This is a genomic window from Bacteroides sp. Ga6A2 (genome assembly GCF_000702225.1).
Classification (GTDB): Bacteria; Bacteroidota; Bacteroidia; order Bacteroidales; family Bacteroidaceae; genus Ga6A1.
In genome coordinates this window covers 1-49,757 of sequence record NZ_JNKX01000029.1, presented here as the reverse complement: position 1 = coordinate 49,757, position 49,757 = coordinate 1, and the positions used below count along the sequence as shown (strand labels likewise).

Below are 49,757 nucleotides of genomic sequence, written 5' to 3'. Positions count from 1 at the left end.
TCCGCACTTGGCACACATCCAGCGTTTGTGGCAACGGTTCCAGTACTGTTTCTCGCAGCCACAGCGGCTGCACTTTATACCTTCTTTTTCGCGAGTTTCCTTGAGGTACTTTTCACAAGCTTCCTCGCTGTCGAAATGTTTTGCAAAATCCAACAACTTCATTTGACTATGATTTTTTCAATTGCAAAGATAATACATTTGGGAATATTGCGGATTATCATTAAAACAAATAAGAGGATGTGCCTATTTTGACACACCCTCTTTCTTTTGTTACAGATTAAGCAGCGAAAACATCCACTAATCAGCACAACATGTTGGTCAGTGGATCGCTCTTCCAAGTACAAAACTCTGGGAAGGTTAATCCTGCTGACGTTCATTTGAACATAGGATTTTCTTGATACGATAGTAGGTCTGGCGATCTTTGAAACCAGACTTAGTAATGGCTTCCTCCTTGGTAACTTCCGGATGTTGATCCATATATTCATCTACATGACGGCAACGCAGCATATTCACATAGTCGAAAAAGCCACCATACTGCTCTTTTAAGACTCTCGAAACGTATGTCTGGCTATAACCGCACACTTCAGCGACTTCTCTGAGCCTGAGATTTGGATTAAGGTATAATTGTTGATGTTCCAATGCCATTTCTATGCCATCAACAATCTTTTGTCTGGTATTCTCTGGTATGTCTTTCAGGTGATGGCACGGATGGTCTGCTGTTATGTCATTCCTTGTGCACAAAGCATCTTTAGGCTGTACGTCTGTAAAGCTGAAGCGGTTGGGTGTGTGTGGGGGGGGGCAAATTTTCGAGCAACTCTCTTCTGACTGCTCTTTTGCTGCTGTGTCTGCATCTTCCATTACACACTCCAGATGGCTCTCTTTGCGTTTTGGTGAAAGAATGGTGATAAGAAACACAACATTAAAAACAGATATAAGCAGGTTGACAACTGCAACATACGTGGGACTATCGAAGAGTATGACTGGCCATAATAACAAAGCCTGAAAGACAGGCACCATAAACACACGGCGAGCATACGAAAGTGGAAAATCATCCGTGTTGGAGTAGTTATCAGTGCTGTATTCCAGAGTCCACCTCCATACCAGCCACATGGCTACTGCACTATACAGTGTCAGTAGCAGTCCTGTTATGGTCACAGTGGTAAGAAGGGCTTGTTCCACTGCTGCTGTCAGATGATAGTTTGGCCAACAGGCTATGATTAACAACAAGGCTACCAATCCAAAAGTTATTATAGAAGCTACTTGGCCAGACAACCGCCACTTGTGCCACTGTCTCATCTTGCCGAAATAGGCAAACAACAATACTGCACTGGAAAAGAAATTGATCAGCAACAAATAGCTTTTAGTCAACAGCCATGCTTCGTGGTTCTTTGGAGCAAGTATATAGGGCAATAGAACTGCTGGAGTAAGAAATATCATAGATACTATACGGCGTGCAGGATAATAATACTCCTTGTGCGCACGTGCTGTTGGACAGGCATGAAACCACCGCACAGCAGAAAGCATAAGGCTGGTTGTGACGTACACCGTACAGGCGATACTATATATGAGTTCAACTAGAGAAAACATTCTTTCGTACCTATTATATAATAAACGGGTACTAAAGTAACATTTTTTTTAACACAATATAATTTATTACTCTATGCGAGATAATTTTTTAACATTATTTAAGGACTTCTGCGGGATTTAAACAAAAATAGAACCACCCTGGAGCCTCTTAAGAAGGACTTTTGGGTGGTTCCGTTTTCATGAATTAAGCAATCTCATTCATGCTGGGTAATCATCAGTACGGATATTTCTCAACAACTGTGTTTATTCCGTCGCATCGTTCTTTTCTTTGCGGATGTAGCCCAATTCTTTCGCACGTTTGGGATTGCGCTTAATCCATTCGCGCAATCTCTTGGCATGCTCTTTGGCATTGCTTTTATGGCAGCGTCTGATATAGAACTGAAACCACAACCCAAAGATGACAAAGCCAACCAGAACGATTAATGCTATTATTTGAATTATACTCATAGCCCATCAGATGTTATTCCAGCCAATCGTCATAGTCTGGTACATTGGGCGGAGTAGGATCTGTATAACTACCACTACCAGCCAGCAACTGCATCCGATGCGTCAACCGTATAGCTCTACAAGTAGGCTTCACATATTTCTCTTTTTCCATTGTATGTACTATTTACTTTATAATTACTTTTCTTCCATTATTAATATATAAGCCGCTCTTGCTTGGCTTTCCGCTAAGACGAACGCCGTCTATTGTGTACCATCCGTCAAATGTAACGTCACCTGTCTTGGTGTCAATCTCACCGATGCTGGTCACCTCGCCATTGCTGCCTACCAGGCGCACAGTGATGCTCTGCGGCAGTTCCTCCTCCGTTGCTGCTGTGCCACGGGTCAGTGCACGGGCATTAGCCGCATTCGGCATGTCGTTCCACAGCAGGTATGCCCTCATCGGGCGAATCTTGGCGCCGCTGGCTACCCTTACGAAGTCACCCACATTAATGCCATCTTTCGCCACGCCGGCAAAGCCGTAGGCACGGCCTATCTCTTCTGCGGTATAATAATCATTGGAATTCCATTCTTTAAACCAGTATGTTCCCTTAAACGTCCAGTGGCTGCCAGGGTCAGCTGTCACGCAGTTGCCGCCGCCTTCCGTGCTGAGCGTCACACTCCCATTAATATTTGGGAACGTCATTTCTGTCGCTGTAGGCATAAACAGATACGGCGTGTTGGCAATCAGCGTGCCCTCATTATTTGCATCATTGCCTGTTTCCTGCATCGTAGCAACCCACTTATCGTTTTCTTTCTTTACGCCTACAAACTTATAGAACGTGCCGCCCTCTTCGCCGCTGCAGGTATAGTTGAATGGCAGCATCACCGTCGAAGCCACGCCCGGAGTGAACACGCGGTTGTTGGTTACGTGATTCACGGTTTTGTTAATAACAGAAGGAATATCGACTGGCTCTACCGATGTGCCTTCTAATAACGCCGTTTTTCCGTTCTGGTCTTGATAAACGTATACTGCACCAAATTGATCTGCTAAGTAGGGTGTTATGGTAAACATCGCTTCTCTTGAGCCAGCATAGTTGCCCATGCCGGTGATTGTATAGGCATGGTTGCCAGAATCCTGAATTGGGCCGCTCGGAGGCGTCACGGTGTAGTCGGTATTCTCAGTGAGCACTGTCTCGCCGTCCTTCACGATGATGTCGGGTGTCAATTCGTAGCCATTCCATGTCTGCGACGGAATGGTGATGCTGATGTCATTATTGGTCATGGACTTGACAATCTTAAACTCCTTCTCCACAGAGCCCAGCGATACATAGTCGCCTTGGAAGGTAGCTCTCACCTTAGCTGTGCCAACATTCGTATTATTTGTGTAGGAATATTCATAATCCGTGCCTTTGGTAAGGCTGAGCGAGCCAGCGATGACTGTCGGCTCGGGGGTGATGGCACTGCCTGTATAGGTCTGGTCGGGAACATCGGCAATGGTTGGAGTGACTTTCTGCACAATGATGCGGCGGTTGCCGTTCTCAATGATTGTGAAGTAGTCGCTGGTGCTTGCAGTCACGTCATTTTCTTCGTGCTTATAGACGATGCTTCCGCTGTTCTTGATGCTCGATGCGTCCACAATGTCAATGCCTGTGGTGATGGTAATCGTTCCGATTTCGTTGGTACAACCGCTATAGGAAAATCCCGTGCCGATGCCGTCTGCTGATGTGCCGCCCGTTGCCTTTACAGTGCCACCCTTGATGGTGATATTGCCAAGCCTTGCAGTTTTACTACCACCATAGATAACGCCCGTGCCGATGCCTGCGCCCCACTTACTGCCGCCGTTGGCTGTGATGTTTCCGCCCTCGATGATAATATCGCCACCGATGACGTTATCATCAGGATTCCACGCACGGCTCAGACCGATACCTGCGGATTGATTACCGCCATTTGCCGTCAGCGAACCGTTGCCCTTAATCGTGAGCGTAGTGCCAAAGCCGCCAACCTGGATGCCCGCCTTGAAGGATGCGCCCGTCACGCTATTCGTGCCGACAAGAGTAATCTCCGCTGTTCCATCACAAACGATGCCGCCGCTGATGGTTGCATTGCTGAGCGTAATCTTTGCATTTTCAGCAATCGTCACGGTATGGCTCGTCGCAGCGGTCAAGATGTCGCCATCGACGACGGTGAAGTCACCGGGGGCTTGCGACAGGTCGATGTTGCTGCTGTGTTCGATGGTGGCCGTCACGGTTATGTCGGCTGTGCCTACGGTAACGCTGTAGTAGCCGCTGCCGTCAGCCGTCAGTGTGTTCGCGCCGTCATGCACATTAGATGCCGTATAGGAAAAGCTCGCCTTGAACGTGACAACCGTTCCCGAAATGTACTTGCCGTCGCCATCTGCTGTGATCGTTGCGCTTACAATCTCCATATTGGCAGGCAGATTGACGGAATAGGTGGTAGCGGTGGATGCCGTCACGGTTACGTCTGCCGCAGGTACGGTGAAGGTGTAAGTTCCGTTTCCTGCATCCGTCAGCGCGACACTGCCGTCATTCACCCGAAGAGTGCTTGCATCTATCAGATGGCTGACGGTAAGCGTCACGGTTGTCCCTGCAACAGCCTTGTCAACATTGCTCGTGACAAGACTGCTGATACCATCGGCAATCGTGATGGTGCGGTAAATCTTGGTGTCCTCTTCCGTTATCTCCGTGGTGCAAGCCTCGTTGCTGAAATACTTGCCGCACATGGAGCACTGCCAATACGCGATGTGCGTGTCCGTAGCATCGTTGTGTACGCCCGTGTGAGCAATCATAGGAATCTCAACATCCGATGCGTTGAGTTCATTCGTTCCGTTCGCGTCCGAGAAATACTTACCGTCGCTGCTGCGCTGCCAGCACTCCTTCTTGATGCCCACTTCTGTACAGGTTGCCGCCCTTACCGTCAAGTGCGTATAAACAAAAGGAAATAGCTTCTTGCCGTTCAACGTGGATAAATTTTCAATCGTGCCGCTGTAGTTAGTCGCGCCGTCGGTGAAAGTCTGCCCGTTGGCTATCGTCATTGTTTTGCCATTGGTATAGGTATCCACCTTTATGTAATCGTCAGTGCTGCTATAGCTCAGGTTGATATTGGCATCGATCTTCGATGCTTCCAGCTTGCCGCCGCTGATGTTAACAGCATTATCCGGCCAGATACCCGTCGAACCGTTTGTGGTGAACGAGCCGCCGCTGATATTAAAGCTACCATTAAGGCATCGCATTCCCATGAATGATGTAGTCAGATTTACAGAGCAGCCCGATTGCGTGTAACTGGAAACATCTACGGCTATCTTATATGAGCCTGTAGTCGTAACGTTGAGCGTTCCCTCGCCGAGGACGTTAAGCGCATACGACTCGCCATTGATACCATATTCGGAAGAGCTGACGGTCATCTTCGCTCCGCTGGCAATGACGAGGTAGGTGTCGCCGATGAGGTTGAGCGTGTGGTCAAACGAGATGTCGCTCTCTACCTTGTAATATCCTCCGGCCAAATTACTCACCGTCGCATCCGTCAAGGCCACAGCCGAGGCTTCGTCAGCACCGCCGACGAGACCGGCGCCAAACGTGACATTGATTGTCACTCCCGTGCCATTCCAGATGTCGTTGGGCATCTGGAATGTGGCTGTTGAGCCGCTGATGGCGATGTCGTCCACGGAGGTACCATCCTTACTCGGTTTATATGATAGTTTTGCACTGGTCACGATATTACCGGCATCAGGCGCGAAGGTCAGCGTAACGCTTGCGCCATCATCAACCGTCGTAGTGAGCGGATTGCCCGCCGTAGCTGTTTGGTTGCCAATAGACACCGAACCGCTGCCCGTCACGTTGACGGTTACATCGACCGTCCCCGCCCACGCCGTCGCCGCCGTGAGCAGTGCAAGGAGCAACATGAGTACCATCCGCTTCGTAAAGTACTTAATGTTTTGAATTTTTGTTTTCATATGTTTTACTTTTTGCTATTTATTTCCAAATTTGATATCTTTAGATATTAGAATACTTTCTAATGCCTTATCAGTCGTTAGGGGATTAAATGTCAATACACAACTGAAAATACATGTACCTCCCGACAAGAAAGAAAAAACGATCTTGCATAAAACACCTGCTACACCTGCAACATATTCTGTCACCTCATTAACCGCTTTTTCGAATAATATAGTGGAAATGCTTTCGACCCGCTTTCGTTTTTGTCATCTGCGACAATTATCGTTGCACTACCTTTCTTCAATAGTCCCTCAGGAGTAATGAATCCACTGAGATTTTCCGTCAAGCCTATCGTGCAACAGCCAGTCATTGATATTGAGACTGGCTTAGCTGCCTTTACGTTTTCCATCAACTTAGCATTGCATGTAACTTGCAAGCCATTGTTTCCTACTATTGTTTCCCGCATAGCTGTAATAGTTTAAGTTTATACAATTATTTGACTGCAAAGGTACGAAGAATAGATGGAAAAGGGTGTTGCACTAACAACAACTTTGTAGTACTTCGTTTCAAATTTGTCGTAACTTGTTACAATTTTCACATTCTTGATGACATTCAGCTTTTTAAAATCAAGTTTTTTCTGCGTCTTTATGACAAAGGTACGATTAATGATGAGAAAAATAATATTCAATCTTCAAACAGCGAAAACATCCACTAATCAGCGCTACAAGTTGCCTGTTATTTTGCTGTTTAGTGGATAATAATGTTGCTCAGTGGATAGCTCTCCCAAGTACATAATTAACGGTTTACTTTTACATAAAAAAAATTTTTTATTATGAAAGAAAAGAATGTTAATGGGAGTGCTTGCTACAGTGAGCATGTGTTTGTGAGGATTGAGTGGGGATATAAGAGAGTCTGCATACACGACATCTTGTATCTGGAGGCACAGCAGGACTGTTGTAATATCTATCTGCTGAAAGAAAACAAAGTGAGCAGAACAATACCTATGTGCGAGGTATTTATCCCAAATCGGTCATTAGAAATTAGGCATGTCTATTTTTCTAATGACCGATTTGGGTTTATCATTACTGAATTGCATACCTCTTGAACGAAGTAGCTTGATTTGGTCCTCTATTGTGCGTGGCTTCTAATTGCTCATAGTGTCTATAAAAAAAAGGTGACCCGCCAGCAGATCAATGGGATGCCGACGGGTTCTGTTATCGTCTGATTCGGAATGTTTATCCGAAAATCGTCATATTTTGCAAATGCAAAAATAATGCTTTTTCTCGAATTATGCAAGATATCGATTTTATTTTTAGTGAAACTTTTTTCATTAGTTCACTACAGCCATAATCTTATCATCCCTATACGTCAAATAGTAGTTGGACTTTCTTCAGAGTTTCATACTAAACTCAATTGCTACATCTGCAATTTCCTGTAAAGTATTATCCTATTCCGATTCTCAACCGTTGGTCTACCCTTATAAGCCCTTCCCCGTACCTTCCGGCTTACTTAGATGTATCTTCCATCTTGCTTCCCTTTTGCTTCCCTCTTGCTTCCCTCTTGCTACCTTCTTCCTACCTTCTTCCTACCTTCTTCCTTGCCGCTATTTTGTATTTCCAAAAAGAGTATTTTGTCTTATAATTGTTCTTTATAAGCTCTCAGTAATTATGAATTCTGAATTGTGAATTTTCAATTCTTAAGTGAATTGTCCATTGGCAATTCTGAATTGTGATTTTTTATTCTTATTTTTGCATAATAAATTATAACTTTTATGGACATTGTAGAAAGATTTCTTAATTACGTTAAGTTCGATTCGCAGTCGGACGAAAACTCTGAAACTGTGCCAAGTTCGGCAAAGCAGTGGAATATTGCACGTTATCTGAAAGATGAACTTGAGGCTGTCGGACTTGAGGACGTTGTGCTCGACGATATGGGATATGTTTACGCAACCTTGCCTTCGAACATCGATGAGGAAGTGCCTACCGTGGGCTTCATTGCACACTACGACACATCGCCAGATTGCAGCGGTGCCGACATCAAGCCGCGAATCGTTCACTACGAGGGCGGCGACATCAAGCTGAATGAGGAGGTCTACACTCGTGCCGACCAGTTCCCAGAGTTGAAGTCGCACGTTGGTGAGGACATCATCGTTACTGACGGAACAACGCTTCTGGGCGCAGACGACAAGGCTGGTATTGCCGAGATTGTTCAGGCTATGGTCGAACTGAAGGAACATCCGGAGTGGAAGCACGGAAAGATTCGCGTGGCATTCAATCCAGACGAGGAGATTGGCATGGGAGCGCACCACTTTAACGTAGAGCTGTTCGGCGCAGATTTCGCCTACACTATGGACGGCGGCGAAGTGGGAGAGCTTGAGTTCGAGAACTTCAACGCGGCAGCGGCAAAAATCACGCTGAAGGGTCTGAACGTTCATCCGGGTTCGGCAAAGAACAAGATGATTAACTCATCGCTCGTTGCCATCGAACTGAACTCTATGCTTCCGGCACAGGAGATTCCTGCCAAGACTGAGAACTACGAGGGCTTCTTCCACCTGATTGCCATGAGCGGAACGGTTGAGAACTCAACGCTTCAGTACATCATACGCGACCACGACCGCAAGAAATTCGAGGCTCGCAAGGAACTGATGAAGCAGGTTGTGGCTAAGATTAACATGATTTACGGTGCTGGTACGGCTACGCTCGACATGCACGACCAGTATTACAATATGCGCGAGAAGATTGAGCCTGTGATGTATGTAATAGACCTTGCAAAGAAGTCGATGCTCGATGCCGGCGTAACGCCAAACATCCACGCAATTCGCGGAGGCACCGACGGCGCACAACTTTCGTTCAAGGGCTTGCCTTGTCCTAACATCTTTGCCGGCGGTCTGAACATGCACGGCAGAAACGAGTGCGTTCCGGTTCAGAGCATGGAGAAGGCTAAGAACGTGGTTATTGCCATTGCAAAGAATGTTGTATCGTTAAAGAAATAAAATACTGAATATGGGAGAACTACCAAGCTTAATATCAGACCTCGCCCTAATTCTGGTGGTGGCAGGCTGTGTGTCGTTGTTGTTTAAGTGGCTCAGGCAGCCTGTGGTGCTGGGCTATATAGTGGCAGGCTTTCTGGCAAGTTCGCACATGCCATACACGCCGTCGGTGATAGACACCGGCAACATCCATTTGTGGGCGGATATAGGTGTGATATTCTTGCTCTTTGCGCTTGGCTTGGAGTTCTCGTTCAAGAAGATTGTGAAGATGGGCAGCGCGCCGGTCATCGCCGCCTGCTCCATCATCGTTTGCATGATAATCGTTGGCGTTGGCGTCGGCAAACTTTTTGGGTGGAGTCAGATGGACTCTCTCTTTCTTGGAGGAATGCTCGCCATGTCGTCAACCACTATCATCTACAAGGCTTTCGACGACCTTGGGCTGCGGCAGCAGAAGTTTGCCGGACTGGTTCTCTCGGTCCTCATCATCGAGGATATTCTTGCCATAGTGCTGATGGTTATGTTGAGCACGATGGCCGTCAGCCGTAGTTTCGAGGGCGAGAAGATGATTTTCTCGCTGCTGAAACTTGGCGGACTGCTCATCTTGTGGTTCATCACCGGAATTTTTCTGCTTCCGCTGTTCTTCAAGAAATTCAAGTCGATGCTCAGCAACGAGACTATGCTTATCGTGGCTCTCGGACTGTGCTTCGCGATGGTTGTTGTTGCCGATTTGTGCGGCTTCTCGGCTGCCTTCGGTGCATTCATCATGGGAAGTATTCTTGCTGAGACGCTCGAGGCTGAACGCATCGAAAGTCTGGTATCGCCCGTGAAGGATTTGTTTGGCGCGATATTCTTCGTGTCGGTGGGAATGATGGTCGACCCGATGATGCTCATCGAGTACTGGAAGCCTATTGTTGCCATCACGGCGGCGATTCTGATTGGTCAGTCGGTTCTTGGAACGGGAAGTTACCTGCTTTCGGGACAGACTCTGAAAGTAGCCATTCGAAGCGGATTCTCCATGGCTCAGATTGGCGAGTTTGCCTTCATCATAGCGAGCCTCGGAGTGAGTCTCGGCGTTACGAGCCACTTCCTTTATCCGGTTGTGGTGGCTGTTTCGGTTATAACAACCTTCATAACGCCGTACATGATAAAGGCGAGCAATCCGGCTTACGACGTGGCGGTAAGGTATATGCCTTCGAAAATAGCCAATCTGATTGACAATTATACGAGCGGCGGAACTCTGCTGATAAGGCATAAGAACAACTGGAATCGCTTGCTGAAGTCGATTTTGCGCGTAACGGTAGTCTATATGGTGCTGTCGGTTGCAACGATTCTGCTTGCGTTCCATGTGCTGTTGCCGTTCCTCTCGGAGTTGATGCCTTTCAGGTATGCAAGATGGACGGTTGCCGTGCTTACGCTGTTGTGTATCGCGCCTTTCATCCGCGCCATGATTGCCAAGAAGAACCGCAGCGAGGAGTTCAAGGCTCTGTGGAACGACAGCCGACTGAACATCGCGCCGCTTGTAATGCTTGTCGCAGCAAGGGTGCTCATAGCGCTTGCGATGGTTGTGTATGTGATAGGTCATTTGTTTGGCTATAGCATGTCGTTCTCCATTGCTGTCGGACTGGTTCTCATCTTTGCCATGTACTCGTCGAAGAAGTTGCAGGAACGAAGCATCCAACTCGAAAAAACATTCTTCAATAATCTTCATTCGCGCGAGCGGTATGCCGAGGCGATGGGGCAGAAGAAAGGCTCGTACCTCACTCAGCTTATGAGCGACGAACTGCATCTGGCAAGCGTTTCTCTGCCCGAAAACTCGTGCTGGGAGGGCATGACGCTGAAGGAACTCGACTTGGGCAACAAGTTTAACATATCGGTGGCATCAGTAATCCGTGGAAGCATCAGGATTAACATCCCTGTTGCGCTTACAAGGCTCTATCCGCACGACAAACTCGAGGTTATAGGAACGGACGAGCAACTTACTAAATTCATCGAGGCGATGAATGCCGATGTCTTCGAAAACGAGGAGTTCGACATCGACGACCGCGAGATGAAACTCGTGGAGTTCGTAATAACCGCCGAATCGGTCTTTGCCGGAAAGAGCATCAGTCAGAGTGGAATAAAAGCCAAGTATCATTGCCTTATTGTGGGCATTGAGGTTGACGGGCAGATTCAGATGCCAAACCGCGACACGGTGCTTAGCGAGGGCAGCGTGGTGTGGGCTGTCGGCGAAAATGCCGATGTTGAAAGGTTGCCCGATTTGCGCGCCTGAAAATTTGGGCGAATGGCAAGAATACGCTATATTTGCAATATCTATTTAACAAAAACAATTATATAGTATGTACAGTGATCCAAAACAGTGCCTATACTGCACTAACAACGAAACTCTTCACAATCTGATGATTGAGATTGCTTCTTTGAGCGTTTCTCGCGTATTCCTTTTCAAGGAGCAGACATATCGCGGCCGCTGCCTCGTGGCTTACAACGGTCATGTAAACGACCTCAACGAACTTTCTGACGAAGAGCGCAACGCTTTCATGGCCGACGTGGCTAAGGTTACACGCGCTATGCAGAAGGCGTTCAACCCAGAGAAAATTAACTATGGAGCTTATTCTGACACTCTGAGTCACTTGCACTTCCATCTTGTTCCAAAGTACAAGGGAGGTCCTGATTTCGGCGGCGTGTTCCGCATGAATCCGCAGGAGACATATCTTACAGATGCCGAATATCAGGAGTTGATAGACAAGGTAAAGGCAAACTTGTAAAGAATTCTTCGATACGAATTTTGAATAAAAAAGAGCCGCTTCCACGAAAATATCGGGAAGCGGCTCTTTTTGTGAGGCTCGATTGCCAAGGCTTATTCAGCCTTTAGCAATCTAACTTCGTATATTTTGGCATCTTTGTTCTTGTGCGCAACAAACTTCACTCTTACCTGCTTCTTGTTTTTAACGGCAGATTCTGGAATCTCGTATTCCTCGAACTTGAATGCCGATGTGCGGTATTTTCGGGTATTGTTTACCGATTTTACAAGAACATCGTCGACGAAAATGTCGAATTCGTTTGACTGCCAGTCGTCTACGCCCCAGAATTTCAGACGCACTTTCAGGAGTTTTTCGCCGCCAGTCTTCATCTGATAACTGAAGAAACTGCCGTTCGAAGTTTGGCGGAATCCGCAGTTGTTCTGGTTGCCGCCAAACGATTTGTCGGTCTCCATAAAGTGGTCGCTCTCCGGCTGTTGCTCGCCCGGCTGAACCTTATCGACGGTGGCAGCCTCGAGTTTCTGGCGCGCCTCTTCTTCCTTGCTCAGCTGGTCGAGATAAGCCTTGTAGCCGTCGCCCGTGAAGGCGAGCCAGTACATCATGTAGCGCGAATCGTGAATCTCGAAGAATGGCTGAAGTTCGCCCTCTATGCCGTTAATCATCTTTGTGCCGAGGCTGAAGTGCAGAGGCTTGCCCTCGATTGGCTTGATGTCGTCGGCAATCTTCTCGATGTTGTCGCAAACAAGCATCGGAGCCTTGTCGATAGGCAATTGCTTGCCTGTTGCGAGCTGGCCGAATCGGCTGTCGTCGGCAATCAGATGAGCCAAGTCTTCTGTTCCGGTCTTCATGCCCAACAGGATTGGGCCGTGCATCAGAGCGATGTATTTTGGCAGATTTGGCAGATATTTCACGCTGTTGTGCATTGGGAATTCGATGTCAACAACATCGCCTTTCTTCCATTTGCGGTCGATGCAGATGTATGACGAAGGGCCGCTCACAAAGCCGAAATCCTTGCCGTTTACTTTTATTTTGAAGTCGCCGCTCTTTACCCAGCCCGGATAGCGCACCATCAGTTTGAAGGCTGCCTTTCCGTCGGCGATGGTGATGCGGCTCGTTTCTGAATAAGGGAAGTTTGTTTCCTGACGGATTACGACGCCGTTCTGCTTCCAGTTGAGTTCAGAAGCGGCAAAGAGGTTGACGAACAACGCATCGTCGATATGTGTGTAAATGAACTGACCGTATTTGCCGTGGTTCTCCATACCTGTTCCTACGCAGCACCACATAGCCTCGTTAGGGGCTGAATAGTTGCGGTAGTGGCGAGGACGAGCCGAGGTGAAATAGACGTATCCGCCATGCTCTGGATGCTGCGACGAGAGGATGTGGTTGAATGTTGCCAACTCGTAGAAATCGGCATACATCGCCTGCGGATTGGCACGGTGCAAATCTTCGGTGAGTTTCAGCATGTTGTTGGTGTTGCAGGTCTCAGGACCGTCGATGTCGGTCACGAAATCCTGACAAGCCTCCTTGCTCGGGAAGTGCTCGCGACGGCTGTTTCCGCCAAGGGCGAGAGAGCGGTCGTTGGTAACGAAATCCCAGAAGTTGAGGCTCGCGTTGTGATATTCTGCATCGCCCGAAAGTTCGGCAATACGCTCAAAACCAATTACTTTTGGAACCTGTGTGTTGGCGTGCATATTGTCGAGGCAGTCGATGTGCTGCGAAAGAGGGTAGAGTATGCGCTTGTGTGAGAATCGCTTGGCGCAGTCGAGGTATTTCTTGTCCTTGGTTATGGCATAGGCATCTGCCAGAACCTCGTTCATACCGCCATATTCGGTGTGCAGAGCCTGCTCAACCTGCTCGTCGCTGAGTTTTGATGTTATCATCACAGCCCAGTCGCAGAAGCCGAGGAAGAGCTGTTTTGCGTCCTCGTTGTTGCAATAGAGCCACGCATCGCGCAAGCCTGCGTACATCTTGTGTATATTGTAGAACGGAACCCATGCAGAGTGGTATTTTCCGAAATTGCCTTCTTTGAATGTAGACCACAACTGCGCGCTGCCCGGAACGCCGCCAACATAGCCTTTTCCCCAGTCGGGATGATTCTTGGCGTTAGCCTCGGCACATTCCTTCAGTTCGGCAATCATGTATTCCATGCGCTTGCGGCATTCCTCGTCGCCTGTTGCGGCATTTATGGCGAGGGCGGTGAGATAGTGTCCGCCTACGTGTCCATCAAGTCCGTCCCAGTTTGGGAACGACTTTGCCTTCGGGTTGAGTCCGGCTTCCTTTCGGTACGGAGCCAGAAGTCGGTCGGTGTCGTATTTCAGAAGAGTTTGGATGTTAAGGTCTCGTGCGTGTTTCAGAACGCCGTCGAGAAGTTTTACATCGCCAAGGTTGAACTCGTCGTGATAGAGTTTTTCTTGTGCATGTGCCGGAGCGGCAAGCATAAATGGTAAAAGATAATAGAAGAATCTCATTTTCTGTTATTTAAAATTATAATAAATGCCTTTAGATATTTTCGGAATGTGTTAGGGGGAGATAACAAAAATGCCGAAGTCTTGCGCCGTTTTTGTTTGTGGGCGCAAAACCTTGGCATGTTGTATTATTCGTCATCGTCAAGTTCGTCGTCATCTTGGTCGAAATCGAAGTCCATGAAGTCGAAGTCACCGGCAAAGGCAGGTTCTGTAAACTCGTCGAGGCTTCGGCGGTCCTTCTTTGTTGGTCGTCCTGTTCCTCGTGCACGGTTCACGAAACCGCTAATCTTGTTCATCTCGAGCAGTTCGTACTGGTCTGGTCGAGTAACATTTTCCAGCACATCTGGAATCAGCTTTGCGCCGACTCGCTTTTCTATGGCCTGCTTTATGCGGAACGAGTAGGTGATAGGCGGTTTCTTAACGTCAATCACATCGCCTACCTTAACTATTTTCGAGGCTTTAAGCGTAGTTCCGTTGCTCGAAACCCTGCCTTTCTTGCATGCCTCCGAAGCCAGCGTGCGCGTCTTGAAGATGCGCGCAGCCCACAGCCACTTGTCGAGTCTTGCTTCCATTGTGCGTTATTTGTTGTTGAACTGGTTCATTGTTATGTTTATGCCGGCAAGGCAGAATGTCTTGATGGCTTCGATGGCAACCTGTGCGCGCTCTTCAACGGTCTTCTCGTCGTCGGCGTTGAATCTGCCAAGTACGAAGTCTACCTGCGCCCCTTTCGGAAAGTCGTTTCCGATGCCGAATCTCAGTCGGGCATAAGCCTGCGAGCCTACGCATGCCGTTATGCTTCTCAAGCCGTTGTGTCCGGCCTCGCTGCCTTTCTGCTTTATGCGTATTGCGCCCACCTCGAGCGACAGGTCGTCGACTATTATCAGCACGTTCTCAAGCGGAATGTTCTCCTTCTGCATCCAGTAGCGCACGGCTCTTCCGCTTTCGTTCATGTAGGTCGACGGCTTTAGCAGCAGCATCTGCGCATTCTTTACGTTGAGTTGCGCCGTTGCTCCGAGATGGTTCGACTCAAAAGAAATATTGGACGCCTTAGCGAGGGCGTCCAATACTCTAAATCCTATGTTGTGGCGGGTTCCAGCGTACTCTGTTCCGATGTTGCCCAGCCCTACAATCAGATACTTCATTTAACGAGTGTTCGTTGTGATTACTTGTTAGCCTCTGCAGCAGAACGAGCGTTACGTGTCATCTTAACACCGCAAACAACAACCTCCTTAGAAGTTACGATCTCAAGACCGTCGAATGAAAGAGCAGCAACCTTGATAGTCTTACCAAGAGCAAGTGAAGTAACGTCGATGTCAAGCTTCTCTGGAATCTGGTTGTAAAGAGCCTTAACCTTAAGCTTGCGAACCTGTGCAACCAGCTTACCACCGGCCTTAACACCTTCTGCAAGACCGTTCAACTTGATAGGAACCTCCATTACGATTGGTTTGTCCTCAGTTACCTGATAGAAGTCGATGTGAAGGATGTTGTCCTTTACTGGGTGGAACTGAATCTCCTTAAGAACTGCCTTGCACTCCTTGCCGTCGATGCTAAGGTTTACAACGAAGATGTCTGGAGAGTAGATAAGGTTACGAACAGCTGCGTTAGTTACAGAGAATGCAGTTGCCTTAGGATTGCCGTTCTCGTCCTTCTCTACGCCGTACAATACGCAAGGAATCATGTCGCTCTTGCGAAGTTCGCGTGTACCCTTCTTACCAGTCTCGGTTCTCAAAGAACCTGCTACGTTAATTGATTTCATAATTAAATGTGTTACTCTAAATTAGTAAATTAAAAACTTTGCTAATTCGCCATCACACGGAATTTCACCATAAGATGTACTGAAAAGCGGCGCAAAGATACTGAAAAAAAAAAGAACCACCAAGAATAAGTGGCTCTTTTTAATTATGTTTCATCAGAAATCGATGTCTATTTTAATCTCGTCAGACAGAGGATTGTCGTTTGCCGCGTTCTCGGCTGTCTTAGCCTCGGCAACGCCGTTGTCCTTATCGCTCTCGCGCGAAGGGCATGCGCCCTGACGTTCCTCGATGTACTTTATCAGTTCGTTAAGGCCGTTCTTGAATTTCTCGAAGTCCTCTTTGTAAATAAAGATTTTGTGTTTCTCAAAGTTCACCTGAGCCGATTCGCCCTCGCCTGTGATGACTTTCTTGCTCTCGGTGATTGCAAGAAACATCTCATCCCTGCGGTTTTTCTTAACATCCATGTAATAGATTCGCTTTCCTGCCTTAATTGCCTTTGAGGCAATTATGTCAAGATCGCTCTCCCTGAATCCATTTTTTTTCTTGCTTTCATCCATAATTATTAATTCGATTTTTGGTTTTCGCCTCCAAAGTTGGCACTTTTTTTAAGAATACACAAGAATTTATTAAAGAAATTGCATTTAAGTGGTCATATTTCACGGATTTTCATTATTTTTGCAAACCAATATTAACATTCAATTTAGAGAAATTATGATTAATAGAGTTCTAATCCGCCTAAAAGCGGTTCAACTTGTCTATGCTTTCTATCAAAACGGAAGTAATAATCTTGATGCAGCGGAAAAAGAGTTGTTCTTCAGCTTGTCAAAGGCCTATGATCTTTACAAGTATCTTCTACTCCTAATGGCAGAGATTACACGTTTTGGCAGACATAACGTAGCACAACTTGAGCAGAGAGCTGTAAATACTCATAGTGGTGAGACTTACAGCCATAAGTTTATCGACAACAGATTTATTGCGCAGCTTGAGAAGAACAAGCAGCTGATTGAGTTTCAGGAAACACAAAAAAAGAACTGGATAGGCGAGGAAGCCTTCATCCGCTCAATGTACAAGCGTATAATTTCAAGCGATATCTATCAGGAATATATGGCTTCTGAGGAAAATTCCTACGAGGCTGACCGCGAGGTGTGGCGCAAGCTCTACAAGAACATCTTCTACAACAACGAGGAGTTGGAGGGCGTTCTGGAGAACATGAGCCTTTATTGGAACGATGACAAGTTCATCGTCGACACCTTCGTTCACAAGACTATCAAGCGTTTCGAAGAGGCTAACGGCGAGGATCAGGAACTTCTTCCTGAATACAAGGCCGATGAGGACAAGGAGTATGCAAGAGCCTTGTTCCGCAATGCCATAGAGAACGACGGAACATACCGCGACATCATTGCCGCACACTCACGCAACTGGGAGTTCAACCGCATTGCCTTCATGGATATGATTATAATGCAGTTGGCAATCTCAGAGATTCTTACATTCCCTAACATTCCGGTTAATGTAACAATCAACGAGTTTGTCGAGATTGCCAAGTTCTACAGCACTCGCAAGAGCGGCATGTTCGTAAACGGAATGCTCGACGCCATAGGCAAGTCGTTGCGCGAGCAGGGACAGATTAACAAGAACTAATCAATAATTTTAAATAATAAAACAAATGAATAGCCTTACAATTTTACTACAGGCTGCCGGTGGTGGCGGTATGCAGATGATTATTATGATGGTTGTAATCTTTGCCATCATGTATTTCTTCATGATTCGCCCACAGCAGAAAAAGCAGAAGGAGATTAACCAGTTCAGAAACACACTCGAGGTTGGCAGCAATGTCGTTACTGCCGGCGGAATCTATGGTACTGTCCGCTCAATCGAGAACGATAATACCGTTATCGTAGAGATTGCAAGAGACGTGCGCATAAAGGTTGACAAGGCATCGGTTTTCCCTGATGCAACTGCTACTCATGACAATGCAAAATAATTAAAGTTGTGAATATATCACTTGTCGGAGTGACAAGAAAGTTAAGGCGAATTCTCTTTGTAAGAAGATATAAGGATGTCTTGATTTTCTTGTCATTTTTGTTTGTATCTGCAGCCTTCTGGCTCTTCCTTGCCCTTGGCGAGGAAAACCAGATTGAACTTGAGGTTCCTCTCAGGCTTAACGGCGTGCCGCACAATGCCGTCGTGACCTCGGAGTTGCCTTCTAAGATTCGTGTGCAGGTAAAGGACCGCAGCATAGAGTTGCTTGCCTATCGCTACGGAATAACGCTGCGCCCGGTTGTTATAGAATGGTCTGAATACGAGAGTCAGGGCTTACATCCAAAGGTGCTTATGGCTGATGTTCAGCGCAAGGTGGCTTCGCAACTTATGTCGTCAACGCGCATAATGCAGATTAAGCCCGATACGCTCGACTTCATCTATACCTACGGAACATCTAAGCGCGTGCCTGTTGTTTTCGACGGAGAAATTGAAACTGGCTCTCAATTCTATGTCGTTAAGATGGAATTCAGTCCCGACTCGGTTCTTGCATACGCTCCGCAAGACCAGCTCTTGCAGATAAGAGAGGCGGCAACGAAGAAGATTTTGCGCTCGAACGTAACCGACACGATAACCTTCATGGCTGAACTCAGGTCGCCAAAGGGCGTGAAATACAGTCCCGACAGAGTCCGTGCAAAGTGTTATGTTGATATGTTTACCGAGAAGACCGTAGATGTTCCCGTTGAGGGCGAAGGCTTTCCGAACGGATATGTTCTGCGAACCTTCCCGTCAAAGGTCAGACTTACGTTTCAGGTTGGCGTAAAGGAATACAACTCGGTAGATGCAAGCAGTTTCAAGGTTGTGGTTAAATATGCCGATGTAAAAGACGGCGGACATAACGACAAGTGCACTCCGCAGGTTATATCGATGCCGCAGGCTGTAAGACGTCTGAAAATATCTCCCGATAAAATCGACTATCTGATAGAGAGAAAATTATGGAAATAATTGGCATAACCGGCGGAATAGGCAGCGGAAAATCGGTGGTGGCGCGCATCTTCCGTACCATGAACCGTCCTGTTTACGATTGCGACAGCAGGGCAAAGGCTGTTATGACTGAGTGCGCTGAACTCAGAAGCAAACTCTCCGAGGCTCTTGGATGCGAGGTTTACAACGCCGACGGAACGGTAAACAAGCCGTTTCTTGCTTCTTTTCTGTTCGCTTCAGAAGAAAATGTCTCGCTCGTCAATTCCATCGTCCATCCGTTCGTAAAAAAGGATTTCTTGGATTGGGTTCAGAAACACAATACTTTTAATAAGGTGTATATGGAATGTGCCATTCTGTACGAATCGGGTTTCGACTCGCTTGTAGACAAGGTTATTGCCGTAACTGCTCCCGAATATCTTCGTTACGAAAGAGTTATGAGGCGCGACGGCATAGCGTCCGAGCAAGTCCGCCAACGCGTGGAAAAGCAGATGGACGATAAGGAGAAATGCGAGAAGGCTGATTTTATCATCTATAATGACGAACGCAATAGCGTAATAAAGCAAATATTAGCAATAAGTTAGGCTCACTTTGTGTTGCCTTGCCACGATGCGGCGACGCAAATAAATATTGGTAGCGATTTGTCATTTATCAATATTTTATTATCTTTGCGAACCTAATTTTGAATAATTAAAATAAAGAAAAAATGATACAAGGAATACTTGCAATTACCGGTAAACCGGGTTTGTACAAACTAATTTCGCACGGAAACAGAATGCTTATCGTTGAGTCGCTAACAGACAAGAAGCGTCTCCCTGCATACGGCACAGACAAGATTATCTCTCTTGCCGACATCGCAATGTACACTGATGCTGATGAAGTTCCGCTGAACGAGGTTCTGGCATCTGTAAAGAAGCATGAGAACGGCGCAGTTGCAGCCATCGACCCAAAGAAAGCATCTGCCGATGAGTTGAGAAACTGGTTCGCCGAGATTCTTCCAAATTTCGACCGCGACCGCGTTTACAACAACGATATCAAGAAACTCATCAGTTGGTACAACATTCTTGTAAATGCCGGCGAGGACGATTTCTCTTCTCCTGAGGAGGAAAAGGCTGAGGAAAACGCATAACATTCTGCCAATATTGTCTTTACATAAAGCATAAAAGGTATAAAGTCTGTCATTTTTGGCAGACTTTTTTGTTTGGTCGATAGTTTGAACAAAGCAAGATAGAAAAAACTTAAATTATCAAATTATGGACTTTAACAAACTAACAATCAAAAGTCAGGAGGCGGTGCAGGAAGCACTTAATCTGGTTAGACAAAACGGACAGCAGCAGGTCGAGACCGCTCATCTTCTGCTTGGAGTCCTGAAGGTCGGAGATAGCATTGTTAACTTCCTTTTCCAAAAACTGGGTGTGAACAGCAGGCTCATTGAGCAGCTTGCTGAAAAACAGATGCAGTCATACCCAAAGGTAAGTGGTGGCGAACCATACATTTCGCGCGAGACAGAGGCTGTTCTCAACGATGCCATCGACGTGGCTGGCAAACAGGGCGACGAGTTCGTAACGCTCGATTCTATAATCATTTCACTTTTCAGAGTGAAGAGTCCGGTAGCTTCAATCCTGAAAGACGCCGGAGTTACCGAGAAGGAACTCTTCGCGGCTGCAAAAGAACTGAAGCAAGACCGAAAGGCTGATTCGCAGACTGCCGAGGAGACTTATCAGTCGCTGAAGAAGTATGCCAAGAACCTTATCGAAGAGGCTCGAAACGGAAAACTTGACCCTGTAATTGGTCGTGACGAGGAAATTCGCCGCGTTCTTCAGATTCTTTCGCGCCGAACAAAGAACAACCCAATTCTGATTGGCGAGCCGGGAACAGGAAAGACTGCCATCGTAGAAGGCTTGGCACACCGAATCCTTCGCGGCGATGTGCCTGAAAATCTGAAAAACAAGCAGTTGTACTCGCTCGACATGGGCGCGCTTATTGCCGGAGCAAAGTACAAGGGCGAGTTCGAGGAGCGATTGAAGGGCGTTGTAAACGAGGTGTCAAAGAGCGATGGCAACATCATTCTGTTCATCGACGAGATTCACACGCTTGTAGGTGCCGGAAAAAGCGACGGTGCAATGGATGCCGCAAACATCCTGAAACCGGCCCTTGCCCGTGGCGAACTCCGCAGTATAGGTGCAACAACTCTCGACGAGTATCAGAAATACTTCGAGAAGGACAAGGCACTCGAACGCCGATTCCAGCCGGTTCATGTAGATGAGCCTGATGTTCTAAGTTCAATCTCAATTCTGCGAGGACTGAAGGAGCGTTACGAGAATCATCACAAGGTTCGTATTCAGGACGATGCCGTGATTGCAGCCGTAGAGCTGAGCAACCGTTACATTTCCGACAGATTCTTGCCCGACAAGGCTATCGACCTTATGGACGAGGCGGCTGCCAAACTGCGCATGGAGCGCGATAGCGTTCCGGAGGAACTCGACGAGATTTCACGACGCTTGAAACAACTCGAAATTGAGCGCGAGGCAATTCGTCGCGAGGGCGACAATTCGAAACTCGACCAACTGAACAAGGATATTGCCGAACTGAAGGAGCAGGAAACAGGCTTCCGTGCAAAGTGGGACAGCGAGAAGGATTTGCTTAACCGAATTCAGCAGGATAAACTGAAAATCGAAGAACTCAATTTCGAGGCTGAAAAGGCCGAACGCGAGGGCAATTACGGTAAGGTTGCCGAAATTCGTTACGGAAAGTTGAAGGAACTCGAAAACGACATAAAGGCAGTTCAGGACAAGCTGAAGGACGCTCAGGGAGCATCTGCCATGATTAAGGAAGAAGTAACAGCCGATGATATTGCCGATGTTGTGAGCCGCTGGACTGGCATTCCGGTGAGCAAGATGTTGCAGAGCGAGCGCGAGAAACTCTTGAAGTTGGAAGACGAGTTGCATCGCCGTGTAATCGGTCAGGAAGAGGCAATCACCGCCGTTGCCAACGTGGTGCGCCGCAGCCGTGCCGGATTGCAAGACCCGCGCCGCCCAATCGGAACGTTCCTCTTCCTCGGAACAACTGGAGTAGGAAAGACCGAGCTTGCCAAGGCTCTGGCAGAGTATCTGTTCGACGACGAGAGCCTGATGACTCGTATCGACATGAGCGAGTATCAGGAGAAATTCAGCGTAACGCGTCTTATCGGTGCGCCTCCGGGATATGTGGGCTACGACGAAGGCGGTCAGCTTACCGAGGCGGTTCGCCGCAAGCCTTATTCTGTTGTGCTTTTCGACGAGGTTGAGAAGGCTCATCCCGATGTTTTCAACACGCTGTTGCAGGTACTCGACGATGGTCGTCTGACCGACAACAAGGGCAGAACCGTAAACTTCAAGAACACAATCATCATCATGACCAGCAACTTGGGCAGTCAGTTGATACAGAACGAGTTCAGTAAGATTCGCGGTTTTGAAAACGATGAGCGCAAGGTTGCCGAGGTAACCGAGAATGCCAAGAATGCCGTTCTGGAGTTGCTGAAGAAGACCATTCGCCCTGAGTTCCTGAACCGAATTGACGAGACGATAATGTTCCAGCCTCTGAAGAAGAACGAAATCCGAAGGATTGTTGAACTGCAAGTCAAGGGCGTTGCAAACATGCTGAAGGACAACGGAATAGAACTCCGTCTGACCGACAGCGCGATAGATTTCCTTGCCGACGTCGGTTTCGACCCAGAGTTCGGAGCGCGTCCTGTAAAGAGAGCCATCCAGCACTTGCTGCTTAACGATTTGAGCAAGCAGATTCTGGCAGGAACGGTAAACCGCGAGAAGCCAATCGTGGTTGATTATCAGAATGAGAAATTGGTTTTTGAAAACTAATTAGTCACATAAAAAATAAGGGAGTAGAGCCGAGAGGCTTTGCTCCTTTTTTTGTTGTCAGGCACACAACTTTGGTTGTGCGGTCATAACTTTTGCAAATCGTTTTGCCATCGCTGAAAAAAGTGTTATCTTCGCACCACAAAAACAAAAAGGAAAAATGGATAATAAGACAACATGGAATGAGACCGTTGTGCTCATTGATTCTACATATTCCGATGCCGTAGCATTCAATCTTACCGTAAATTTCGAGCGTATGCTTAATCGCCGTATTCCGAAGGCCGATTTGGCTCACTGGCTCGACTGCGTGGCTCTCGACGGCGGATTGCGCGAGGGCGACAACAACATCGATGTTGTCTTTCTTCATCCCGACGAGAAGAAGGAACTCGACAATTTCTCTCCGTCGGACTTTGAAAACGAACTGAACGACAAGGCTTTCAAGGATTCTTTGGGCGAGTTCAATCTCTATTCCTTCGGAAATGCCAAGATGACTGATTTCGGAGAGTTCTTCCTCGAAACGCTTCAGGTAATTGCCGATGCCAAGGAGGTTAAGCGATTACTCGTTGTGGGCAATACCGAGACGAGTTTCGAAGATATCCGCAATATTCTGAAAAAGGTTGACGGCAAGGAATGTACGCTTTTCGGCATGCAGCCGCTCATGCCCGGAAACTACCGACAGGAGATTTTGGGATATTCTCTGATGAGCGCTTTGGGAATCAGCAGTGAAGAAATTGAACGCGCCAGATAAAAAAACAATTTTATATTCTTTTTTTAGCGAAAAATATAATACATTTGCACATTAAGTGTTATCTCATTATCCTATAATATAGAAACATGAATAAAAGATATTTGTTAACTCTTTTGTGCATATTACTATGTGGCGTAATTGTGTGTGCAAAAGTCCAAAAGAAAGAGAACCATAATATTTCAATCGATCCTAAGTATCCTATAGAACTGCTCGGGCAGACAATAAAGTATAACGGAAAGTACATCGAGATTAACGACAGGCACCTGCTTGTTTGTCCTAATCTCGAGGATTCTGTCTATTACAGTCGAAAATATGTTTACAGATCGGTAAAAGAGGCTTTTCAGGAGATTCCAGACGAACTCACAACCGAGGGCGATATCTTCTTGTATCTTACACCTGGCGTGCATTGGGTCGATCAGCGTCTGCCAAACGATAACAAGAACGTAAAGATGCAGATGCACAACGGCGTGCCAACGTCGGTCACCTTTGCTTGTCACGACCTTCACATCGTGGGGCTGAATCCTAATCCGGAGAATGTTGTCATTGCCGGAAACCGAGGAAACATGCGCGGTGCGGTTGGCGATTATGCCATGTTCTTTCTGCGCACCGAAGGACTTTATATCGAAAACGTAACAATAGGAAACTACTGCAACGTGTCGCTTAAGTTTCCGCTGAATCACAGCCTCGATTTCGAGAAAATTACGTCGCAGAGCACTCAGGCGCAACTCTGCATCGGACTTGTAAACCACATGTATGCCATCAACTGCCGATTTATCGGAAGTGAGAAGGCTACGCCGCCGATGGGACGCCGAACTCTGTTCAACAAGTGCTTCTTCGAGGTGGGCGATATGCCGCTTCCGCTCGATGCCGTGTTCCTGAACTGCGACATCACATGGCACTCTAACGATATCTTCAGAACGATGTATCATTCGGTATTCCTCAACTCAAAGATTTATACCGAATCAGCCTCAATATGGCAGTTCCATGAAAATCCGAATGCCTTCCTGACAATGGTAGACTGTGAGGTGCACGACGATGATTTCGACCGTACCAACATGACCGACAAAGTCAAGACAATGGCAGGAAAGTCGCGCTGCTACTTCTCTAACGTAAAGTACAACGGCGAACTTCTGTCTTTGCCTGAGATGGAAGACGGTTTTGTAAAAGGTGGCGACCTCTCAAAGAACAATGAGATTCTGAGCGGATATTACAGCATAGTTCAGGACAGAAAGATTTACAACACCTACGACTTGCTTTGCGGAACCGACGGATGGGACCCTATGGGAGTGAAGACGTTCTTTACAAAGGTCAACAGCAAGGAGGTTAAGCCGTTCCGCTTTGCAGGTGCGATTGAGGTGCGAGGAAATGGCGGTTTTGCCGAACGCCGAATATTCGAGACCGACAAGATAAAGAACAACAGCACGATGGTGCTGAGAGCGAAATACGTTCACATTTCATCGACGGCTGCAAGCAAGATTGACCAGTCTGTCGAGTGGATTATTGACCCAAAATGCGCGTCGGTAGCAAAGATTGTCTCGGCTGCGGCAGACTCGTGCGTGGTATCGGTTTCTAACAATACCTACTATAACAAGCCTTGCAACGTGCTTGTAAGACTGAAGAACGGACTCGAATCGCTCTGCACGTTTACCGTCAGCGGCGAGGAACTCGAAGCACCGTCGTTTGTATCAGACCCTGTAATAATCCAGAACGGCAATGTTCTTTCGCTAAAATACAAGTTGAGAAATGCGGGCGACAAAGACAACTCGCTGGTTAAGTGGATGAGATGCAAGGACCGAAAGTCTCAGGGCATCTGTGTGATGACTAACAACGACGACAATACGCTTAACACATACCAACTGACTTCTGCCGACAACGGATATTACATAAAGGCGCAGGTTGCTCCGCGATGCAAGAACAGTAAGACGGGAAAGGCGGTAGTGGTTTCAACAAAGAAGCCTGTGACTATTCCTGCTTCGAACAGCGGCAAGATAACGTTCTCTTCAGATTTCAAGAATATGTCTACTGCCAATCAGCCAAAGGCTCTGCCTGGATTTTGGTTGCAGGACATCTATGTACCGCGAGATTCTGCCAACTTTGTTTGGTTTAACAGAGCCGGTGCTGATGCGTGGACATACGGCTCGGGAAGAGGTTCTGCTGCTCCGTACAAGGGCTTCTGCCAGCAGGTGCGAGGCGCAAGGCTCGTCTATATTCCAGATACGGTTAATACGTATTCGGCAGATGTAGACGTTACGTTCAAGATAACCCCGTCAAAGGGACAGGGACAGGGCGTTGCCATGAGCGGCGAGTACATCGACCTCTTCATTCAGTACGATCCTGTAACGAGCACAGGATACGGCGTTCGCCTTCAGAGGTGGCCAGAGTACAACCGTGCAATTACATACACCATCATGAAGTATCGCAACGGTTTTGCCACTCCTATTTCGCGTTCGGCACTTTCTAACTGCTTTGTTGGAGGCAGTTTCATAACGATAAGTATCAGCGGCCGCGACATTGCCGTGAAGTCGTACAGCGACTATCCGGTAGAGATGCGCAACAGAACGGAAGATGTGAATTCCGAGGTTCTGCTTACGGCAAGAGTCAATCCGCTGCCATTCCGCGCAATCGGAGTTCACTCAATGGCGTCCCAGTCGTCGCCAATCTTGCTTCGCGAGATTAACTGCGAGTGGAAGGGAAAGCAATAATTAAGTAAAAATAGAGTTATAAAATAAAGTATTCAGTATAATAGTTTTAATTGGTAAATGGGAAAAGTATTAGTTATCGGTGCCGGTGGCGTTGCTACAGTAGCATGCCACAAAATAGCCCAAAACTCTGATGTGTTTACAGAGATTATGATTGCAAGCCGTACAAAGGCTAAGTGCGACAAGATTGTTGAGGCTATCGGTAATCCAAATATAAAGACTGCTCAGGTTGATGCCGACAGTGTTGAGGAACTTGTTAAGTTGTTCAACGACTTTAAGCCTGAACTGGTTGTGAATCTGGCTTTGCCTTATCAGGACCTTACAATCATGGAGGCTTGCTTGCAGTGTGGAGTAAACTATCTCGACACAGCCAACTACGAACCTAAGGACGAGGCTCACTTTGAGTACAGTTGGCAGTGGGCTTACAAGAAGCGTTTCGAGGATGCTGGTCTGACTGCCATCCTTGGTTGCGGTTTCGACCCGGGTGTGAGCGGCGTTTACACAGCATACGCAGCAAAGCATCACTTCGACGAGATTACCCATCTTGATATCGTTGACTGCAACGCCGGAAATCATCACAAGGCATTTGCAACAAACTTCAACCCCGAGATAAATATCCGCGAGATTACTCAGAAGGGCTTGTACTACAAGGACGGCGAGTGGCTCGAGACAGACCCGTTGTCTGTTCATCAGCCAATTACATACCCAAACATCGGCCCTCGCGAGAGTTATTTGATGCACCACGAGGAGCTTGAGAGCCTTGTAAAGAACTATCCTACAATCAAGCAGGCTCGCTTCTGGATGACATTCGGACAGCAGTATCTTACATATCTCGATGTTATTCAGAACATCGGCATGAGCCGCATCGACGAGATGGAGTACGAGGCTCCGCTGGCTGACGGCTCAGGCAAGAACGTGAAGGTAAAAATCGTTCCTCTTCAGTTCCTGAAGGCTGTTCTGCCAAACCCACAGGATTTGGGCGAGAACTACGAGGGCGAGACAAGCATCGGCTGCCGCATCCGTGGTATAAAGGACGGCAAGGAGCGCACTTACTATGTTTACAACAACTGTAGCCATCAGGAGGCATACAAGGAAACTGGTATGCAGGGCGTTAGCTATACAACAGGTGTGCCTGCAATGATTGGCGCAATGATGTTCTTCAAGGGCTTGTGGAAGCGTCCGGGCGTTTGGAACGTAGAGGAATTCGATCCAGATCCGTTTATGGAACAACTGAATAAGCAAGGATTACCATGGCACGAAGTGTTCGATGGTGACTTAGAACTATAACCGTTAAAAACTAATTACAAACATGGCAAAAAAAATTGTTGGCGGCGAGATTGACTTCAACGCCAATTCAAACAGTGAGAAACTCAAGGCTTTGCAGGCTGCTATCGGCAAGCTGGAGAAAGACTTTGGTAAGAATACGGTGATGCGCATGGGCGACAACAACGTTGAGCAGGTAGAGGTTATCCCAACAGGCTCTATCGGTCTTAACGCTGCGCTTGGTGTGGGCGGATATCCAAAGGGCAGAATCATAGAGATTTATGGTCCTGAATCATCTGGTAAGACAACGCTCGCAATCCATGCCATTGCTGAGGCTCAGAAGGCAGGCGGAATCGCAGCTTTCATCGATGCCGAGCACGCTTTCGACCGTTTCTATGCTAAGAAACTTGGCGTAGATGTTGATAATCTCTGGATTTCTCAGCCAGACAACGGCGAGCAGGCTCTCGAGATTGCCGACCAGCTTATCCGTTCATCGGCTATTGATATCATCGTAATTGACTCTGTTGCAGCCCTTACTCCAAAGGCTGAGATTGAGGGCGATATGGGCGACAACCGCGTGGGTTTGCAGGCTCGACTTATGAGTCAGGCGCTGCGCAAACTTACTGCCACAATCAGCAAGACGAACACAACCTGTATCTTCATCAACCAGTTGCGCGAGAAGATAGGCGTAATGTTCGGCAACCCTGAGACAACAACCGGAGGTAACGCGCTGAAGTTCTATGCCAGCGTGCGCATCGACATCCGCCGTGTAACAAGCATTAAGGACGGCGACGAGGTTGTTGGAAATCAGGTTCGCGTAAAGATTGTTAAGAACAAGGTTGCGCCTCCATTCCGCAAGACTGAGTTCGAGATTACCTTTGGCGAGGGTATCAGCAAGGCTGGCGAGATTGTAGACCTTGGCGTTGAGTACGGCATCATTAAGAAGAGTGGCTCATGGTACAGCTATCAGGACAACAAACTGGCTCAGGGACGCGATGCAACCAAGAAGCTTATGATTGACAATCCGGAGCTTGCCGAGGACATTGAGAAGCAGATTGCTGCCAAGCTGAAGAGTGGCGACATGGATGAGGTAGAACTCAACGATGACGACAAACTGGAGGTAAAAGAGCAGGAGATTGCTCCTGAAGAATAAGAATCCGGTTCGTTGTAAGAACGATAATAAGGGTGGTGTAATCCTCTTTTTCTGCCGTGTGCAGAAAGTGGTTACACCACCTTTTTTTGTTTCTTTGCTTTTGTGGAAAAATGGTGGATTTGATATTATTTTTGCCTAATTGCTTGCCTTTAAAGTCAGAAATTTTTAAATTTGCGTGTTATTAACCCAAAAAACATTCAAACAACAATAAAAAACAGAAAGTATTTTTATTTAACATATTATAAATCATAGCGTTTGCTATTTATTCGGTGTCATTCTGGAACGTGAGAAATTTTAGATTATGATTCACCGTTGAATAAGTCAGTAAATGCCTGCGCTTAGCGTGGGCTTTTGGCTTATCTGGTGAATCGGGCAATTCTCACGGCCTCAGAATGCGGATAATGTCAAAGTCCGCGTTTTTTTATGGCCGTGAGAGTACCCCGAAACCGATAAGCGAGCGCATAAAAGCGCGATTTTATGACACAGCAAAATCAGCGTGCCGAGCTGCACGCAACCATTTGGGATATTGCCAACGACCTACGTGGCGCCATTGGCGGGTGGGATTTCAAAGCATACGTTTTGAGCTCCCTTTTCTACCGCTTCATTTCCGAAAACACAGCTGCTTATTTCGATCGCTTGCTCAAAGCATCTGGCGTAAATAAAAACTACGCCGATATGTCCGACGATGAGGCTGAAATCGCCCGTCAGCAAGCAATCGACGAAAAAGGCTTCTTTATTCTTCCTTCGCAGCTCTTCTGCAATGTAGTTCGTAGCCTCGACACCAACAACGAAGCCACATATAAGGATCTCAACGAGCGCATCAGCACCATCTTTCACGAGATTGAAAAGTCGGCTCTCGGCTCGCCTTCCGAAGACGATCTCAAAGGCCTCTTCACCGACTTCGTTGTCGATAGTCCACAACTCGGCAACACCGTACTCGTTCGCAACAAGTTGCTCGCTAAGGTCTTTATCCGCGTTGCTGAAATGGACCTCGGTGAGGTAGATTTCGACAATAACCAGATAGACGCTTTCGGCGATACATACGAGTTCCTCATGAAGATGTATGCCTCCGAAGGTGGCAAGAGCGGCGGCGAACAGTTTACGCCCCAAGAGGTCAGCGAAGTGCTTGCCCGCCTCGCTATTCATAACAACAAGAATATAAAATCCGTCTACGACCCAGCTTGTGGCTCTGGCTCGCTTCTCTTGAAGTTCGCCAAACTCGTGCCGGACCGCAACGCCATCAAATACTTCGGGCAGGAACTTGTTCCTACCAACTACAATCTTAGCCGCATCAATATGTTTCTGCATAATATCAACTTTGACAAGTTCGATATTCAGTGCGGCAATACTCTCACCGACCCGCGCCATCGCCTCGAAGAGCCCTTCGATGCCATCGTCTCCAATCCGCCATATTCGCAGCCATGGGAGGGCGATGCAAATCCGCTGCTCATCAGCGATGACCGCTATGCTCCTGCTGGCATCCTTGCGCCCAAAAACAAAAGCGACCTCGCGTTTACTATGCACATGCTCAAATCACTCTCCGAGAGTGGCACGGCTGCCATTGTCGAGTTCCCGGGCGTGCTTTATCGTGGTAGCGCAGAGCAGAAAATCCGTCAGTATCTCGTCAAGAATAACTATGTAGATACCGTCATTCAGCTCCCTGCAAACCTCTTCTTTGGCGTCTCTATTGCCACATGCATCATCGTGCTGCGCAAGAGTGCACGCCCCGATAATAATATTCTGTTTATCGATGCATCGAAGCTCTTTGTCAAGGACGGCAACAAAAACCGCCTTTCGCCCGAAAACCAAGATGCCATCGTCAACGCCTATGCCGACCGCAAAGAAGTGCAGTATTTCACCCGCCTCGTCTCTTGCCAAGAAGTAGAGGCTAACGATTACAACCTCTCTGTTTCGTCGTATGTTGAGCAAGAAGATACGCGCGAGGTTATAAATATAGATGAGGTCAACGCCCAGCTCGAAACCCTTTGCAAAGAAGGTGCTGCGCTCCGTTCCGAAATCAACCAACTAATTGCTACACTATGAAAGGGCTTCAACAACTTATAAATCAGCTTTGCCCCAATGGCGTGGAGTGGAAGTCGTTGGGCGAGGTGTGTCATACAATTACAACAGGGAGATTGAACGCAAATGCAATGGTAGAAAATGGTATTTATCCATTTTTTACCTGCGATAAAAAAGTGTTCACAATTAATTCGTATGCATTTGATTGTGAAGCAATTCTCGTTTCGGGAAATGGTAGTCAAGTTGGTCATATCAATTACTATAAAGGTAAATTTAATGCTTATCAAAGAACATATGTCTTGACTGATTTGATTGGTATTGCATACCCATTTTTGTTGCATTACTTTCATAGTTATCTGAAAGACTACATTTTGGCTAATTGTAAGAAGGGGGCTGTTCCATATATTACTTTGCCAATGTTGCAAGATTTTCCCATCCCCCTCCCGCCTCTCGCCATCCAATCCCGCATTGTTGAAATTCTCGACCATTTCACCAATCTCACCGCCAACCTCACCGCAGAGCTCGCACTCCGCAGCAAGCAGTTCGAGCACTTCCGCGAAAAACTCCTCTCTCTCGATGGCGTGGATGGCGTTGAGTGGAAAACGTTGGGAGAAGTAGCAGAATATTCGAAAAGCCGTATTGAATCAAAAGAACTCAATAATGATAATTATGTAAGTGTTGAGAACTTATTACAAAACAAAAAGGGTAAAGTCAAATCCGAATGTTGTCCAGTAACAGGCAATTGGATAAAGTTTGTAGTAGGTGATGTTTTGATAGGTAATATTCGACCGTATTTGCGTAAAATTTGGCTTGCTGATTCTATTGGTGGCACTAATGGTGATGTTCTTGCAATTCATATAAAAAACAGGAAAGAGCTTTACCCTGAATATCTTTATTATGTCTTGTCATCAGAAGATTTCTTTATTTACGACACTGACAATTCAAAAGGTGCCAAGATGCCCCGTGGTGATAAAAAAGCAATTTTGGCATATACAATCCCCGTTCCACCTCTCGCCGTTCAGCATTCCATTGTCGAGAAACTCGACAAATTCACCGCTCTAATCCTGAACATTGAGAACGAATTGGCTCTCCGCCAAAAGCAATACGAGTATTATCGCGAAAAACTTCTTTCGTTCCCATCTCCATCATTGTAGAAGGGGGTGGGGGCTTTCAATTCTCAACTTTAATTTTAATTTATGAAGTCTATAATCATCGAAGAACAGCATCGCACCGTTGTGGCTCAATATTCACCCATTCCGCGCAACGATGATGATTACCAGAGCGAAGCCAAGTTAGAGAAAGAGCTAATCAGCACACTCTCGGCACAAGGCTACGGCACGCCCGCCATACACACCGAGGCTGATATGCTCGCCAACCTCCGCCGCCAACTCGAAGCACTCAACTCCATCACCTTCACCGATGCCGAGTGGGCGCGCTTCTTCAAGCAAAATATACAGTGTGAGCCAAACAACGGGCAAAGCGTCAGCAACGATGTCATTGAGCAGTGTACCGTAAAAATCCAGAAAACTCGCACCTTCTCACTCACTCGCGACGATGGCACTGTAAAGAATATAGATATTATCGACGCCGCCAACCCTTACCGCAACGCTTTGCAGGTAATAAACCAATATGTGCCCGAAGGTGGTGCGCACGCCAATCGCTACGATGTTACCATCCTCGTCAATGGCTTGCCTCTGGTGCATATCGAGCTAAAGCGTCGCGGCGTAAATATCAAAGAAGCATTCAACCAGATAAACCGCTACGGCCGCGATTCCTTTTGGGCTGGCTCGGGCTTGTTCAACTATGTGCAAATCTTCGTCGTAAGCAATGGCACTAATACCAAGTACTACGCCAACACCACCCGCTACGCTCATGTGAAAGAGCAGAACGGACAAAAGCAGGGAAAAGTAAAGAAGGATTGCAACAGCTGGGAGTTCACCTCTTTCTGGGCCGACGAGCAAAACAACATCATTGCCGACCTCGCCGACTTCGCCCGCACCTTCTTCGCCAAAAGCACCATTCTAAACATACTTACGCGCTTCTGCGTTTTCACCGTCGATAAGCATCTCATGGTTATGCGTCCGTACCAGATAGCAGCCACCGAGAATATTTTGCTCCGCATCCGTCGCGCTCTCAACCTTCACCATGAAGGCACTCGCGACGCTGGCGGCTACATCTGGCACACCACGGGCAGCGGCAAGACGCTCACATCATTCAAAACGGCGCAGCTCGCCTCGTGTATGCCCGAAATTGATAAAGTGCTCTTCGTCGTCGACCGCAAAGACCTCGACTATCAAACCATGAAGGAGTACGACAATTTCCAAAAGGATAGTGCCAACTCCAACACCAACATAGGCGTGCTGCATCGCCAGCTCAACGATAGCCAGTGCCATATCATCATCACCACCATTCAGAAGCTCTCTATCCTTCTCGGTAAGAAAGACCCGCGTTATAGCCTCAACTGCCTCGATAGCCGCATCGTCATCATCTTCGACGAGTGCCACCGCTCGCAGTTCGGCGATATGCACAAGGTGATAGTCCGCAAGTTCAAGCGTTATATGATTTTCGGCTTCACTGGCACGCCCATCTTTGCCGAAAATGCTGGCTCTGCTCGCAAAACCACTGCCGACCTCTTTGGCGACAAACTGCATACCTACACCATCATCGACGCCATTCGCGATAAAAACGTGCTCAAATTCCACGTCGATTATATCAGTACTATGCACATGAAAGACGGTGTAAAAGATGAGCAAGTCTGGGGCATCAACACCAAAGAAGCCCTCCACGACTCTCGCCGCATTCACAACAATGTTGCCTATGTACTCGACCACTATGCCGCCAAAACCAAGCGCGACGAAACCTACATCGTCTCCCGCATCGAAAATGTCGAAGAGGTTATCAAGCGCGGCAAAAAAGTCGATGAGGTTAAGCAAAAGCATCGTGTTCGTGGCTTCAACTCCATCTTTGCTGCCGACAGTGTCGAAATGGCTATTGCTTACTACAACGAGTTCAAGCTACAGCAAGCCAACACGCCGGAAAACGAACGGCTCAAAATTGCCACCATATTCACCTACGGCTCAAACGAAGAAGAATCCGACGCCGACGATGATATTATCGACGATACCAACGAATCGCCCGAAAATGTTGAGCAGCTCAAGCAGAAGAGCCCCGTTGCCTACGAAGCTCTAAGCAGTGCTATCGACGATTATAATCGCATGTTCAGCACTCAATACTCTCTCGATGGCGACAATTTCCAGAGTTATTACAAAGATGTTTCGCAGCGCGTCAAGAATCGTGAGCTCGACATGGTTATCGTTGTCGGGATGTTCCTCACTGGCTTCGACGCCAAAACGCTCAACACTCTTTGGGTCGATAAGAATCTCAAAATGCACGGTCTTTTGCAGTCGTATAGCCGCACTAACCGCATTCTCAACTCCATAAAGAACTGCGGCAACATCGTCAACTTCCGCAACCTCGAAGAGGAAACCGACCGCGCACTCTCGCTCTTTGGCGATAAAGATGCCGCTGGTGTTGTCCTCCTCCGTCCATTTGGCGATTACTATTATGGCTACGACACCCCCGACGGCAAGCATCACCCAGGCTACACCGAGATTGTCAGCGAGTTGCTCGAAAAATTTGAGCCCACTGAGGCATTTTTCCTCTCCCTATCCGTGGAGCAGAAAAAAGACTTTGTCCGCCTCTTTGGTGCGTTCCTCAAAATGAACAATCTCCTCTCCATCTTCGACCAATTCACCGAAGACAAGCGTGTTATCAAAGTCGGCCAAGTCCAAGACTTCACAAGCCTCTACCAAGAAGTGCGCGAAGAGCTGCAAGGCAACAAAACCAAAGGCGACAGCACCAACATCAACGACGACCTTGTTTTCGAGATGGAGCTGGTTAAGCAGATTCAAGTGTCTATCGAATACATACTTATGCTCGTCAAAGAGTATCACGATAGCAATTGCACCGATAAAGAAATACGTGTCAAGATTTCCAAAGCCGTCAAAGCAAGCCCAGATCTGCGCGATAAAATTGAACTCATCGAGCGCTTTATCGAACGCATGACAGCATCTAGCGGCGACGTCTTTGATGAATGGGATAAGTACGTGGCAGAGCAGAAAGAAGAAGAGTTGAAAGCAATCATCGCCCAGTTCAACCTCAACGAGGAAAAGACACGGGCATATCTTGCGCAGTCCGAGTCTGATGGCTTTATAAGCGCGTCAGGCACAGCCCTCGCCGAAGTCTTGCCGCCGCTCAACCCATTCCTTCCTCAGCGTGCCGAAGTTAAAGCCAAAGTCTTTGAAGCATTGGAAAATTTGTTCAACAAGTATAGAAGCGTGTAGGGTAGGATTGCTCCTTCGCACTGCACCAATTATCAGTTTAACGCCCCAATCTCCATTTTGTGTTTTTGGGGCGTTTTTATTTTTATATATGCCTAAGTTTACACTACTGAAAGCAATTGCCCATTGTCCATTGATTTTCAATTTTCAAGATACATTGTCAATTGTCAACTGTGAATTGTGAATTAAAGAAATTGTCAATTGTCCATTGTCAATTGTGAATTAAAGAAATTGTGAATTGAATTGTCATCGGCTTGCTATCGGCTTACCTGAACGAACCTTGAACGTACTTTGAACGAACCCTGAACGAATCTTGAACGAATCCTGAACGTATCTTGAACGTACCTTGCCCGTAGCTACCCCGTTCCTACCCCGTAGCTACTCCGAACCTTCAGGCTTGTTTTCCTCTGCCTTGAAAGTCGCTTTTGAGGCTTTTTCCGCATAACAATTCATTATTTCGCATATTATTCCTGATTTATACAAAACTCGTATAATTTTCCTCCTTTTTGAAAAATATGAAAGCAGATAATGCGTTTTTATGATGATATGGTAAAAATATAACAACATATTTGTTTTTGTTTTTGATAGATTTGTTATATTTGCCGTGTTGAATTTAACTTAAGCGGTTTCTTATGAAAAATAATAAATATTTTAAGTGCTTTTTATTTGCAATTTTGATGCTAACTTCGTCTGTTGCCGGTGCACGCAACTTGTGGAAGGGCAAAATGGTGCTTCAGAACTGGAACGACCATATTGTGCTTCTGAGCGGCGCTCTGAAGAATGTTTCGTTTGGCGACAAGATTACTGTAACAATTACCGATGTTACAGGAACGGGCGGAGTTGACGACTATCCGATTGTGGTTGTAAAGACATCAACAAAGTTTAAGAACATAGACGACTGGCCGCTTATTGCAACCACGCTCAACGGACTGCTTCACGGTCAAAAAGAACTCGAATTTTACGTTACATACGACATTTTGGAAATGCTCTGCAAGTACGGACTGATTGTTCAGGGAGCATTCTGCACTATAACCTCGGTCGATGTTGTATCTACCAAATATTCGCACGACGGCGACTTTGCCGATGCCATCTGGATGGGCAACGTACCTTTTCAGTACTGGGCAAACTATGTTTTGGTTCCAAACCTTCAGTGGCAGTTGTCGGGCGCAAAGGCAGGCGACGTGATGCGTATAAGGTACGAGGTTACGGCAGATGAAGAACCGGGCATAAAACTTGGCTATCTGTCGTCAAAAGACTGGTCGTGGATTGATTTCGACAAGTTTGTAAACGACTCTATTCCGGCAGACAAGAGTGGATATATAGACATTCCGCTTACCGATGAGTTTATGGATGTGTGGGGACACTACGACAAGTGCCACAGTGCGCTAATAAGAGGCAGGCACGTAAACATAACTACTATTTTGCTGTACGACAAGAACGGAAAGGAACTGCGAAGAAAGAAGAATCTAAAAATTGTGGAGGCAACGTACGACAATCTTTAACATCTTTCCGATTTAATTTTATTTAAGGATATTATTTTTGTTCTTAGGAAAGTTTAGGTTAATTTTGCCACAGATTTTTATGTTTTCGGTATTGAATAGAATTTTGTTATGACGATTTATTATACAAGAAAAGAGGAGTTATGGAATACATGGTCGCACGCCGCAGGCATTATGCTTGGCATGTGCATTGGCTGCATATTCCTGACAATGTGCTGCATGGTCGATTCGGGCAGTTGGGTTAAGTGGGGCATCTCGCTCTACCTTTTCGGCATGCTCGGTTCGTACATCTCATCAACAATATATCACGCCCTTCCGCCTTGCAACAAATGGAAGGAGCAGTTGCGCAAGTGGGATCATGCCGCAATCTACTGGCACATAGCCGGAAGTTATTCTCCGCTCACACTCATAGCCATGCGTCAGGAGAGTTATTGGGGCATCGGACTGTTCATCTTTATTTGGGTTTGTGCACTGATTGGCACGGTAATGAGTTTTGCCCGTCTTAAGGAGCACAGCAATTTGGAAACGATAAGTTTCATTGCTATGGGAATAAGCGTTTTGGTTGCCTTCAAGCCGTTGCTCGATGCTACCGACATTGTTGCGGTTTCGTGGATTATAGCCGAGGGAGTGTTCTTCATTACCGGTGCAATATTTTACAGTTTCCGCCGCATTTATATGCACTCTGTTTTCCATTTCTTTGTGCTTGCAGGCTCAATCTGCCATATCGTTGCTGTTTGGGACGTTCTGCTGAGAGAACTTGGAATGTGAAAAAATATTAAAGATAAAAGAAAATGCTTGTCTGACATCACGTCGGGCAAGCATTTTTAATTAGAATATAATCCAAATCAAACAGTACATATGATATTATTTCTTTTCCTTTTCGAGATACAAGCCGCTGACATCGTTTAGGAACAGGCTGCGCTTGTCGTTGTAGAACTTAACGAAGTCGTTGGCACTGATATGTCCGGGATAAGGTGCAAAGAAGTGATTTTCCTTGTTGTGAGCGTTGCGCCATACCACAACGTAGGCAATGTTATGCTTGTCTATTACCGGGGCGAGAGTCTTTGTCCACCAATTTTCGTAAGGGATTGCCTCGTAGCCAGTTTCGGTAAGGGCAGCAACCTTGTTGTGAGCCTTTGCAACCTTGCATACCATTCCGAGGTTTTTGTCGAGCATTCCGGCATAGTTGTTGAGCGAAGAGTCATTAGGCTCGCCAAAGCAGTAGCAGTCTAGTCCCATAATGTCGATGATGTCATCGCCCGGATAACGCTCCAAGTATTTTTTTTCGTCGCCGTCGCTCTCAATTCCCGGAGAGTAGGCGTAGAGTACGTTTACTATTCCATTTGAGCGGATGTAGTCGACAGTCATCTTCCACAAATCCTTGTATTGCTGTGTTGTACACAAATCCTGTCCCCACCAGAACCAACTTCCGCTGTGCTCGTGGTATGGGCGGAAGATAACCGGCACTTTCACTCCGTAGGGCGTTTGTAGAGTTTTCAGAAAACTTACGAGTTTGCTGAGATATTCTATGTATAGTTCGTGCTTGCTTCCGCCTTCGAGAATCGAAGCCACCACGCCTTTGTCCTTCACGTCCCACGAGTCTCCGCCAGTGAGAGGGTTGCGCAGATGCCAACTGAGGGTTGTAACGCCGCCGTGGCTGTAATGATTCCATATCTCTTCTCTGATGCGCCTGAACGGAACGCCGTCGAGATTGCAACTGTCGCCCAACTCAATGCCGCCGAGGTCGAAACTGAGCATTGCCGGATAGTCGTCGCATACGCTCTTTACGTCAGAGCGTGCGCTGTCGCCCTCCCAGCCGATGCCGTAGACAGTGTCGTCGTGATGTCCGAACATATATGCCGAGTCGGCAAGGCTTGTAAGGTTCTGAAGCAGATTCTCGGTGCGCTGCGTGCGACCGCTATCGGCCATAGGGTCGTCGGCTTTCTTGTTGCCAGAGCACGATAGAAGCGCGAAGGCAATGAATGCAGCGAAAATGTGTCTTGTTTTCATTTTTGGTATATAAATTAAATATCGGTTTCCGTTGGATTTCAGGAAATTGTTCTGCTGCAAATATACTTCAAAAATGGTGTAAAAATAAGTGATTATTTATCAATTTTATTTCGGATTCGAGCAATCGTGCACAAAAAAGCAAACCGCCTCGCACATAGCGAAACGGCTTGCCGCTTATTTTTGTACAGAAGTTATGTTATGCAAAGGCAACGGTTAGGCCGGCCATCACGATAGATACCATCGACATAAGTTTTATGAGGATGTTGAGCGACGGACCGCTCGTATCCTTGAACGGGTCGCCTACGGTGTCGCCCACGACAGTTGCCTTGTGGCATGCCGAGCCTTTTCCGCCAAAGTTGCCTTCCTCTACCATCTTCTTGGCATTGTCCCATGCACCGCCGGCATTAGCCATGAATACGGCAAGAGTAAAGCCCGATGTCAGTCCGCCCACGAGCAGTCCCATCACTCCGGCAACACCGAGAACCACTCCCACAACGATAGGAATGATGATTGCAAGAAGCGATGGGAAAATCATCTCTTTCTGTGCGCTTCGGGTTGATATTTCCACGCATCTGCCATAGTCGGGTGTTGCCTCACCTTCGAGAATGCCCTTTATCTCGTGGAACTGGCGGCGCACCTCTTCTACCATCGACTGTGCCGCACGGCCTACTGCGCCCATTGTAAGACCGCAGAACAGGAAGGCTGCCATTCCGCCGATGAATGCGCCTACAAGAACCTTCGGATTCATCAGGTTTACTTGGAAGAAATTCATGAAATCAACCATGTTGGCAGTCTCGGGGTTGAAGATGTTTCCGGCAGCGTCGGCAAACTGCTGTCCTTGTTCAACGGCGCGAACCATCGCAATCTTAATCTCCTCGACATACGATGCCAGAAGAGCCAGCGCTGTAAGTGCTGCCGAACCGATGGCAAATCCCTTTCCGGTGGCAGCCGTAGTGTTTCCAAGCGCGTCGAGTGCGTCGGTGCGTTTTCTCACCTCAGGCTCAAGTTCACTCATCTCGGCATTTCCGCCGGCATTATCGGCAATAGGTCCGTATGCATCGGTTGCAAGCGTAATGCCGAGGGTTGACAACATTCCAACGGCGGCAATGCCGATGCCGTAAAGACCGTGCGACAGCGACTGTGCCGACATCGAAAGGTCGAACCCGTTGGCGCAGAGGTAACTCAGAATGATGGCTACCGATATTGTAACTACCGGAATCATCGTAGAAATCATTCCTGTTCCGATTCCCTTTATTATAACGGTTGCAGCACCTGTCTCGGATGAGGCTGCGATATCTTGAGTAGGCTTGTAAGAATGAGATGTGTAGTATTCTGTTCCTTGTCCGATGATTACGCCGGCAACCAATCCGGTGATGACAGAGAACGATGTGCCCAGCCAGTTTTCGAGGTCGAGCAGATAGAGGATGGCGAAGGTGGCAACGGCTATCAGCACCGCGCTCACGTTAGTGCCGAGAGAAAGCGATTTGAGCAAGTCCTTCATTGTTGCGCCCTCTTTTGTGCGCACAAGATAGATGCCGATGAGCGAAAGGAAGATTCCGACAGATGCGATAATCATTGGAGCGATGACGGCTCTCATCTGCATATCAGGATTCATGGCAAACGCCGTTGCGCCAAGTGCTGCGGTTGATAGGATAGAGCCACAGTAACTCTCGTACAGGTCGGCACCCATTCCGGCAACATCGCCCACATTGTCGCCCACGTTGTCGGCAATGGTTGCAGGGTTGCGAGGGTCGTCCTCCGGGATGTCCTGTTCAACCTTTCCCACAAGGTCTGCACCCACATCGGCAGCCTTGGTGTATATTCCGCCGCCCACGCGCGCAAACAGAGCCTGTGTAGATGCTCCCATTCCGAACGTAAGCATTGTTGTTGTTATGGTAATGAGGGCGATGCTGCCCTCGGTATAGAATGCGCTGAGAATCAAGAACCAGATGGCTATGTCGAGAAGTCCGAGTCCCACAACCACCAGTCCCATCACAGCTCCCGAGCGGAAGGCTATGCGCAGACCTTGGTTAAGTCCCTTGCGCGCGCCATTTGCCGTTCTGCCCGATGCGTAGGTAGCCGTTTTCATTCCGAAGAAGCCAGCAAGTCCGCTGAACAGACCTCCCGTAAGGAATGCAAACGGAACCCAAGGGTTCTGAACGTGCAGTACGTATGCCATGAAGGCGAAGATTACTGCCAATACGATAAACACGATTGTTACAATGCGATATTGCTGTTTCAGATAAGCCATTGCGCCACGGCGCACATGTCCGGCAATTTCTCGCATTCGGGGTGTCCCCTCATCTTCCTTCATCATCTGGCGGAAGAATACCCATGCCATGCTCAGTGCTAAGACCGACGCAATTGGCACAATCCAAAAAACGTTGGGAATGTTCATAAGTATTAAAGTTTTTAAAGTAATTAAGTGTTATAGTATTTTTTTCAGAGAATAATAATTGCAAAAATATAATTTTCTGTGAAACTTGCAATTTTATTCGTATTTATTTCATCCTTGTGCCAGAAAATCATCGCCTTTGCATCACGAGAGTGCTTATGTAATACCTATTTATGATGCGAGCGAGAGACCTCTACAAACGTATAGGAAAAATCCTTTTGCAATTAGGGGAAATCTTTTTGTTGCGGAGTTTTCCTCGGCTACTTTTGCAGCATAACAATTAGACAAACAATAAAAACTTTTCAGGTATGAAAACATTTGCATACATCGCTACAGTTGCTTTAGTAAGCATGGTAGGCATAGGAACAGCAAACGCCAAGAGTGACATTCACGTTACTATTAACGCAGGTGGAGTAAGGGCTGTTGTTGAGGCGCCAGCACACGAGAGACATCCAGAGGTGCGTACAGTTGTTGTAACACGACCTGTAGTTGTAGGAGCCGGCCACACAGTATATGTTGCGCCAGAGAAGCCTTGCAAGCATCACATGCATCACAAACATCACAAACATTGTAAACACTGCAATAATTGCGATAAGCACATGGACCACAAGGTTCACAAGCATCATCGCAGATGATACTATTTCCATAATCAACTTTTTCTATTCAAATGATTCAGGCCGCTTTCCCTCATACGGATGGCGGTCTGTTTCAATTCAGAAAGCCATTCAGATTTGACAATGACAATTAACAATTCAAAATTGCTTTCATAATTGCCTAGGATTTATAACGAACAATTTCGTCAGAAATTGTTCGTTTAGTATATGTTAGTGGCAAGGAACGTCGTAGGAACGTCCAAGATACGGGGAAGCAATTCAAATGGTAGCCAAAGAATTCATAATTGAAAATTCACAATTCATAATTGCTGAGGACTTATGGAGGACAATTATAACGCAAATTATTCTTTTGGTAGATACAAAATGATGACAAGGTATATGCAGGGTATATGCAAGATATATGTCCACTCTGCTATCAGTACGTCACTTTCACGTAGCCAATTAGTATCTTGGTTGTATATATCTGTTACAGTTTGCCCCTCTTCTGACAAATTGAGGTTGCCAACATGTTCTGTCAGCACAATGTCAGTCTTCTGAATGTATTTAATCAGGCGTTCATATAAGTTAGCATCAATACGCCCGCCTCGAATTGAACCTGCAAAATATACTTTCATAATGATGATAATGGTATTTATGTTGTTATCATATTAATCCAAGTTTTCTCAAATGCTCTCTAATAACTGAAGCCATTTCTTTGATTAAATCTTTTGAAATTCCGTTACTAAATTGTCTTGTATGAATAACAAGTTTCCTGGGGTCTTTTTTATCAATGTGAGTCCTGAAACGATTTTTGCTTTCTTTGGAACCATATTCTTTACAAAATTCCATCACACCAAACATGTTACCATTGTCAGTAATAGCAATGCCAGGCATCTTGTCTTTGATGGCAGCATCAACCAGTTCCTTTATACTGGCGCACCCATCATTTATTGAATAATGAGAGTGAACATTCAAATGCACGAAATTTTGAGTTCTCATATTTGTTCTATTTTATTATTAATCCCTTAAATAACAATAATATTTACGGAACAGATCAAGTCCCTGCTCGATTCTTCGTCTCTCATCGTCTGTATTTGAAGCTGCATATTTCAACAACTCAAAGGCATCTATCATCTTCTGGATGGCATTGTTCCACTCGCACATACCTTTGAAGTCGGGACAATAGCCATGTTTCTCAAGCGCCTTAAACGACTGTAAGCGTGGCACTATAATCTGTGACAAAGTATGGTAAGTGTTCCATACCTCTTCAACAGGGTAGTCATGTTTGTGACTCCATTTTTCAGTGTTGTCTGTTTTTCTTTTCATCATACTCGCAAAAATTCATTTTTCCCAAATTGTACGAATTATGGTGCAAAATAAACAAATACCTCCGCCAACTGGTGGCAGAGGTATTTGGGAAAAAGATATTATTTGAAGAAATCTATAACTTCAGGATTACTTCTTTTAGTTCTTTTATTTCTTTGCAAATACCTTCTATAATCTCGTTGTCATTATTGCCAAATTGAGAAAACACTTTTTTCCCAATCCAAGCATTCACAGAAATGTTGTAATTACGTCCATTCAGAATTTCCTTTAATTTAAGGACTTCTTTATCTTGTTTTTTGTCATAACCCTTATTATCATAGTCAATGTGTCTTATTGCTATATAACCTTTCTCTTTATCTGTTATCGTTATTCCATATTGATTATTCAACTTATACATATGGTTCTTTTCTTCATAGGCCTCAAGATTGCATTCTGATATAACTTTTTCTACGAGATTATTCAAATTCGAAATCTCTCCTTGTTTCTTCTAATTGTGGATCCTCTCTTCATATTCTTTGGTCTGTTTAGCGCATTCTTTTTGTATCAATGCGATATCAATATGCTCATAATTATCTGAACTAATGAGGTATGGAATGACCGAAGCAACAAGATTCAGCTCTTCATTTGTTTTATATGCTGGGTGTGGGATACCAATACATAGTTTTCCATTAAGAACACCTACATAAATATTACCACAAACAATCTTGTATTCGAACTGGATATTCTCTGACGTTCTTGACAAATTTAAAAGTCTTTCAAAGCATTTCTTTCCACTAAGGAATATCAAATGTTTGGGATTTGTTATATTTATTAAATCAAGTGTATATGGAATTGTCATTTTTAATAAGGAATCGCTAATTTCATCAGCTTTTTTTGTACTGAAAAAAGATGCGTTCGTGATAATAATTTTACTATCATCTTCTATTATTTCATTCAAATTAGTCTGTGACAAGCATCTTTTCAAGCCTTTCCAATAGCCCCATTTTCTATGATTCTCCCATGACGAGGTTTTACCTTCTTCCCTGCAGTAATTACCTTTAAGCAAATGATTCTGGTCTTGATTATTATTGTACAAGTATGACCAGTTTTTATTTTCACATTGCTCCTTGTAAGTACCTCCACTACCCGGATTAATTCCAACAATCATCAATTCAGGTTCTTCTGAAATCAGAGAAAGATCAGATTGGGTATAATATGCTAGATTTACCTCCTTACGACTCGCAATTTCATGATACTCTCTGACGGTTTTTTCAGCCCATTTTACAATTTCTTCTTGAATGTTCATAACTTCGTCGGGATTATAATTAGAATACATCTGTTTGGTAGATTTGTTTCACAGTTATCTCATCTTTATCTAACTAGTAGAGGCCAGAAGGCAAATCATCTTGGATTACCTCTCGCTCATAATAATCCATATCCTCATCTACTAAGACTTTTTTATAATAATTCTGCTCGTCTTGTTCAATTCTACCAGTAAAACATTGGGAAATCTCAAAAGACTCGCCATCATTTACTTCTATATGATAAACTTCTAGGCCTTGTTGTTCAAGAAGTTCTCTCGTATTACTATCATCATAATAGTCAAAACCATAATCTTCGCAAATACTTTCAATGGTTGGCATTATTAATACAAACATAACAATATTAATTAAAAGTTAAACAATTTACAATATTTCTCTTGCAGTCCACGCACATGCTTCTGCGTCTGCAAGGGCGTTATTCATTTCTCTGATTTATCAGGTTCACCACAACTTTCACCATCACATCTTTCTCTTCAGTCTTGCTCTCTGCTATCATCAGAGTCAGGGCTACGAGGGTGTTGTCAGCAAGGCGTTTGGAGCCATCTTTGCGATAGAGGATGTGGTTATTGTTGAGGAACCAAAGGAAGAGGGTTGCAGCAATGCGTTTGTTTCCATCGCTGAAGGAATGGTTCTTAGTCACCAGATAGAGCAACATGGCGGCTTTCTCCTCCACGCTGGGATAGAGTTCCTCACCACCAAATGTTTGATATATCTGTCCGATGCTGCTCTTAAAGGAGTCGTCCTTTTCATTACCAAAAAGTGCTGAACCTCCAAACTTTTCGCGCAAACCATTGATTGCCTCCATCGCATTCTCGTAGGTAGCATGGAATGGCTCTTCCTTTGTCGTCTTGTCTATAGTCAGTCGCTCGTAATCATAGTTGTCGAGGGTATCCAGAGCGTAGGTGTAATTCGTCACCACTTCGAAGAGGGCATTCGTCTCGTCGTTCGACAGCAGAGGCTGACTTTGGATTGTGCGTCCCAACATTCCTACCAGCTGGCGAAGCTCCCCAATCTGCTCCTTTCGGATGCGCTCATTGACAGCATAGCCTTTGACGAGGTAGTCCTTGATGATATTACGAGCCCAAATGCGGAAAGCAGTACCGCGTTTGCTTTTGACGCGATAGCCGACGGAGATGATGACATCGAGGTTATACAGCACAATTTCTTGTGTCTGCTGCTTCCCTTCAATAGCACCATGCCGAGTGGTATGTGCAAATTTTGCACACACCTCTTCTCTTTCTAGTTCACCTTCTTTAAAAACATTATTGATGTGGCGAGTTATCACAGTTCTGTCTTTCTCGAAAAGTTCTGCCATCTGCTGCTGTGTCAGCCATACAGTCTCGTTCTCCAGACGGACATCAATCTGCGTCTGTCCGTCTTCCGTCTGATATATGATAATCTTGTTTTCTTCCATAGTCCTTAATTGTTCTGCAAAGTTACAATTTTTTATTTAATGTATATCAAGAACTGAAAAGGTTACATCTTTCACATATTATTTATAATATTTCCCTTGCAATCCAGGCACAAGCTTCAGCATCAGCCAGTGCATGGTGATGGTTTTCTAACTGATAACCACACTCTGCAACTACAGTATGAAGCTGGTGGTTCTCCAGATAGCGGAACGCTCTGCGTGAAGCTGCCAGTGTATCGTAAAACTCATAGTCTGGATAGTCCATCTGATAGACGCGGAAAACAGCTTTCAGACAACCTTCGTCAAAGGGCTTGTTATGAGCAACGAGTGGTAAGTTCTCTATCAGAGGCTCTATCTGAGCCCACACTTCGGGGAATACTGGGGCATCATTGGTGTCTTCATAACATAGACCATGAACCTGTGAACACCAATAGTTATAATAGTTCGGCTCTGGCTGGATGAGCGAGTAGAAAGAATCTACTATCTCGCCATTGCGAACAACGACTATACCAACAGAACAAACAGAGCTGCGCTCATTGTTAGCCGTTTCAAAATCTATTGCTGCAAAGTCTTTCATACGCTAAATTAAGAATTCAATAAGTTTTGAATTTCAACGATTTCTCTCTTAATAGCAGCTACGATTTCAGCTTCAGAGGCACCATAATCCAAGAAATGCTTTCGTCCAAACAAAGAATGCAATTGCTGTTCTTCTGAAGTATCATATCCTAAGGTGTTTAATACTTCAATGAATTTATCAAACTGAATATACTTTCTATATCCATTAGAAGAGTAATAATTATAACCACGAAGCATTTGAGGACGACAGCCTATATATCCATCTTTTAAGACTGACATTCCTATGTCTTCTGTTATTACGAATCTATTTGGTTCATATTCTTGATAACCAGTTTCTTTCAATTGACGAGTAATGGATTCTGTGATTTTTAACAAATCTGTGTTTGTAAATTTCTTAGGTATATCAGCTAATGCCTTATCCAAACCCATAGGTTGCAAAGAGTTCTGTTTAAATTGCATTCTCGCCTTGATGCTCGTAGCCGAATACTTGCCAAACAACATCAAATATTGCGGATGCACATATTTATTTTCTGAGATATTAGGACTAAGGTAATTCATTCCTAACATTAAAGAAGCATCAAGGAATCTCTTTGCTCTATCTGCATAGTATTTGTCAAATGCTAGGCCTGCAAAGCCAAGATATATTGGCGCTTTCAATTGTGAAATGTCATTTTGTATAATCTCTTCTTCTGATGCAAAAGGGAATTTGTTCTTTTTATGCAATTCCAATGCTTTACCCAGGTCTCCTTCTCTCAGATAAAATAGATTGAAGATTTGAACTACACCTTGCAAATCATTTTTGTTGCTTTTGTCATAGTAATAAGCAAACAAATCACCAACACAATTCATGGTTGAGTCTGGCGAAAACTCAAACCAATCATACATGGTGTTATCGAAGAACGATAATAATTTCAAAGCAATTTTATCAGTAACTTGGCATTTGGGAGCTGCTGTGCCCGGGTTTTTCATTACAACTGACCCTATTATATCCCATGAATTACCAAATTGAAGCAGAGTTCTCCACCTAAAACATGCTCCTTCTTCTAAATAATGTGTATATACTTTCATCTTAATTCTTATTATATTTGTTCCACATTCTTTTAATCTTTCCGGCAATTTCCTTACGAAGCCAAAGAGGTTCTAGCACTTCCATATCCTCACCGTTCCAGAGAAGTTCCTGCTGGAAATCGAACTCTGGACGGAGATTGAAGGAGAAGATACTGTACTCTTCGTTGCGCTCTATCTCTTCCTGCGACTCGTGCATTTTCAGGTCGCGGATATAGTTGGCTTGCCCTGCTGATACTTTCAGTTTAACGGGCTGAATTTTGACAGACTGTTCGGCAATGATTCCAAAGCATCCGTCGAAGTATTCCTCTGCGCTCCAATCCTTCGGCATTTCAAAAGTCTCGTCTGTTGAATGAAGATATTTGATACGATCAAGGGAATAGATACGTGGACCTTTCTCATAATAATAAGAATAGGTACTACGTGCTACCATGTACCATCGTTGACGGAACAGCTTCACACAATACGGTTGCACATCAAAGTTATTCTCCTCGTCTTTCCAATAACTGTGATAGGTCATGTTCAGCACATGGTTTTCCTTCATTGCCTCAATGATGGGTTGCAAGTAGTTTTGCCCTGAAGGAACATATTCAAGAATGATACGGTCTTTGATACTCTGACTGTTTGCCAATGCATTGCTAACACAGAAAGTGTTGTATAGCCAGGAACGGAGGCCGTTCTTGCTAATATCCTCTTCATTCTCGATGTAGTAACAGTATTCTCCACGCCCTTCATTGGCGATGTTGATGCCAAACATGTCCCAGATAACATAACGCCAGTTGTCGAAGGTGCGCTTGGGAATATCGACCCCTCTGCTGATGTCATCTCGCAGCCACAGCTCGTTCAGTTCTTTGAACGAGATTTTACGCTTGCGATAGATGGTTTCTATCACCCAAACGTATTTGGTTATCAAACTTTGTCCTCTTTCGTTGTCTGCCATATAAAATCGAATTTTTCTGCAAAAGTACACGAAGGCTACGCCATTTCATGGCAGAGGTTGTCCTTAACCTTGGGAAACATAGAGATATGATGATACCATGTGATTTGTGCAAGCGGCACTTGCACAAATGGAAAATCGGGGTATTCAACAGCAAACTGGCGCATATATTTCAAGTTTCGGATAGAATAACCGCTATCATTGCCGTATCGCTTCAATAGGTCAGTCGAAAGCATATCAATGACCTTCGCGCCCCAGCCTTGTGCATCCTGTTTCTTCAAAATGTCATTTCCCAACCACCAATAGTGCTGCAAAGTTGATGCGTTGAGTTGCATCACGGCCTTCAGCCTTTGACGATCGATTTCATCGAAGAGATTTTGGAGCCATTTCTGATACTCCACTTGTCTATACCGATAATATCATTCTTTCCCATAACTGATTTGTTTTTGAATCATTTGGCTATCGCCTTCTTCCTCCTTGCAAGGCATAGTGTAAGCAATCTTGCCCTCTGCTCTTGCTTCTTTCGTCAGTTCTTGTGACACCAAGAACTTTTTATACTCTCGCACTATTAACTCCTTTATGTCTACTTCCAACAAGTCCGCAATCTTCAGAAGGCTGGGCAAGTCAGGTTGTGATGAGTTTGTGCATCATTTAGAAACGGTTGATGGTGTTACACCCATTTGGTCAGACAGCCATTTATTTGTTCGCTTCTTCTCAACCAATACAAGTTTTATACGATTGACATCTTCCATAAATTGACGTTTTAGTGCCATAAAGATAGTGAAATAAATTCACTTTCGTTTAATTCAGTATATTAAATCAAGATATTTCGATAAGATTTATGTTTTTTTATGGAATTATGGCAAGTATGGACGGCCATTTCCGCCATCCCAACCGCATGGAGATCGTATGTATCCTTTCGAGGGACATCATTCCAATACTCTGTGATACAACTGTATTTGTCTCTTGTCGATATTCGTAATCCTTATCTGAACATTGGTTGGATGCGGTACGTCATCATGCATAGACATAAGTACTTTTGCTATTATCTGTTCAACATTAAAAAAAGAGACCTGCCCAAACGGACAGGTCCCTTAAATTTATATCAGTGTGATAATTACTCTTCTACAGCTGCCTGGGTGGCGGCTAACAGATGTTGATTATCAACAACTTACAGAGTTATTGTAAACTACTGGCGACACTTTTACGACACATTCTGCACGTTTTTACACGCTCATGGCAACGAAAACGTGTTTTTACGGCAGAAAAATCTCATTCTATGTCATATTTATGTATTTTGCTAAATTGGAATTTATTTGTCGATTTTTTTATATTCTCTACAACATATGTATCTACTACCTATATTTTAACCCAAATCGGTCATTAGGATTTCTCGGTGCTGTATGGCAGAGAGAAATCCTTTAGTTTTTCCCATATCGATAGGAAGGATCGTCGTGTTTTCAACGACCTGGCCAAGTACAGAATGTGCTTGTTCTTTGTCCTTCCCAGATATGCGGGTGTTGATATCAGTTCGTAGCGGATTGTCTTGAGGAACTTCTTTTTGTCGGAGTTCATCAATGCATGGCGAAACAGCGACATGAAGTTGTATGCCATGATTATGAAATTGCCGCAGGCTTCTGTCGCCCAGAAGTTGTGCGATACGAAGTCGTCTATAGAAAAATC

Annotated in this window: 40 protein-coding genes and 3 pseudogenes; 19 read left to right on the top strand and 24 right to left on the bottom strand. The window is 45.7% G+C overall.

Annotated elements, in window-relative coordinates:
- The 4 genes from T538_RS19225 to T538_RS0108610 form a co-directional block, all read right to left on the bottom strand.
- A partial coding sequence (locus T538_RS19225; protein WP_197028316.1) for a transposase occupies positions 1 to 162 on the bottom strand: 162 nt, incomplete at its 3' end.
- A 195-nt stretch (positions 163 to 357) separates the two neighbouring features.
- Complete coding sequence (locus tag T538_RS0108620) at positions 358 to 1,437, bottom strand: helix-turn-helix transcriptional regulator (protein ID WP_031533367.1); 1,080 nt, start codon at positions 1,435 to 1,437, stop codon at positions 358 to 360.
- A 393-nt stretch (positions 1,438 to 1,830) separates the two neighbouring features.
- Positions 1,831 to 2,034 carry a hypothetical protein gene (locus T538_RS18375; RefSeq protein ID WP_031533366.1) on the bottom strand — a complete coding sequence of 68 codons (204 nt, stop codon included), beginning with the start codon at positions 2,032 to 2,034 and terminating at the stop codon, positions 1,831 to 1,833.
- Between the two features lie 163 nt (positions 2,035 to 2,197).
- Positions 2,198 to 5,932, bottom strand: coding sequence for a beta strand repeat-containing protein (locus T538_RS0108610; RefSeq protein ID WP_155993080.1), 3,735 nt, complete (start codon positions 5,930 to 5,932; stop codon positions 2,198 to 2,200).
- Between the two features lie 1,802 nt (positions 5,933 to 7,734).
- Here T538_RS0108610 and pepT point away from each other — a divergent pair.
- The 3 genes from pepT (at position 7,735) to T538_RS0108585 (ending at position 11,714) form a co-directional block, all read left to right on the top strand.
- On the top strand, positions 7,735 to 8,955 hold the full coding sequence (pepT, locus tag T538_RS0108595) for a peptidase T (protein WP_031533360.1): 1,221 nt from the start codon (positions 7,735 to 7,737) through the stop codon (positions 8,953 to 8,955).
- 10 nt (positions 8,956 to 8,965) lie between these two features.
- Positions 8,966 to 11,221, top strand: a complete 2,256-nt coding sequence (locus tag T538_RS0108590) for a cation:proton antiporter (protein ID WP_031533359.1) — start codon at positions 8,966 to 8,968, stop codon at positions 11,219 to 11,221.
- 67 nt (positions 11,222 to 11,288) lie between these two features.
- A complete protein-coding gene (locus T538_RS0108585; RefSeq protein ID WP_031533358.1) occupies positions 11,289 to 11,714 on the top strand; it encodes an HIT family protein in 426 nt (141 codons plus the stop codon).
- Positions 11,715 to 11,806: 92 nt separating this feature from the next.
- On the opposite strand, the gene T538_RS0108580 is transcribed toward T538_RS0108585, so the two are convergent.
- The 5 genes from T538_RS0108580 to T538_RS0108560 form a co-directional block, all read right to left on the bottom strand.
- Positions 11,807 to 14,176: a glycoside hydrolase family 127 protein gene (locus tag T538_RS0108580; RefSeq protein WP_031533357.1), complete on the bottom strand. Its 2,370-nt coding sequence runs from the start codon at positions 14,174 to 14,176 to the stop codon at positions 11,807 to 11,809.
- 125 nt (positions 14,177 to 14,301) lie between these two features.
- A complete protein-coding gene (locus T538_RS0108575; protein WP_031533356.1) occupies positions 14,302 to 14,745 on the bottom strand; it encodes an RNA-binding S4 domain-containing protein in 444 nt (147 codons plus the stop codon).
- Positions 14,746 to 14,751: 6 nt separating this feature from the next.
- Positions 14,752 to 15,315, bottom strand: a complete 564-nt coding sequence (gene pth / locus T538_RS0108570) for an aminoacyl-tRNA hydrolase (protein WP_031533354.1) — start codon at positions 15,313 to 15,315, stop codon at positions 14,752 to 14,754.
- A 20-nt stretch (positions 15,316 to 15,335) separates the two neighbouring features.
- Positions 15,336 to 15,929 carry a 50S ribosomal protein L25/general stress protein Ctc gene (locus T538_RS0108565; protein WP_031533353.1) on the bottom strand — a complete coding sequence of 198 codons (594 nt, stop codon included), beginning with the start codon at positions 15,927 to 15,929 and terminating at the stop codon, positions 15,336 to 15,338.
- Between the two features lie 153 nt (positions 15,930 to 16,082).
- Positions 16,083 to 16,484 (bottom strand): DUF3276 family protein, encoded by a 402-nt coding sequence (locus T538_RS0108560; protein ID WP_031533352.1) that lies wholly within the window; start codon positions 16,482 to 16,484, stop codon positions 16,083 to 16,085.
- Between the two features lie 154 nt (positions 16,485 to 16,638).
- Here T538_RS0108560 and nusB point away from each other — a divergent pair, with 154 nt between their 5' ends.
- From nusB to T538_RS0108485, 15 genes and pseudogenes are all read left to right on the top strand, one after another.
- Complete coding sequence (gene nusB / locus T538_RS0108555) at positions 16,639 to 17,565, top strand: transcription antitermination factor NusB (RefSeq protein WP_031533350.1); 927 nt, start codon at positions 16,639 to 16,641, stop codon at positions 17,563 to 17,565.
- 25 nt (positions 17,566 to 17,590) lie between these two features.
- Positions 17,591 to 17,908, top strand: coding sequence for a preprotein translocase subunit YajC (yajC, locus tag T538_RS0108550; RefSeq protein ID WP_031533349.1), 318 nt, complete (start codon positions 17,591 to 17,593; stop codon positions 17,906 to 17,908).
- 8 nt (positions 17,909 to 17,916) lie between these two features.
- Positions 17,917 to 18,909 carry a CdaR family protein gene (locus T538_RS0108545; protein ID WP_031533347.1) on the top strand — a complete coding sequence of 331 codons (993 nt, stop codon included), beginning with the start codon at positions 17,917 to 17,919 and terminating at the stop codon, positions 18,907 to 18,909.
- Positions 18,900 to 19,469 (top strand): dephospho-CoA kinase, encoded by a 570-nt coding sequence (gene coaE / locus T538_RS0108540; RefSeq protein WP_031533346.1) that lies wholly within the window; start codon positions 18,900 to 18,902, stop codon positions 19,467 to 19,469. The genes T538_RS0108545 and coaE overlap by 10 nt, the downstream gene beginning before the upstream one ends.
- A 122-nt stretch (positions 19,470 to 19,591) precedes the next feature.
- Positions 19,592 to 20,014 (top strand): DUF5606 family protein, encoded by a 423-nt coding sequence (locus T538_RS0108535; RefSeq protein ID WP_031533344.1) that lies wholly within the window; start codon positions 19,592 to 19,594, stop codon positions 20,012 to 20,014.
- Positions 20,015 to 20,138: 124 nt separating this feature from the next.
- Positions 20,139 to 22,742 (top strand): ATP-dependent chaperone ClpB, encoded by a 2,604-nt coding sequence (gene clpB / locus T538_RS0108530; RefSeq protein WP_031533343.1) that lies wholly within the window; start codon positions 20,139 to 20,141, stop codon positions 22,740 to 22,742.
- Positions 22,743 to 22,899: 157 nt separating this feature from the next.
- A complete protein-coding gene (locus tag T538_RS0108525; RefSeq protein ID WP_031533342.1) occupies positions 22,900 to 23,487 on the top strand; it encodes a DUF6621 family protein in 588 nt (195 codons plus the stop codon).
- An 86-nt stretch (positions 23,488 to 23,573) separates the two neighbouring features.
- Complete coding sequence (locus tag T538_RS0108520) at positions 23,574 to 26,189, top strand: hypothetical protein (protein ID WP_155993077.1); 2,616 nt, start codon at positions 23,574 to 23,576, stop codon at positions 26,187 to 26,189.
- Positions 26,190 to 26,246: 57 nt separating this feature from the next.
- A complete protein-coding gene (locus tag T538_RS0108515; RefSeq protein WP_031533338.1) occupies positions 26,247 to 27,473 on the top strand; it encodes a saccharopine dehydrogenase family protein in 1,227 nt (408 codons plus the stop codon).
- A gap of 22 nt (positions 27,474 to 27,495) precedes the next feature.
- A pseudogene (gene recA, locus T538_RS0108510) lies at positions 27,496 to 28,521 on the top strand (recombinase RecA); the annotation flags it as partial.
- A gap of 558 nt (positions 28,522 to 29,079) precedes the next feature.
- A complete protein-coding gene (locus T538_RS0108505) occupies positions 29,080 to 30,645 on the top strand; it encodes a type I restriction-modification system subunit M (RefSeq protein WP_031533336.1) in 1,566 nt (521 codons plus the stop codon).
- A complete protein-coding gene (locus tag T538_RS17135; protein ID WP_034538957.1) occupies positions 30,642 to 31,775 on the top strand; it encodes a restriction endonuclease subunit S in 1,134 nt (377 codons plus the stop codon). Before T538_RS0108505 ends, T538_RS17135 begins: the two co-directional genes overlap by 4 nt.
- 42 nt (positions 31,776 to 31,817) lie before the next feature.
- The gene (locus T538_RS0108495; RefSeq protein WP_031533334.1) at positions 31,818 to 34,964 is read left to right on the top strand and encodes a type I restriction endonuclease subunit R; all 3,147 of its coding nucleotides are present in this window, start codon (positions 31,818 to 31,820) and stop codon (positions 34,962 to 34,964) included.
- Between the two features lie 671 nt (positions 34,965 to 35,635).
- Positions 35,636 to 36,463: a hypothetical protein gene (locus T538_RS0108490; RefSeq protein ID WP_031533332.1), complete on the top strand. Its 828-nt coding sequence runs from the start codon at positions 35,636 to 35,638 to the stop codon at positions 36,461 to 36,463.
- A gap of 108 nt (positions 36,464 to 36,571) precedes the next feature.
- Positions 36,572 to 37,228 carry a PAQR family membrane homeostasis protein TrhA gene (locus T538_RS0108485; protein ID WP_031533331.1) on the top strand — a complete coding sequence of 219 codons (657 nt, stop codon included), beginning with the start codon at positions 36,572 to 36,574 and terminating at the stop codon, positions 37,226 to 37,228.
- A 96-nt stretch (positions 37,229 to 37,324) separates the two neighbouring features.
- Here T538_RS0108485 and T538_RS0108480 read toward each other — a convergent pair whose 3' ends face one another.
- Together T538_RS0108480 and T538_RS0108475 are read right to left on the bottom strand one after the other, a co-directional pair.
- Complete coding sequence (locus tag T538_RS0108480) at positions 37,325 to 38,470, bottom strand: glycoside hydrolase family 26 protein (RefSeq protein WP_031533330.1); 1,146 nt, start codon at positions 38,468 to 38,470, stop codon at positions 37,325 to 37,327.
- Between the two features lie 196 nt (positions 38,471 to 38,666).
- Positions 38,667 to 40,868: a sodium-translocating pyrophosphatase gene (locus T538_RS0108475; RefSeq protein WP_031533328.1), complete on the bottom strand. Its 2,202-nt coding sequence runs from the start codon at positions 40,866 to 40,868 to the stop codon at positions 38,667 to 38,669.
- Positions 40,869 to 41,173: 305 nt separating this feature from the next.
- Between T538_RS0108475 and T538_RS0108470 the strand changes: the two genes are divergently transcribed.
- Positions 41,174 to 41,500: a hypothetical protein gene (locus T538_RS0108470; protein WP_031533327.1), complete on the top strand. Its 327-nt coding sequence runs from the start codon at positions 41,174 to 41,176 to the stop codon at positions 41,498 to 41,500.
- Positions 41,501 to 41,820: 320 nt separating this feature from the next.
- Here the strand turns inward: T538_RS0108470 and T538_RS0108465 are convergent, their stop codons facing one another.
- From T538_RS0108465 to T538_RS0108405, 13 genes and pseudogenes are all read right to left on the bottom strand, one after another.
- Entirely contained in the window at positions 41,821 to 42,093 is a 273-nt protein-coding gene (locus T538_RS0108465; protein ID WP_369794982.1) for a nucleoside 2-deoxyribosyltransferase, read from the bottom strand.
- 28 nt (positions 42,094 to 42,121) lie between these two features.
- Positions 42,122 to 42,457, bottom strand: a complete 336-nt coding sequence (locus tag T538_RS0108460; protein WP_031533324.1) for a PHP domain-containing protein — start codon at positions 42,455 to 42,457, stop codon at positions 42,122 to 42,124.
- Between the two features lie 18 nt (positions 42,458 to 42,475).
- The gene (locus tag T538_RS0108455) at positions 42,476 to 42,787 is read right to left on the bottom strand and encodes a hypothetical protein (RefSeq protein WP_031533323.1); all 312 of its coding nucleotides are present in this window, start codon (positions 42,785 to 42,787) and stop codon (positions 42,476 to 42,478) included.
- A gap of 112 nt (positions 42,788 to 42,899) precedes the next feature.
- The gene (locus tag T538_RS0108450; protein WP_031533322.1) at positions 42,900 to 43,247 is read right to left on the bottom strand and encodes a hypothetical protein; all 348 of its coding nucleotides are present in this window, start codon (positions 43,245 to 43,247) and stop codon (positions 42,900 to 42,902) included.
- Positions 43,248 to 43,271: 24 nt separating this feature from the next.
- Entirely contained in the window at positions 43,272 to 44,069 is a 798-nt protein-coding gene (locus tag T538_RS0108445) for a uracil-DNA glycosylase family protein (RefSeq protein ID WP_197025769.1), read from the bottom strand.
- Between the two features lie 73 nt (positions 44,070 to 44,142).
- Entirely contained in the window at positions 44,143 to 44,421 is a 279-nt protein-coding gene (locus tag T538_RS0108440) for a hypothetical protein (protein WP_031533319.1), read from the bottom strand.
- A gap of 79 nt (positions 44,422 to 44,500) precedes the next feature.
- Positions 44,501 to 45,499 carry a virulence protein RhuM/Fic/DOC family protein gene (rhuM, locus tag T538_RS0108435; RefSeq protein WP_031533318.1) on the bottom strand — a complete coding sequence of 333 codons (999 nt, stop codon included), beginning with the start codon at positions 45,497 to 45,499 and terminating at the stop codon, positions 44,501 to 44,503.
- Positions 45,500 to 45,581: 82 nt separating this feature from the next.
- Positions 45,582 to 46,073, bottom strand: a complete 492-nt coding sequence (locus T538_RS0108430; RefSeq protein ID WP_031533317.1) for a 3'-5' exonuclease — start codon at positions 46,071 to 46,073, stop codon at positions 45,582 to 45,584.
- A gap of 8 nt (positions 46,074 to 46,081) precedes the next feature.
- A complete protein-coding gene (locus T538_RS17690) occupies positions 46,082 to 47,140 on the bottom strand; it encodes a hypothetical protein (protein WP_155993075.1) in 1,059 nt (352 codons plus the stop codon).
- 1 nt (position 47,141) lies between these two features.
- The gene (locus T538_RS0108420) at positions 47,142 to 48,077 is read right to left on the bottom strand and encodes a helix-turn-helix transcriptional regulator (RefSeq protein WP_031533314.1); all 936 of its coding nucleotides are present in this window, start codon (positions 48,075 to 48,077) and stop codon (positions 47,142 to 47,144) included.
- Positions 48,078 to 48,112: 35 nt separating this feature from the next.
- A complete protein-coding gene (locus T538_RS0108415) occupies positions 48,113 to 48,475 on the bottom strand; it encodes a DUF1016 N-terminal domain-containing protein (protein WP_031533313.1) in 363 nt (120 codons plus the stop codon).
- Positions 48,476 to 48,607: 132 nt separating this feature from the next.
- Positions 48,608 to 48,826, bottom strand: a pseudogene (locus T538_RS18595) (helix-turn-helix transcriptional regulator); the annotation flags it as partial.
- Positions 48,827 to 49,457: 631 nt separating this feature from the next.
- Positions 49,458 to 49,757, bottom strand: a pseudogene (locus T538_RS0108405) (IS1380 family transposase); the annotation flags it as partial.

Excerpts from the sequence above, each read along its gene's own strand:
- T538_RS0108620 (WP_031533367.1), bottom strand. The coding sequence starts at position 1,437 with ATGATATTTCTTACTCCAGCAGTTCTATTGCCCTATATACTTGCTCCA.
- T538_RS18375 (WP_031533366.1), bottom strand. The coding sequence starts at position 2,034 with ATGAGTATAATTCAAATAATAGCATTAATCGTTCTGGTTGGCTTTGTC.
- T538_RS0108610 (WP_155993080.1), bottom strand. The coding sequence starts at position 5,932 with ATGTTGCTCCTTGCACTGCTCACGGCGGCGACGGCGTGGGCGGGGACG.
- pepT (WP_031533360.1), top strand. The coding sequence starts at position 7,735 with ATGGACATTGTAGAAAGATTTCTTAATTACGTTAAGTTCGATTCGCAG.
- T538_RS0108590 (WP_031533359.1), top strand. The coding sequence starts at position 8,966 with ATGGGAGAACTACCAAGCTTAATATCAGACCTCGCCCTAATTCTGGTG.
- T538_RS0108585 (WP_031533358.1), top strand. The coding sequence starts at position 11,289 with ATGTACAGTGATCCAAAACAGTGCCTATACTGCACTAACAACGAAACT.
- T538_RS0108580 (WP_031533357.1), bottom strand. The coding sequence starts at position 14,176 with ATGAGATTCTTCTATTATCTTTTACCATTTATGCTTGCCGCTCCGGCA.
- T538_RS0108575 (WP_031533356.1), bottom strand. The coding sequence starts at position 14,745 with ATGGAAGCAAGACTCGACAAGTGGCTGTGGGCTGCGCGCATCTTCAAG.
- pth (WP_031533354.1), bottom strand. The coding sequence starts at position 15,315 with ATGAAGTATCTGATTGTAGGGCTGGGCAACATCGGAACAGAGTACGCT.
- T538_RS0108565 (WP_031533353.1), bottom strand. The coding sequence starts at position 15,929 with ATGAAATCAATTAACGTAGCAGGTTCTTTGAGAACCGAGACTGGTAAG.
- T538_RS0108560 (WP_031533352.1), bottom strand. The coding sequence starts at position 16,484 with ATGGATGAAAGCAAGAAAAAAAATGGATTCAGGGAGAGCGATCTTGAC.
- nusB (WP_031533350.1), top strand. The coding sequence starts at position 16,639 with ATGATTAATAGAGTTCTAATCCGCCTAAAAGCGGTTCAACTTGTCTAT.
- yajC (WP_031533349.1), top strand. The coding sequence starts at position 17,591 with ATGAATAGCCTTACAATTTTACTACAGGCTGCCGGTGGTGGCGGTATG.
- coaE (WP_031533346.1), top strand. The coding sequence starts at position 18,900 with ATGGAAATAATTGGCATAACCGGCGGAATAGGCAGCGGAAAATCGGTG.
- T538_RS0108535 (WP_031533344.1), top strand. The coding sequence starts at position 19,592 with ATGATACAAGGAATACTTGCAATTACCGGTAAACCGGGTTTGTACAAA.
- clpB (WP_031533343.1), top strand. The coding sequence starts at position 20,139 with ATGGACTTTAACAAACTAACAATCAAAAGTCAGGAGGCGGTGCAGGAA.
- T538_RS0108525 (WP_031533342.1), top strand. The coding sequence starts at position 22,900 with ATGGATAATAAGACAACATGGAATGAGACCGTTGTGCTCATTGATTCT.
- T538_RS0108520 (WP_155993077.1), top strand. The coding sequence starts at position 23,574 with ATGAATAAAAGATATTTGTTAACTCTTTTGTGCATATTACTATGTGGC.
- T538_RS0108515 (WP_031533338.1), top strand. The coding sequence starts at position 26,247 with ATGGGAAAAGTATTAGTTATCGGTGCCGGTGGCGTTGCTACAGTAGCA.
- T538_RS0108505 (WP_031533336.1), top strand. The coding sequence starts at position 29,080 with ATGACACAGCAAAATCAGCGTGCCGAGCTGCACGCAACCATTTGGGAT.
- T538_RS17135 (WP_034538957.1), top strand. The coding sequence starts at position 30,642 with ATGAAAGGGCTTCAACAACTTATAAATCAGCTTTGCCCCAATGGCGTG.
- T538_RS0108495 (WP_031533334.1), top strand. The coding sequence starts at position 31,818 with ATGAAGTCTATAATCATCGAAGAACAGCATCGCACCGTTGTGGCTCAA.
- T538_RS0108485 (WP_031533331.1), top strand. The coding sequence starts at position 36,572 with ATGACGATTTATTATACAAGAAAAGAGGAGTTATGGAATACATGGTCG.
- T538_RS0108480 (WP_031533330.1), bottom strand. The coding sequence starts at position 38,470 with ATGAAAACAAGACACATTTTCGCTGCATTCATTGCCTTCGCGCTTCTA.
- T538_RS0108475 (WP_031533328.1), bottom strand. The coding sequence starts at position 40,868 with ATGAACATTCCCAACGTTTTTTGGATTGTGCCAATTGCGTCGGTCTTA.
- T538_RS0108470 (WP_031533327.1), top strand. The coding sequence starts at position 41,174 with ATGAAAACATTTGCATACATCGCTACAGTTGCTTTAGTAAGCATGGTA.
- T538_RS0108465 (WP_369794982.1), bottom strand. The coding sequence starts at position 42,093 with ATGAAAGTATATTTTGCAGGTTCAATTCGAGGCGGGCGTATTGATGCT.
- T538_RS0108460 (WP_031533324.1), bottom strand. The coding sequence starts at position 42,457 with ATGAGAACTCAAAATTTCGTGCATTTGAATGTTCACTCTCATTATTCA.
- T538_RS0108455 (WP_031533323.1), bottom strand. The coding sequence starts at position 42,787 with ATGATGAAAAGAAAAACAGACAACACTGAAAAATGGAGTCACAAACAT.
- T538_RS0108445 (WP_197025769.1), bottom strand. The coding sequence starts at position 44,069 with ATGAACATTCAAGAAGAAATTGTAAAATGGGCTGAAAAAACCGTCAGA.
- T538_RS0108440 (WP_031533319.1), bottom strand. The coding sequence starts at position 44,421 with ATGTTTGTATTAATAATGCCAACCATTGAAAGTATTTGCGAAGATTAT.
- rhuM (WP_031533318.1), bottom strand. The coding sequence starts at position 45,499 with ATGGAAGAAAACAAGATTATCATATATCAGACGGAAGACGGACAGACG.
- T538_RS0108430 (WP_031533317.1), bottom strand. The coding sequence starts at position 46,073 with ATGAAAGACTTTGCAGCAATAGATTTTGAAACGGCTAACAATGAGCGC.
- T538_RS17690 (WP_155993075.1), bottom strand. The coding sequence starts at position 47,140 with ATGAAAGTATATACACATTATTTAGAAGAAGGAGCATGTTTTAGGTGG.
- T538_RS0108420 (WP_031533314.1), bottom strand. The coding sequence starts at position 48,077 with ATGGCAGACAACGAAAGAGGACAAAGTTTGATAACCAAATACGTTTGG.